This window comes from Streptomyces sp. NBC_01433 (assembly GCF_026340105.1).
Taxonomy (GTDB): Bacteria; Actinomycetota; Actinomycetes; order Streptomycetales; family Streptomycetaceae; genus Streptomyces.
The window spans coordinates 1-53338 of record NZ_JAPEPM010000010.1 but is presented as its reverse complement, the minus strand read 5'-3'; the positions used below and the strand labels follow the sequence as shown (position 1 = coordinate 53338).

General features: G+C 69.9%; 65 protein-coding genes and 2 pseudogenes. 18 read left to right on the top strand and 49 right to left on the bottom strand.

Going from position 1 to position 53338, the window contains the following annotated elements:
• Nucleotides 1-37: 37 nt before the first annotated feature.
• The 16 genes and pseudogenes from OG413_RS46765 to OG413_RS46690 form a co-directional block, all read right to left on the bottom strand.
• Nucleotides 38-550: an NUDIX hydrolase gene (locus OG413_RS46765; protein WP_266816031.1), complete on the bottom strand. Its 513-nt coding sequence runs from the start codon at nt 548-550 to the stop codon at nt 38-40.
• Between the two features lie 18 nt (nt 551-568).
• Nucleotides 569-913 (bottom strand): annotated as a pseudogene (locus OG413_RS46760) (RNase adapter RapZ); the annotation flags it as partial.
• 74 nt (nt 914-987) lie between these two features.
• Nucleotides 988-1458 (bottom strand): transcriptional regulator, encoded by a 471-nt coding sequence (locus OG413_RS46755; RefSeq protein WP_266816014.1) that lies wholly within the window; start codon nt 1456-1458, stop codon nt 988-990.
• Nucleotides 1459-1977: 519 nt separating this feature from the next.
• Entirely contained in the window at nt 1978-2280 is a 303-nt protein-coding gene (locus OG413_RS46750; protein ID WP_266816013.1) for a hypothetical protein, read from the bottom strand.
• Nucleotides 2281-2297: 17 nt separating this feature from the next.
• On the bottom strand, nt 2298-3080 hold the full coding sequence (locus OG413_RS46745) for a hypothetical protein (protein WP_266816012.1): 783 nt from the start codon (nt 3078-3080) through the stop codon (nt 2298-2300).
• 2 nt (nt 3081-3082) lie between these two features.
• Nucleotides 3083-3253 (bottom strand): pRL2-8, encoded by a 171-nt coding sequence (locus OG413_RS46740; RefSeq protein WP_266816011.1) that lies wholly within the window; start codon nt 3251-3253, stop codon nt 3083-3085.
• A 17-nt stretch (nt 3254-3270) separates the two neighbouring features.
• A complete protein-coding gene (locus tag OG413_RS46735; protein ID WP_266816010.1) occupies nt 3271-3789 on the bottom strand; it encodes a hypothetical protein in 519 nt (172 codons plus the stop codon).
• A 52-nt stretch (nt 3790-3841) separates the two neighbouring features.
• The gene (locus OG413_RS46730) at nt 3842-4090 is read right to left on the bottom strand and encodes a hypothetical protein (RefSeq protein ID WP_266816009.1); all 249 of its coding nucleotides are present in this window, start codon (nt 4088-4090) and stop codon (nt 3842-3844) included.
• Nucleotides 4091-4214: 124 nt separating this feature from the next.
• Entirely contained in the window at nt 4215-4598 is a 384-nt protein-coding gene (locus OG413_RS46725; protein ID WP_266816008.1) for a hypothetical protein, read from the bottom strand.
• 92 nt (nt 4599-4690) lie between these two features.
• Nucleotides 4691-5590 carry a DUF4097 family beta strand repeat-containing protein gene (locus tag OG413_RS46720; RefSeq protein ID WP_266816007.1) on the bottom strand — a complete coding sequence of 300 codons (900 nt, stop codon included), beginning with the start codon at nt 5588-5590 and terminating at the stop codon, nt 4691-4693.
• 157 nt (nt 5591-5747) lie between these two features.
• Nucleotides 5748-6431 carry a hypothetical protein gene (locus OG413_RS46715; RefSeq protein WP_266816006.1) on the bottom strand — a complete coding sequence of 228 codons (684 nt, stop codon included), beginning with the start codon at nt 6429-6431 and terminating at the stop codon, nt 5748-5750.
• A gap of 231 nt (nt 6432-6662) precedes the next feature.
• Nucleotides 6663-8945, bottom strand: coding sequence for an FtsK/SpoIIIE domain-containing protein (locus OG413_RS46710; protein ID WP_266816005.1), 2283 nt, complete (start codon nt 8943-8945; stop codon nt 6663-6665).
• Nucleotides 8946-9039: 94 nt separating this feature from the next.
• Complete coding sequence (locus OG413_RS46705; RefSeq protein ID WP_266816004.1) at nt 9040-9420, bottom strand: hypothetical protein; 381 nt, start codon at nt 9418-9420, stop codon at nt 9040-9042.
• A gap of 3 nt (nt 9421-9423) precedes the next feature.
• Entirely contained in the window at nt 9424-10878 is a 1455-nt protein-coding gene (locus tag OG413_RS46700) for a hypothetical protein (RefSeq protein ID WP_266816003.1), read from the bottom strand.
• Complete coding sequence (locus OG413_RS46695) at nt 10875-11114, bottom strand: hypothetical protein (protein WP_266816002.1); 240 nt, start codon at nt 11112-11114, stop codon at nt 10875-10877. Before OG413_RS46695 ends, OG413_RS46700 begins: the two co-directional genes overlap by 4 nt.
• Nucleotides 11111-11608 carry a hypothetical protein gene (locus OG413_RS46690; RefSeq protein WP_266816001.1) on the bottom strand — a complete coding sequence of 166 codons (498 nt, stop codon included), beginning with the start codon at nt 11606-11608 and terminating at the stop codon, nt 11111-11113. Before OG413_RS46690 ends, OG413_RS46695 begins: the two co-directional genes overlap by 4 nt.
• Before the next feature lie 290 nt (nt 11609-11898).
• Here OG413_RS46690 and OG413_RS46685 point away from each other — a divergent pair, with 290 nt between their 5' ends.
• The 4 genes from OG413_RS46685 (at nt 11899) to OG413_RS46670 (ending at nt 16356) form a co-directional block, all read left to right on the top strand.
• Nucleotides 11899-12633 carry a GntR family transcriptional regulator gene (locus OG413_RS46685; protein WP_266816000.1) on the top strand — a complete coding sequence of 245 codons (735 nt, stop codon included), beginning with the start codon at nt 11899-11901 and terminating at the stop codon, nt 12631-12633.
• Nucleotides 12630-13316, top strand: a complete 687-nt coding sequence (locus tag OG413_RS46680; RefSeq protein WP_266815999.1) for an ATP-binding protein — start codon at nt 12630-12632, stop codon at nt 13314-13316. The genes OG413_RS46685 and OG413_RS46680 overlap by 4 nt, the downstream gene beginning before the upstream one ends.
• A gap of 213 nt (nt 13317-13529) precedes the next feature.
• A complete protein-coding gene (locus OG413_RS46675; protein WP_266815998.1) occupies nt 13530-14537 on the top strand; it encodes a bifunctional DNA primase/polymerase in 1008 nt (335 codons plus the stop codon).
• A 181-nt stretch (nt 14538-14718) separates the two neighbouring features.
• Nucleotides 14719-16356 (top strand): ATP-binding protein, encoded by a 1638-nt coding sequence (locus OG413_RS46670; protein ID WP_266815997.1) that lies wholly within the window; start codon nt 14719-14721, stop codon nt 16354-16356.
• Nucleotides 16357-16503: 147 nt separating this feature from the next.
• Here the strand turns inward: OG413_RS46670 and OG413_RS46665 are convergent, their stop codons facing one another.
• The 5 genes from OG413_RS46665 to OG413_RS46645 form a co-directional block, all read right to left on the bottom strand.
• Nucleotides 16504-16713 carry a YozE family protein gene (locus tag OG413_RS46665; protein WP_266815996.1) on the bottom strand — a complete coding sequence of 70 codons (210 nt, stop codon included), beginning with the start codon at nt 16711-16713 and terminating at the stop codon, nt 16504-16506.
• 901 nt (nt 16714-17614) lie between these two features.
• Nucleotides 17615-17857 carry a DUF6372 family protein gene (locus OG413_RS46660; RefSeq protein WP_266815995.1) on the bottom strand — a complete coding sequence of 81 codons (243 nt, stop codon included), beginning with the start codon at nt 17855-17857 and terminating at the stop codon, nt 17615-17617.
• Entirely contained in the window at nt 17854-18306 is a 453-nt protein-coding gene (locus tag OG413_RS46655; protein ID WP_266815994.1) for a hypothetical protein, read from the bottom strand. Before OG413_RS46655 ends, OG413_RS46660 begins: the two co-directional genes overlap by 4 nt.
• Nucleotides 18306-19142: a ParA family protein gene (locus tag OG413_RS46650; RefSeq protein ID WP_266815993.1), complete on the bottom strand. Its 837-nt coding sequence runs from the start codon at nt 19140-19142 to the stop codon at nt 18306-18308. Before OG413_RS46650 ends, OG413_RS46655 begins: the two co-directional genes overlap by 1 nt.
• Nucleotides 19143-19329: 187 nt before the next feature.
• A complete protein-coding gene (locus tag OG413_RS46645; RefSeq protein WP_266815992.1) occupies nt 19330-20013 on the bottom strand; it encodes a hypothetical protein in 684 nt (227 codons plus the stop codon).
• A gap of 432 nt (nt 20014-20445) precedes the next feature.
• Between OG413_RS46645 and OG413_RS46640 the strand changes: the two genes are divergently transcribed.
• From OG413_RS46640 to OG413_RS46605, 8 genes are all read left to right on the top strand, one after another.
• The gene (locus OG413_RS46640) at nt 20446-21396 is read left to right on the top strand and encodes a hypothetical protein (RefSeq protein WP_266816030.1); all 951 of its coding nucleotides are present in this window, start codon (nt 20446-20448) and stop codon (nt 21394-21396) included.
• Nucleotides 21396-21686, top strand: a complete 291-nt coding sequence (locus OG413_RS46635) for a hypothetical protein (protein WP_266816029.1) — start codon at nt 21396-21398, stop codon at nt 21684-21686. The genes OG413_RS46640 and OG413_RS46635 overlap by 1 nt, the downstream gene beginning before the upstream one ends.
• The gene (locus tag OG413_RS46630; protein WP_266816028.1) at nt 21683-22105 is read left to right on the top strand and encodes a hypothetical protein; all 423 of its coding nucleotides are present in this window, start codon (nt 21683-21685) and stop codon (nt 22103-22105) included. Before OG413_RS46635 ends, OG413_RS46630 begins: the two co-directional genes overlap by 4 nt.
• A gap of 286 nt (nt 22106-22391) precedes the next feature.
• The gene (locus tag OG413_RS46625; protein ID WP_266816027.1) at nt 22392-23081 is read left to right on the top strand and encodes a recombinase family protein; all 690 of its coding nucleotides are present in this window, start codon (nt 22392-22394) and stop codon (nt 23079-23081) included.
• A 376-nt stretch (nt 23082-23457) separates the two neighbouring features.
• The gene (locus tag OG413_RS46620; RefSeq protein WP_266816026.1) at nt 23458-23745 is read left to right on the top strand and encodes a hypothetical protein; all 288 of its coding nucleotides are present in this window, start codon (nt 23458-23460) and stop codon (nt 23743-23745) included.
• 231 nt (nt 23746-23976) lie between these two features.
• Complete coding sequence (locus OG413_RS46615) at nt 23977-24135, top strand: hypothetical protein (protein ID WP_266816025.1); 159 nt, start codon at nt 23977-23979, stop codon at nt 24133-24135.
• 51 nt (nt 24136-24186) lie between these two features.
• Entirely contained in the window at nt 24187-24387 is a 201-nt protein-coding gene (locus OG413_RS46610) for a hypothetical protein (protein WP_266816024.1), read from the top strand.
• Nucleotides 24388-24577: 190 nt separating this feature from the next.
• Nucleotides 24578-25213 (top strand): hypothetical protein, encoded by a 636-nt coding sequence (locus tag OG413_RS46605; RefSeq protein WP_266816023.1) that lies wholly within the window; start codon nt 24578-24580, stop codon nt 25211-25213.
• On the opposite strand, the gene OG413_RS46600 is transcribed toward OG413_RS46605, so the two are convergent.
• The 3 genes from OG413_RS46600 to OG413_RS46590 all read right to left on the bottom strand — a co-directional run bounded on the left by OG413_RS46600 (nt 25203) and on the right by OG413_RS46590 (nt 30057).
• On the bottom strand, nt 25203-25448 hold the full coding sequence (locus OG413_RS46600; RefSeq protein ID WP_266816022.1) for a hypothetical protein: 246 nt from the start codon (nt 25446-25448) through the stop codon (nt 25203-25205). The two genes, OG413_RS46605 and OG413_RS46600, sit on opposite strands and share 11 nt — an antisense overlap.
• A 159-nt stretch (nt 25449-25607) precedes the next feature.
• Nucleotides 25608-29690 (bottom strand): MobF family relaxase, encoded by a 4083-nt coding sequence (mobF, locus tag OG413_RS46595; RefSeq protein ID WP_266816021.1) that lies wholly within the window; start codon nt 29688-29690, stop codon nt 25608-25610.
• 178 nt (nt 29691-29868) lie between these two features.
• Nucleotides 29869-30057 (bottom strand): hypothetical protein, encoded by a 189-nt coding sequence (locus tag OG413_RS46590; protein ID WP_266816020.1) that lies wholly within the window; start codon nt 30055-30057, stop codon nt 29869-29871.
• 134 nt (nt 30058-30191) lie between these two features.
• Between OG413_RS46590 and OG413_RS46585 the strand changes: the two genes are divergently transcribed.
• Nucleotides 30192-30524, top strand: coding sequence for a hypothetical protein (locus tag OG413_RS46585; RefSeq protein ID WP_266816019.1), 333 nt, complete (start codon nt 30192-30194; stop codon nt 30522-30524).
• 103 nt (nt 30525-30627) lie between these two features.
• On the opposite strand, the gene OG413_RS46580 is transcribed toward OG413_RS46585, so the two are convergent.
• The 20 genes and pseudogenes from OG413_RS46580 to OG413_RS46485 form a co-directional block, all read right to left on the bottom strand.
• Entirely contained in the window at nt 30628-30795 is a 168-nt protein-coding gene (locus OG413_RS46580; RefSeq protein ID WP_266816018.1) for a hypothetical protein, read from the bottom strand.
• 230 nt (nt 30796-31025) lie between these two features.
• A complete protein-coding gene (locus tag OG413_RS46575) occupies nt 31026-31298 on the bottom strand; it encodes a hypothetical protein (protein WP_266816017.1) in 273 nt (90 codons plus the stop codon).
• Nucleotides 31295-31576: a hypothetical protein gene (locus tag OG413_RS46570; RefSeq protein WP_266816016.1), complete on the bottom strand. Its 282-nt coding sequence runs from the start codon at nt 31574-31576 to the stop codon at nt 31295-31297. Before OG413_RS46570 ends, OG413_RS46575 begins: the two co-directional genes overlap by 4 nt.
• Before the next feature lie 120 nt (nt 31577-31696).
• The gene (locus tag OG413_RS46565; RefSeq protein ID WP_266816015.1) at nt 31697-32059 is read right to left on the bottom strand and encodes a hypothetical protein; all 363 of its coding nucleotides are present in this window, start codon (nt 32057-32059) and stop codon (nt 31697-31699) included.
• 90 nt (nt 32060-32149) lie between these two features.
• Nucleotides 32150-32662 (bottom strand): NUDIX hydrolase, encoded by a 513-nt coding sequence (locus OG413_RS46560; RefSeq protein WP_266816031.1) that lies wholly within the window; start codon nt 32660-32662, stop codon nt 32150-32152.
• Between the two features lie 18 nt (nt 32663-32680).
• Nucleotides 32681-33025, bottom strand: a pseudogene (locus OG413_RS46555) (RNase adapter RapZ); the annotation flags it as partial.
• A gap of 74 nt (nt 33026-33099) precedes the next feature.
• On the bottom strand, nt 33100-33570 hold the full coding sequence (locus tag OG413_RS46550; RefSeq protein WP_266816014.1) for a transcriptional regulator: 471 nt from the start codon (nt 33568-33570) through the stop codon (nt 33100-33102).
• A gap of 519 nt (nt 33571-34089) precedes the next feature.
• On the bottom strand, nt 34090-34392 hold the full coding sequence (locus OG413_RS46545; protein WP_266816013.1) for a hypothetical protein: 303 nt from the start codon (nt 34390-34392) through the stop codon (nt 34090-34092).
• A gap of 17 nt (nt 34393-34409) precedes the next feature.
• Nucleotides 34410-35192 carry a hypothetical protein gene (locus OG413_RS46540; protein ID WP_266816012.1) on the bottom strand — a complete coding sequence of 261 codons (783 nt, stop codon included), beginning with the start codon at nt 35190-35192 and terminating at the stop codon, nt 34410-34412.
• A gap of 2 nt (nt 35193-35194) precedes the next feature.
• Nucleotides 35195-35365 carry a pRL2-8 gene (locus OG413_RS46535; RefSeq protein WP_266816011.1) on the bottom strand — a complete coding sequence of 57 codons (171 nt, stop codon included), beginning with the start codon at nt 35363-35365 and terminating at the stop codon, nt 35195-35197.
• Between the two features lie 17 nt (nt 35366-35382).
• Nucleotides 35383-35901, bottom strand: a complete 519-nt coding sequence (locus tag OG413_RS46530; protein WP_266816010.1) for a hypothetical protein — start codon at nt 35899-35901, stop codon at nt 35383-35385.
• Nucleotides 35902-35953: 52 nt separating this feature from the next.
• Entirely contained in the window at nt 35954-36202 is a 249-nt protein-coding gene (locus tag OG413_RS46525; RefSeq protein WP_266816009.1) for a hypothetical protein, read from the bottom strand.
• A 124-nt stretch (nt 36203-36326) separates the two neighbouring features.
• Entirely contained in the window at nt 36327-36710 is a 384-nt protein-coding gene (locus tag OG413_RS46520) for a hypothetical protein (protein WP_266816008.1), read from the bottom strand.
• A gap of 92 nt (nt 36711-36802) precedes the next feature.
• The gene (locus tag OG413_RS46515) at nt 36803-37702 is read right to left on the bottom strand and encodes a DUF4097 family beta strand repeat-containing protein (RefSeq protein WP_266816007.1); all 900 of its coding nucleotides are present in this window, start codon (nt 37700-37702) and stop codon (nt 36803-36805) included.
• A gap of 157 nt (nt 37703-37859) precedes the next feature.
• On the bottom strand, nt 37860-38543 hold the full coding sequence (locus OG413_RS46510) for a hypothetical protein (RefSeq protein ID WP_266816006.1): 684 nt from the start codon (nt 38541-38543) through the stop codon (nt 37860-37862).
• A 231-nt stretch (nt 38544-38774) separates the two neighbouring features.
• Nucleotides 38775-41057 (bottom strand): FtsK/SpoIIIE domain-containing protein, encoded by a 2283-nt coding sequence (locus OG413_RS46505; RefSeq protein WP_266816005.1) that lies wholly within the window; start codon nt 41055-41057, stop codon nt 38775-38777.
• A 94-nt stretch (nt 41058-41151) separates the two neighbouring features.
• A complete protein-coding gene (locus OG413_RS46500) occupies nt 41152-41532 on the bottom strand; it encodes a hypothetical protein (RefSeq protein ID WP_266816004.1) in 381 nt (126 codons plus the stop codon).
• A gap of 3 nt (nt 41533-41535) precedes the next feature.
• Nucleotides 41536-42990 carry a hypothetical protein gene (locus OG413_RS46495; protein WP_266816003.1) on the bottom strand — a complete coding sequence of 485 codons (1455 nt, stop codon included), beginning with the start codon at nt 42988-42990 and terminating at the stop codon, nt 41536-41538.
• The gene (locus OG413_RS46490; protein ID WP_266816002.1) at nt 42987-43226 is read right to left on the bottom strand and encodes a hypothetical protein; all 240 of its coding nucleotides are present in this window, start codon (nt 43224-43226) and stop codon (nt 42987-42989) included. The genes OG413_RS46495 and OG413_RS46490 overlap by 4 nt, the downstream gene beginning before the upstream one ends.
• Entirely contained in the window at nt 43223-43720 is a 498-nt protein-coding gene (locus OG413_RS46485) for a hypothetical protein (protein WP_266816001.1), read from the bottom strand. Before OG413_RS46485 ends, OG413_RS46490 begins: the two co-directional genes overlap by 4 nt.
• A gap of 290 nt (nt 43721-44010) precedes the next feature.
• Between OG413_RS46485 and OG413_RS46480 the strand changes: the two genes are divergently transcribed.
• From OG413_RS46480 to OG413_RS46465, 4 genes are all read left to right on the top strand, one after another.
• On the top strand, nt 44011-44745 hold the full coding sequence (locus tag OG413_RS46480) for a GntR family transcriptional regulator (RefSeq protein WP_266816000.1): 735 nt from the start codon (nt 44011-44013) through the stop codon (nt 44743-44745).
• A complete protein-coding gene (locus OG413_RS46475; RefSeq protein WP_266815999.1) occupies nt 44742-45428 on the top strand; it encodes an ATP-binding protein in 687 nt (228 codons plus the stop codon). Before OG413_RS46480 ends, OG413_RS46475 begins: the two co-directional genes overlap by 4 nt.
• Before the next feature lie 213 nt (nt 45429-45641).
• A complete protein-coding gene (locus tag OG413_RS46470; RefSeq protein ID WP_266815998.1) occupies nt 45642-46649 on the top strand; it encodes a bifunctional DNA primase/polymerase in 1008 nt (335 codons plus the stop codon).
• A gap of 181 nt (nt 46650-46830) precedes the next feature.
• A complete protein-coding gene (locus OG413_RS46465) occupies nt 46831-48468 on the top strand; it encodes an ATP-binding protein (RefSeq protein ID WP_266815997.1) in 1638 nt (545 codons plus the stop codon).
• A 147-nt stretch (nt 48469-48615) separates the two neighbouring features.
• On the opposite strand, the gene OG413_RS46460 is transcribed toward OG413_RS46465, so the two are convergent.
• The 5 genes from OG413_RS46460 to OG413_RS46440 all read right to left on the bottom strand — a co-directional run bounded on the left by OG413_RS46460 (nt 48616) and on the right by OG413_RS46440 (nt 52125).
• Nucleotides 48616-48825 (bottom strand): YozE family protein, encoded by a 210-nt coding sequence (locus OG413_RS46460; protein ID WP_266815996.1) that lies wholly within the window; start codon nt 48823-48825, stop codon nt 48616-48618.
• Between the two features lie 901 nt (nt 48826-49726).
• Nucleotides 49727-49969: a DUF6372 family protein gene (locus tag OG413_RS46455; protein WP_266815995.1), complete on the bottom strand. Its 243-nt coding sequence runs from the start codon at nt 49967-49969 to the stop codon at nt 49727-49729.
• The gene (locus OG413_RS46450; RefSeq protein WP_266815994.1) at nt 49966-50418 is read right to left on the bottom strand and encodes a hypothetical protein; all 453 of its coding nucleotides are present in this window, start codon (nt 50416-50418) and stop codon (nt 49966-49968) included. Before OG413_RS46450 ends, OG413_RS46455 begins: the two co-directional genes overlap by 4 nt.
• The gene (locus OG413_RS46445; protein WP_266815993.1) at nt 50418-51254 is read right to left on the bottom strand and encodes a ParA family protein; all 837 of its coding nucleotides are present in this window, start codon (nt 51252-51254) and stop codon (nt 50418-50420) included. Before OG413_RS46445 ends, OG413_RS46450 begins: the two co-directional genes overlap by 1 nt.
• Before the next feature lie 187 nt (nt 51255-51441).
• Complete coding sequence (locus tag OG413_RS46440; protein ID WP_266815992.1) at nt 51442-52125, bottom strand: hypothetical protein; 684 nt, start codon at nt 52123-52125, stop codon at nt 51442-51444.
• A gap of 432 nt (nt 52126-52557) precedes the next feature.
• Between OG413_RS46440 and OG413_RS46435 the strand changes: the two genes are divergently transcribed.
• A partial coding sequence (locus OG413_RS46435) for a hypothetical protein (RefSeq protein WP_266815991.1) occupies nt 52558-53338 on the top strand: 781 nt, incomplete at its 3' end.

The window sequence follows — 53338 nt, the reverse complement described above, 5'->3', positions numbered from 1 at the left end:
GTTCATCCTGTCGTGCGGTTCGGACAGCGCGGGGCGATCAGGCAATGTCGCCCTGAAGGGGGCCGCCCCTACCACCGTCAAGGTCGACCATGAGCATGTCTGTCGGGGTCAGGGCCTCGGTGACGCCGGTGGTCAGGTCGAGGATGTCGGCGTGGTCGAAGGCCAGCGGCGGCAGGTTGGAGGCAGGCCACCAACGGGCCGTGCGGGCGTCGTCCCCGGCGAGGATCGGGGTGTCGGCCGGGACGACCGCGAGATAGGCGGCGGTGACGTACCGGCCGCGCGGGTCGCGGCCGGGCTGGTCGAAGACGCCGATCTGACGCAGGTCTTCGGCGGCGACGTGGACACCGGTCTCTTCAGCCAGCTCCCGGGCCGCTGCTGTACGGCTTGTCTCTCCAACGTCGCAATGGCCACCCGGCAGCGCCCACGCGCCCTCGTGCGGCGGCCAGCCGCGCTCGATGAGCAGCACGTCACCATTCGGCGTCATCGCGACTACATCGGCGGTGTAGCGGATGCTCTCGGGTTCGGTCCGGTTGTGGACTCCGGCGGGCAGGAGGTCCTGGTCGACGTCCCGGTGCTCGATGGTGGCCCCGCCGGCGACCCCGAGCAGCAGCTCATACGAAGCGCGGGCCAGGCCGACGCTGCGGTGCCGGCCCCCGGTGCAGCCCCACGCGATCGTGACGTCGGCGCCCGTGTCCTCGGCAAGGCCGCGGGCAGTGGCGACGGCGTTCAACGCGAGGCGCTCGGCGCCCAGGGTAGTCATGACGTGGTCGTAGACCTCCTCGTCGAGGCCCGTGCGGTGCTTCAGCTCCGGGTTGTAAAACGGGTTGCGGAGCAGGGCTCGGAGGTCGAAGACCAGGTCGGCGGTGGGGGTCGGTCCGTGGCCGTAGCCGAAGGAGACGATGCGGATGGTCATGGGTCAGCTCTCCTCAAGGTGCTTGGTCGGGCAAGCGGGATGTGCCGGAAGTCGGATTGGCTGTATCTGGCCAGCTAGAAGGCCGCGATGAGGAGTGCGGCGACACCGAGCCAGAAGTGGTGGAAGCTCTGGTCCAGATGGAAGGCCCCGGTACCGGTGGTGAGGGCGGGCCGTCCGTCTGCGGTGACCGGGTGGTCCGGGTGCGCGGCGCCGCCGAGGTTGTAGTACTCGCTCTTCTCGATCGCCTTCGCGAACCGGGCCAAGGTCGTCCGTCGGTCCGCCCAGTAGTGGCTGGCGGCATCCAGGCCCAGCCCGACGATCAGGCCAAGCGTGGTGACGCGGAGGTCGAGGACGGACACAACGACCGCCAGAACGAGAACTTTGGTAGCGGTCAGCGTGAGGACGTGGCGCCCGCAGGCCAGCCGGGCGGACCACCCAGGCCCGCCCTTGGCGCACGCCTGATGGTGCGTCTGGACCCACTGGTCACCGACCGAATGTCCGATGAGGAGTGCTACGAACACGGCGGCGAAGACTGCTGCGGTCATGACTGGACTCCTGACTGATTCACGATTTCGTTTCCGCTTGCTTTCCTGCTTGCGATAATTCGAGTATGCAGACTCGGAGTCGACATGTCTACCGTTTCGCAGACTCCGAGTCTGCGCAATGGGTGTTTTGGCTGGTCAGTGCCCTAAAGAACTTCTCGCGCTTTACGGGTCGGCTCTGCTCTGCGAGTGAGTACCGCCCGTGATTCATCTCCTGCAGTGCGTCTGCCTGGAAGGCGCGCGCCTGAGACGCGCGGCTGCGGGGAGGGGTAGAGCGGACGGGCGCGTCCGCGCCCGGCACCCCCGTCTGCGGCCTGTGGCGACCGCGCGTTCACCGTCACCGCCCGCTCGGCCGCAAGCGGCCTCCCGTGCGGCGCCGGGCGCGGTCGCCGTACCTTCCGCACGTCACACGCACGTCCTCACAGCAAGAGCCCCACTGAGCGCTGCAACTCAGCGAGGCTCAAGGAAGCCACCCAAAGCGGGGGCGGGGATCGCTGGGATCGGGCCGTACCCGGGTGCCGGTCAGTTGACGGCGGCGGGCTCCGGCTCCTCCTGGTCGAGGTCGAGGTGCTCCTCCGTGTCCGCGTCCTTGGCGCCGGCGGACTCGATGTCGAGCAGGGGCTCGGGGAGGCGGTAGCCGCGGCCGACCCGGGCGGCGTCCAGGTACCGGGCGGCCTCGTCCTCCCGGAGTTCGATGCGGTGGAGGCCGAAGGCGAGCGCGGCGAGGTCGGCTGGAGTGGCGGGTGCCTCCAGCGGGGCGACCAGCTTGTCGGCGGCGCGCATGAGCTTGTTGTGACGCTGCTGGGCTCGGCGGTTCTCGAACATGGCGGGTCTCCCTCTCGTCAGCTGCGGACTGCGGTGTCGTCGGCGTCGGCCTCTTCGCACGCCTTGCTGCAGTACGGGCCCCGGTGGTGGTAGAGCGGGGCGCCGCACAGGGTGCACTCGCCGGGCTCGGGCTCCAGGGCACCGTGTGTGTGCCACGGGGGTTCGTCGGACCACGGGTCGTCCTCCGGGTCCGGGGCGGGACGCAGGCCGGAGACCTGGTCCAGGAGCACCCAGAGCCGGTCTCCAGCAGCGCCGTACTCCGGCGCGATGATCGAGACGTACGTGCCGTGGGCGACCTGGTCGTAGAGGCTGCGGTTCAGCTCGGGCCACTGGACAGCCATGTCCTCGCGGCTGATCCGGCCTGCGAAGGCGGTGACCGCCTCGCAATCGCAGGTCGTCACGATGACCGGCTCGTCCTGGAGGCCGCCGCGCCGGTAGTCGTTGACGCGGACGACCATGCCGGCGCTGTTGGCAGCGTCGACCAAGCGGGGCAGCAGCTCGGGGTCGGCGACGACCAGCTCGACCGCGGCCCGCTGCTCCCACCACAGGCCGTTCTCTCCCGTACCGGCGGATCCGGGCTGCGATTGAGTGGTGATGTACCCGGCGCGGCACAGGGCTGCGAGGCTCGGCACCAGGTACTCGGTCTCCTCGTCGGGTCCGTAGCGGGCGGCGTAACCGGGGCGAGAGGCAATCTCGCCCTCCAGCCAGAGCGCCATCAGTTCACCGAGGTCGGTGACGGTCCGGGCGGACGTCCAGCGGCGCCGGTCTGCGCGGCTCATCCACGGGAACTTGAGCTTCATGGTCAGCCCTTCACGATCATGCTGTCGGGGCAGCGGCCGCCCATGTGGGACACGCACGCCGGGCAGTCCTCGCGCGGGCCGAGGTGCTTGTGCTGCTCGCGGCTGTCGTAGGCGTGCAGCCAGCACTGGCGGCACTGGCCCTTCGGGGGGTTCAACGCCTTCTTGCTCGCCATCGTGATCTCCACTCAGCTCAGTGATTGACGTTGGTGGTGGACCGGCCGAAGCCGCGGTTCGTGTTCGTGACGTGGGTGTGGTGCTCGTGCCGCTCGACCGTCCCGCCGCCTCGCGTCAGGGAGGGTGCGAGCTTCCAGCCGACGACGGCGAGGGCGATCCACATCAGGCCGCCCGCTCCGACTCCGGCGAGCGGGGCCAGGGCCTGGCCAATGCCCCATCCGGTGCCGGCGGCGAGTACGCCTCCGGCCGCGATCATCTGGGCGCGCGGGTCGAGGAGGGGCTGCGGGGAGAGGTCGCGGGGCGGCATCGGCTGCATGGGGCCGGGGGCGGCGGAGCGTCGCATCGGGATCATCCGTCCGTACGCGTCGGGGACCCAGACGACCGGGTCACTCTCGTCGTGGAGCTGGACCGCTCCGGAGACCGGGACCAGCGGCATCTCGTAGCGCGGGGTGATGTCGTAGGACGGCTTGTACAGCCGGTTCGGCTGGACCGCGGCGTCGGTGCGCGGTGTCTCGGGGGCGCGGTCGGTGCTCACGGTCAACCTCCTGGCGGGGGCGGCCCCCGGGGGATCCCGGGGGCCGGGCTGGTCAGTCCTTCGTGCGGTACTGCTTCGTGCGCTTGGCGATGTGGTCGCGGCTGAAGTCGGTGGCCTCGGCTGCGTCGAGCTGGAGGGCCTCGCCCTTGTCCAGCTCGGCGGCGATGGCCTGCCACATCACGTCGTCGGCAGCGGTCTTGGCCTGCTCGGCGTCCTCGTGCGCCTGGTCGCGGGTCTTCTTCAGTTCAGCGATCCGGGCCTTGGCTGCGGCGCGTGTTTCGGCGTCGGGGCGAGGGCTCATGGTGGTGGGCTCCGTTTCGGTTTTGAGGGACGATGAGTCTCCCCCCGCTGCCTTTGCGGAGCGGGACCGGGGCCCGGGACGGCCGGCGGACCTTGGCCGGGATGGCGGCCGTCCCGGGGCGGCCCTACTGCCGGGCGGGCGCGGAGGGCTGCGGAACCGTAGCTTCGGCGGCTCCGGCGACCTGTTGCAGGACATCCCGCACACCGCTGGCGGCGTTTTCCAGGTTGTCGGCGAGGGATGCGCAGCCGAGGGCATCGGCGCGGGCCTTCAGCGCGGTGAGGTAATGCCACGTGTCGTTCATCTCGTCGTGCAGGTCGACCAGGCCGGGCTGGAGAGCGAGCGCGTCGGTGAGGCTGGCCGCTCCACGGCGGTGGGTCGCCACGCGTCCCTCGTGAGCGTCGAAGGCGTTCATGCCAATGACCTCGGCGACGTCTTCCACGCTGTCGTATGCCCAGCTCTGGCCGATGAGGCTGAGCAGGAAGGTCTTCATACGTCCGGGCTTGTCCACTGCTGTCTCCTTGCTTGTTGTCTGCAGTTCGGGATCGGGGCCCGGAGCGGCCGGCGGACCTTGGCCGGGATGGCGGCCGCCCCGGGGCGGAGTCAGCGGCGGCGGCGCGGCCCGGAGTCCGGGATGCGGCGGGAGGGGACGTTGATCGAGCCGGACATCGAGCGGGGGCGGATGTCGAGGCGCTCATCGAGCGCGGCAGCGGTGGCCGTGATGTTGATGGAGCCGGACATCGTCTTGGCGTCGATGTCGCCGCCAGCGGTCGCGTGGGCACGGATCGAGCCGGACATCGTCTTGAGCCTGGCCGTACCGGCGAAGTCCTGGATGTCGATGGAGCCGGACATCGTGCTGGCGTCGACTACGTCGGTGATGTTGAGGTACACACCGCCGGACATCGTCTTGGCGCTGATGTCCGATGCCTTGTTGACCGTGACGGACCCCGACTTGGTGGAGGCGGTGACCTTCTCTGCGTCGTCGACCCGCAGGTCACCGGACTGGGTGTGGCCAGAGACCAGGGCGAAGGTGCCGATGGCCTCGATGTCAGCGGAATCGGTGCGGCCGATGACCTTGCTGCCCGGCGGCACGATGGCGGTGATCTTGATGGGAGCCGTACCTGTGACGACCATGGCCTGGCCGGAGACCTTCACACCGTTCATGTAGACGTCACCGCTGAAGAATCCGCCGTTGATCACGCCGCCCTGGAAGTTCCCCGAGTGCTGGACCACCGTGACACCCCCGCCGGTGATGATGGTGCTGCCACAGTTGGAGCCGCCCTGGCCCGTCACGCTGACGTTGAGGCCGGTGGCGGACTGGCGGAGCATCGCCTCACGGACAGCCGTAGCGGCGGGGCCGTCCTCGTCGGTGGTGCTGATGGTGAGGGTGGCACGCTCGCAGTCGGCAATGGCCTGGACGGAGATGGCGCCGCCGTTGCCCAGAAGGCTGGCGTCGATGGTGACGGGGCCGGTGGTCTCTGCGGCGATCTTTCGGGTGGTCACAGGTCGTCTCCCTTGCTTTTCCGCTTGCATTCTCGCTTGCGGTAATTCGAGTATGCAGACTCAGAGTCGGCATGTCTACTGCTTCGCAGACTCGCAGTCTGCATGATTGGTGTTTTTGCTGGTCAGCGGCCTGAAAGTTTTTCCGGCGTGCGGTCTTTCAGGTGGCGCTGCGGTGACAGACCCCGCACGGGATCTTGACCTCGCGGGTCTTGCCCGTCGCGGAGTGGACCTTGGTGGAGAGGGTGACCATGCCGCTGCGGCAGCCCTTGACGGTGCATCGCTTCGTCTTCGGCTTCGGGCTGGCGGTCGGACCGGCGCCGCCGGTCTGCAGCGTCCAGGCCGTGGTGAGGGCGGTTGCTTTCGCCGCGCTGGCCGCGCCGCCGGCCTTCGCCTTCGCCGCGTCGGCGACGGCCCCGGCCTTCGCTTTCACCTGAGCCTTGCCCGCCTTCTTCTTGCCGCCCCACCACCGTTTGGTGTCCTTGCGGACCTCACCGCTGAGTGCCCGCAGCACGACGACCGCGTCGTCGAGGACGAACTCCGGGACCAGCTCGCCGTACATGGTCACGCCACGCCATTCGGCGAAGAAGCTGTCGACGTCACCGGCCTTCTCGCGTCCGGTCCGCGCCGCCAGCACTGCGTCGACGAGGCCGTTCGTGATCACCCGGGAGCAGTCCTCCCAGTGCCCGCAGGACAGGCAGGAAACGGAGGCCGGGAACACCTCGCGCGGGCCGCGTTTGTAGATTCGCAGGGCGTACCCGCTGTCGCACTGGGTGCAGAGCAGCGGAACACTGTTGAGGTGGGCGAGGCCCTGGAGGCTGAGGTCAGGAGGGCTGGTGAACACGGATCCGCCTTCCGGTCGTTCTGTCAGGGTTTGGGTAGCCCTCGACCTGGACGGGATCCCGGAAGCGTCCACATCGATGCAGGTCAGAGGGGGTGAGCATCCTGGATGCGGCACGGTCCGACCCGGACGGGACTCGTCCAGGTCGAGGGGGTGCCGTCCAGGTTGACGGCCACCCCGTCCGGGGGCATACCAGCCCAAACGGGGCGACCGTCCAGGGCCGATCCAGGTTGATCAGGCGGTGAGGCCGTACTTCGTCTCGACCGCTCGGAGCACCGAGGTGAGTGGGTAGCCGTTGAGCGCGGACGTGCTGTCCTCCCAGGCCCGCTTCCTCTTCTCGTCGGCCTCGCGGACGACCAGTCGGGCCAGCTTCTCCGGGCTGATGGCGAGTCCGGCCGCCTGGAGCGCGTCGACCAGGACCGTGCCTGGCAGCCAGTCGACGGCCGCCGATTCGTCGTCAGCCTTCGCCGCCTGGTCGTAGGCGCCGAAAACGTCGACCAGGACAGCGAGGACCTGGCCCTCGTCCTCGCCCGTCTCCCGGAGCTGGTCCGCGAGCGACCGCGGCCCCGCAGGCAGGGTGCCCGCCTTGGCCCGCAGGTCGTAGGCGCGCTCCAGCAGGAGTGTGACCTCGTCGTCGGAGTAGTAGTCCGCCCGGACCAGGACCGGGTTCGAGCCCTCTGCCCACAGAAGACCGGCGCCCCGCATCTCCGGCTCGATGGTCTTGGCGCTGTAACCCGACGCGGCGGCGCCCTTGCCGAGGATCGTGTCGGACGCCTCGGGAGTGGTGCAGCGCAGAGCCCAGCGGATGGAGAGCAGGTCACGCAGCGAGGTGTCGACGACGTCCGAGCCGGGCTTCTGCGTGGCGCAGAAGGTGATGATCCCCGCCGCGCGCCCTCGGGAGACGAGGTTGCGGAGCTTCTTGGTGATCTTCTTTCCGAATTCCTCGTCCGTCGTGTAGAGCATCAGCTCGTCGACCCAGAGCAGCTTCTGCCGCAGCTCAGGGTGCTTGTTCGACAGGTCCTCGGTGACCTTGCGCTTGCCCAGCTTCTTGAGCAGCGCATACCGGTTCTTCATATCCAGGATCGCGGCGTCGAGCATTTCGTCGAACGCCTCGGGATCGGCGGCACCTTCGTAGCACTCGCACAGGCCCTCGAAGGGCTCCAGGTCGCCGCCGCCCTTTCCGTCCGCGAGCCAGAGGATGACCCGCGGGTCCAGCGCTGCGGCGAGCAGGATCGTGTTGCCCGACGCCGACTTACCCGCACCCGGCTCGCCACCGACAAGACCGGACCGCTCTACGACCGAGATGGAAATCGCCAGACCCCGCACGTCGGGGCCGATCTGAATACGGCCCCAGAAGTTCGCCGCACCCTCAAGCGCGAGCAGAGGACCGGGAGCGACGTCACCGGTGAACGGCAGGTCCTTGCTGACGTACAGCTCCAGCCGTCCGGCCCTGGCACCCTTCGACTTGTTCTTCGAAATGCTGAGCTGCGCTTCCTCCACACCGAATGCGCTCGCCAATTCGGCATGCCCCCGCATGGCCTTCTTCGCCGGAATTCCCGGCGGCAGGTCCACGATCGTCGACCAGGCGCCCCGCACGTCCAGCATCGGCATCTGGATGATGGCCAGGGACTCGTCCCCACCAATGACCTTGGCGGCGCGGAAGCACTCGTCGAGCATCGGTGCAGTCATGGCGTCGCCGTCTCCGAGCGACCTCCAGTCAGCCGACCAGTCGGTCTCCTCCGTGATCTGGTGGCGGCCCGCAAAAGCACCCCCGGAGAAAGTCACCAGGCTCCCGGCCGTCGCCCCAAGCCATCCGGCCTGGGCGTAACCTGCGGCGATGGCTGCGGCCGGCGGACCGTACGCAACTCCCAGGCGCAGACCATAGGCCCGGCGCCGGGTCGCCTTGAGCCGCTTGTGCTCGCCGATGGCCTGCATAGCAACCGTCTGAGTCCGGTCGGCCTGCTGCTGCGCGGCCAGCTTCTTGTTCTGCATCAGGCTGGGGGTGTAGCGCGCGGTCCGGGCTGCGGACCGGGCCTCGGCTGCGGCAATGTGCGCCTGGTGGGCGATCGCCTGCAGCTGGACACCCTCGAAGCCCCGCACCCAGTCCTGCACCCGGCGACGGCCGCGGCGGAACTGCGCGACGTGGCCCCGGTCGGTGCGCTGGCGGCGGACCCACCGGCGGTAGCCACGGACCCTGGCCCGGTAGAAAACCCCCGAGTACATGGCCCAGCCCTTGCCCGATCGCGCCCAGGCCGGGATCAGCGGGCTGTCGTCGAAGACGTCGAAGTCCGGGTCCTCCGGCTTGCTGGGGTCGCCTGCGGTTTTAGTGACCGTTCCTTCAAGGATTCGGCGGGCGGACTCGACGACCGCGGCCTTGTCCGTGGTGTCACTCGTGCCACCCAAAGCGGGGGCAGCAGCGGGGGCGCTGGTGTCCGTGGCCGGCCCCGCGCCGTGGAGGTAGGTGATGGTGGCCAGAGTCGTACGGTCCGGGTTCGAGGCAGTCGGCTGTTCCGTCATGCTGGTGCTTCTCCTTCGGGAGGAGGCGGGGCCCGGCGGCGACTTTGGTAGGGAGGCGCCGGGCCCCGCCGGTTTTCACGGGGGGGCGGATCAGTCAGGCGGCAGCGGCAGCGGTGGAACCCTCAACCGTCCAGGTCCACGCCTCGCCGCCTGCTGCGGCGCGGGCGGCCGCATCGGCCATGGCGCGGGCGAGGAGCGCGACGGCGGACTTGGTGTGCCGGTTGCGGGCGACCTTGAGCAGCTGCTCGGAGAGTTGCGCGGCCTCGGCGGCCGGGAAGGACCGGGACGCCGGGGCTTCCAGGATCCGAACGAGCGGCGCGATCGTCGGGCGGTCGACGAACGAGACCGAGCTCTCCGCGTACGGGGCGAGGGCGGTGATGCCCTTGAGCGGGTGGCGGTCCTCGCCGAAGAAGTCGGCCCCGTGCGAGACGACCAGGCTCGGCTCTGCGTCATGAATGGCGGGCTTGCGGCTCATGGATCAGGCCCCCATCGCAACGTCGCCGTCGACGAGCTTCAGCTTCCGCTCTGCGATGACCCGGTCCCGCAGCCGCCGCGCGTCGTCCCGGCGGATGCCCACCCTCTTCGACAGAGCGGCGGCGGAGATCTGGTTGCCCTCCGCGACGAGCTCGGCGGCCACCTTCAGGGCCTTCGGCAAAAGCGCCTCCAGCTCCTCATCCGACCGGCCGCGCGGGCCGTTCCCGCTGGCGTTCCCGTCAGTGTTCCCGGAAGCGTCCTCGCTGGCGTTCTCGCGGGCTTTCTCGCTTGCGTCTTTGGAGCCGTACACCCCAATTCCCGCAAGGGCTGTAGCGCCCTCAGGGGACCGCTGGAGGGCAGGGTGCTGGACGCTCGGACCGAGGGTCGGGATGCCCTCTGCGAGACGTCCGGGGAGGGGGTTGTAGAGGTTGGCGAGCATGCCCGCGCGGACCAGCTCGGGGCGCACGTGCTCACCCAGTTCGAAGGCGGCTCCGAGCTGTACCCGGGCGTCGGTCACCTGAGCGAAGATCTCGGCGGACAGTCCCTGCTGGGTGCCCTTCTTGATCTGCCAGGCGGCCCCGAAGGCTTCCTCCTCGGTGATGCTGCCGAGGGGCAAGGCCGACAGAAGGCGGTCCGCCTCTTCCGCGATGTCCTTGTGGTGCTTGCGGCGGCGGGCGAGGTGTTCCTGCCGCGCGGCTTCCGCCTTCTTCTCCTCCCGCCGGCGCTTCTTCTCCTCAGCCGTGCCGGTCTTCGCCGACAGCGTGCCGACCCACTGGCGGACCTCGAAGAGCAGAGGACCGAGCAGGGAGACCGCGGCGAGGCCGATCCCGGCCGTGGTCGCGTCCGCCTCGGACAGACCGGCGATGTTCTTGCCGTAGCCGTAGTTGATGGACGCGGCGAACCCGGCAGCCGCGAGGACGAACCCGCGCAGTGCCCACCGGACCCAGCCGGGCAGGCCCCTCTCGTCGGCGTAGGCGACACCGGCCGCCATCACCCAGGCCGCGCCCTCGATCGCGAACGGGAGCGGCAGCAGCATCGGCGACATGTGGGCGAAGTGCAGGATCTGCGCGGGCATCGACCCGAGAGCCGACGCCGTGACCAGAGCCAGGGTGCCGGTCCGGTAGACGTTGCCCGGGGTCAGCGCCTGCCGCCGAGCAGCCTTGCGTTCGGCGCGGGCGGCCTGCTTGGCCTTCTTCTTGGCCTGCTTGTCCGTGCGGGACTGCTTCGCGAGACGGGCGGCACGCTCGTCGGCCTCACGCTGCCGGACCGCCCGGCGCTCCTCGGCAGCTGCGGCGTCCTCACGCTGCTGCGCGGCCTTGATCTCGCGCGCCTTGAGCCGCGCCTCGACCTCAAGGCGGCGGTCCTCGCGCTCCTGTGCCGCCCGGACCTCGGCGGCCTTCAGCTCCTGCTCGGCCTGAGCCGCGGCATCGGCGCGGCGCTCTTCGCGGTAGCTGCTCATCGGGTGCCTCCAGCCGGGTTGGCCATGGTCGAGAGGAGGGCGGCGAGTTCTTCACGCAGCCGGGGGGACGTCGGGGTCAGGCGGAAGCGCCGGGCGAAGCTGTCGCCTCCGACGGCCGTCGCGCGGGCCACGGTCTCAGTGATGAGGCTGACCAGGGCGATGGTCCCGGCGATCACGCCGAGGGCCATCTCCAGCACGGTCAGCAGGAACAGGGCGAGGTGCGCGAGGAACCTCATGCCGCCACCCCCGTCTGGACCTCGTCGCGGACCAGGCGCAGGGCGGTACGGACGCTGCGGCGCTCGGCTCGGGGCTGACGGGCAAGGGCGACGGCGGCGGCCGGGTTCGGCCTGCCCACCGAGGCGAGCACCTCGTACGAGTCGAAGTCGGCGGCGGTCCAGTCGGCGGTGAAGTCGTCGTCCTCGAAGCCGAGGGCGTCGTCGTCGGTCTCCAGCTCGGCGGCCAGGACGACGGGGGCGGCGGCCGTACGGCGGCGCAGCTCCCTCGGCATCCGGCGCAGCAGGGACTGGTAGTACGCGGCGTCCTCGCGGTCGGTGTCCGTCTCGACCTGGAAGTCGGCGAGGAAGCTGTTCAGCGCGTCCCGGCTGGAGAGTCCGCCGGCGGTGAACTCCTCGGCGAAGTCCAGCGGCTCGACCTCGGTGTTGAAGCCGACCGCGGCCTCCAGGAATTCGGAGTCCGTAACGATGCGCTGACCTGCGACGATGATGTTCATGTGGGTCGTGCCCCTCTCGGTGTAACGGCCCCGGCGGCTCTCCGGCGGTCCTGGCAGATCACCCGGAGAGCCGCGCCGTTTTCGGGCGCAGTTCTGGTGGTTTAGGCATGGCTGTGCCGCGACGCTTCGTGAGTTGCCCCACTCGGCGCTGCCTTCCGGGAATGACATTCCCAGGATTACGAACCCGTGTCAATCGCTGACGCCGACATATTCCCAGGAGAGCGAGCCTCTAGGAATCATTCCCAGGACTATGGTTCACTGGTCTCCTCAACTGGAGGAGATCACCGGACATGCCACCGAAGTGGAGAGACCTCGCTGACGCGATCGCCGCGAAGATCAGCAAGGGCGAGTACGTGCCGGGCGAGCGCCTGCCCAAGATTGAGGACCAGGTCCTCGCGGGGAAGGGCTCCAAAACCACGGTCCACGCTGCGTACAAGGCGCTGGAGGCGGAAGGGCTGGTCATCTCTTCCCGTGGCCACGGAACGGTTGTGCAGGCACGGGGCACTCTGGCCACGGCCGCCGACCGCGAGGAGCGGAGCAAGCTCACCGGCTCGTCATGGCGAGCGGGGGAGCGGTCCGACTCCCACATGGCCGGCATCGTGTCCGCTCCGGAGGAAATCGCCGAGGCGCTCGGGATCAGTGCAGGTCAACCCGTGCTCCGGCGCTCACGCACCTACCGCGACGAACAGACCAGCGCCGTGATCTCCCACTCCACCTCGTGGATTCCGGCAGACCTCGCCGAGGAACTTCCGGAGCTGCTCATGGGCAGACGCCTTACCGGCGGGACCTCCATCGACCTGATCACCCGACACACCGGACGTCCCGTCGCTCGGCGGTACAGCTCGATGTGGGCTCGGATCACCACCCCCGCCGACGCGGCAACCCTGGAAATCCCAGAGGACACCCAGGCCGCCGTAACCGTGCTGACCGTTCGGGTCGTGGACACCGGTGACGCGACCATCGAATACGGCGTTGACGTGGGAGGACCCGGGCGCCGCTGGACCAAGGAAGAGGTCATCCGATGACACCCCTGCTCCTGGACGACACTCTCGTCCATGTCGCCGAGGAACGCCTGGGCTCACTGCTCCGGGCTCAGCAGAAGGGCACCATGCCCCCAGAAGGAAAGACGGAGATCACGCGCATCATGCGGACACTCGCAGGGCGAAGCGGCCCGGCCCGGCTCGTCTTGATGGCTGGCCTCCAGGGATCGAGGAAGACCAAGGTCGCCCGTGCACTCGAAGCCCAGGGTTTCCTGCGCTTCAGCCCGGACGAGCGGGTGTGGGAGACCTACGGGCACTACGGGCGCGACTTCCCGAGGGGTGAGTACCGCGTCCGGGAGCAGCCGATCCTCGAAGAGATCGCGGTGGAAGTCCGGGAGGCCCTCGACTCCGGCCGGGACGTCGTCGTAGACCACGGCTTCTGGACGGCCTCTGAGCGCGAGAAGTGGCGCCGGATCGGCGAGGAGATCGGCGCCGCCGTGACCCTGGTCCACCTGCCCGGCACCCACCAGGAAAGGTGGGACCGGATCAAGGAGCGCAACCAGGAGACCTACGACAACCCCAACGCCATGTGGTTCAGCGAAGCCGATCTACTACGGCACGCCGCTCGCTTCGAAGCCCCGGGCGTAGACGAACCCCACGTCACCTACACCGGCGACCTCGACCCCGTACTCCGGGCGCTCGAAGCCTCGGCCGACACCCAGCCCTAGATCACGACACGGTCACGCGCAACAACGCTGGCACGACAAACCGGATGGATCATCCCGGACGGTCGTGGACGATGAAGATCGACAGCGTATGCGGGTGCACCATGAGGGCCCAGAAACGCCGAAGGCGCCCCTGCCAGGGCGCCTCGGTTACAGCAAGGCCGGGATCACTACATCCCGGCGACGTCGAGAGAACTAGTTCAGGAGCTCTCCAACATGAGGGTACGAGATGTATCGGCCCCGGTGCCACACCGCCGGGAGAACAACACGGCTGCAACCCGGGCGCTCCGGGCAACATTGCTGGCCAGCGCGCTGCGATACGCCGAGCGCGGAATGTACGTGCACCCGCTGCTGGTCGGCGGGAAGGAGCCGCGCTGGCTCGACTGGGAAGCGCGGGCGACCCGCGACCCCGAGGTCATCGAGCGCACCTGGGGTCGCGCCCCATTCAACATCGGCATCGCCTGCGGTCCGTCCGCTCTCGTCGCGGTTGACCTGGACGTCCCGCACGACGGGGACGTGTCCGGTCTCGCCGACATTGTCGACGGCATGACGATGCTCGACTCCCTCGCCTCGCAGATCCCCTACGCTCAGATCACTCCAACGTTGACCGTCCGTACGCGGAGCGGCGGCCGTCACCTCGTCTACCGAGCTCCGGCCGGGGTCGAGGTGCGCAACACTGCTCGGACGATCGGGTGGTGCATCGACACCCGGGCCGCCGGTGGCTACATCGTCGGCATCGGCTCGCAGGTCGACGGCGTCTCGTACGAGCTGGAGGGCAGCGTCACCGATCCGGCGGTGCTGCCGGACTGGCTGCTGACGCTGATCACCACCGCCCCTGAGCCACCCAAAAGCGGGGGAGCGCCGCGCCGGGCAGATGTGGTCGCCCGGCTGCGGGACCTGACCCGCCAGGGCAGCCGCGAGGAGCGGTGGGCCCACGGCATCCTGCGCAGCGAGTGTGACGAGCTGGCGGCGATGAAGCCGGACACCGGCCGCAACAACAGGCTGAACCTGGCGGCGTACCGCGCGGGCCAGCTGGTCGCCGCCGGCCTCTTGGATCAGGCCGTCGCCGAGGAGCACCTGACGGAGGCCGCGCAGGCGTCCGGGCTCGGCGAGAAGTCCGCGTTCGAGATCGAGAAGACGCTCCGCTCCGGCATGACCGCCGGGCTGTCCCGGCCGCGCCGGATGATGACCGCGCCCGCGCGCCGGATGGGCGGTGCCGCGTGAACGACTTCGCACCGCAAGACACTAAGGTTCAGCGCCACGTAGACCACGCCTCGGCAATGGAAACGGCCCCGGCGACGTCTCACCGTCCCGGGGCCAGGCACCCGAGGAGTGGTCTCGAATGCGAGACGTTCGTATCCCGTCGCACCTGCTTGCGTCGCCCGCTGGTGATCGGGGGCACGGCATGAGCGAGGACATGGACCTGAGCCCCGAGGACCTCGCCGCCTTCCGGGCCTGGAAGGAGTCGACCAAGTCGGCGCCCCCGCAGCCGCGGGGACCGGCCGCGAAGAAGGGCAGCGGCGACAAGGCGCCGTCCGTGGCGGACCAGATCATCGCGATGGCCGACAGCCGGTACGAGTTCGGCACGTCGGACGCGGGCGACCTGTACGCCGTGCCGAAGGACGGTCCGCGGATCGCGCGTCTGCTGCGCGGCGGTCGGATCTCGCTGCGCGCCGAGCTGGCCCGGACGTACTACGGCCTGCACGGCAAGGCGGCGTCGTCCTCGGCACTCGCCGACGCGATGCTCGCCATCGAGGGCCGGGCGCAGGCTGAGGACCCGGTGCCGCTGCACCTGCGGGTCGCCCCGCTCGGCAAGCGTCCCGAGCACGGTTTCCTCCTCGACCTCGGGCGCGCGGACGGCCTGGTCGTCACGGTCACTCCGGAGAAGTGGAGCGTGGGGCCGGCCGCGCCGGGTCAGCCTCTCTTCCGCCGCTCCCAGCTCACGCAGCCGCTGCCGATCCCCAAGGGCGGCGGGTCGCTCAAGGAGCTGCGCGGGCTGCTGAACGTCACGGACCAGTCGTGGCCGCTGCTCGTGTCGTGGCTGGTCGCCGGTCTCGTCCCGGGCATCCCGCACCCGCTGCTCTTCCTGTCGGGCGAGCAGGGCACCGCGAAGTCAACGGCGACGAAGATGCTCGTGCAGCTGCTCGACCCGTCCGCCGCTCCGGCGCGGTCGACGCCGAAGGACCCGGACGACTGGTCCACGGCGGCGGTCGGCTCGTGGGTCGTCGGGCTCGACAACCTCTCGCGCATCCCCGAGTGGCTGTCGGACGCGATGTGCCGCGCGGCCACCGGTGACGCCAACGTGAAGCGGACCCTGTACTCGGACTCCGACGTCACGGTCCAGGAGTTCCGGCGGGTGCTGATCGTCAACGGAATCGACGTCGGCACGCTGCGCGGTGACCTTGCGGACCGCATGATCCCGGTCCACCTGCACCGGATCACCCAGCGGCGCACCGAGACCGCGTTGTGGGAAGCGTACGACGAGGCGCAGCCGCGGATCGTCGGTGCGCTCCTCGACCTCCTCGTTCGGACGCTCCAAGAGCTCCCGGCCGTCCGAGAGAAGGCCGACAACGGGGAGATCCCGCTGCCGCGTATGGCGGACTACGGCCTGATCATGGCCGCGCTCGACAAGGTCAGCGGCAGCATGACGTCGAGCATCCTGAACGACTACCTCCAGCAGCGCACCGAGCTGGCCGAAGAGGTGGTGGAGTCCAACCAGGTCGCCACCACGCTCCTGAACCTGATGAAGCGCCAGCCGCCGACCGGCGAGGGCGGGGCGCACGAGTGGGAGGGCACCACCGCCGAGCTGCTGGACACACTCACCCACGAGGCGGGGATCACGAACGACAAGTGGCCGCGCACCCCGGGCGCGCTGTCCGGCCGGATCAACCGGGTCGCCTCCGACCTCGACAAGCTCGGCGTCGACATCACCCGGCAGAAGTCCGGCAGCAAGAGGTCCATCACCATCCGGTACATCCCGCGTCCTGACCCGTCCGTCCCGCAGCCGGCGCCCGAGCCGGTGCAGGAACAGCTGATGCAGTAGCGTCACCGCTCTGCCGCCGACCCGCCGTGCACCGCACCGGCGGGCTTTCGGCGTACCCGCGCTCAGGGGCGGACTATCTAGCTTGATTGAGCGCAAAACCGCAGGTCACAGCCCAGGTATGCGAGGGCTTGCGGGGGAGTGGGACGCTCATTTCCGGGCGACGTACCGGGTCCAGGCGTCGGCCAGGGTCTCCAGCGCGGCCGTGGAAGCGCCGGCGGCCTCAAGGTGGTCGACGTACGTCTCCAGCTCGTCGGGCTCCTCCGGCCAGTCGGCGTCCGCCGCAGCGTCGCGCGCGAGGTCACCGATTCCGCCCCTGACCTGCGTGAACTGCGCCAGCCAGCCACCGAAGCCGCTCATGTGCCCACCCCTGTCCCTCGCCTGCAGTCGACGGTCCGCACCCTATCCCGTGCCCTGCCGCGTCCCTCACGGAGCGTGAGGGAATGGTGGGGCGAGGGACGCTCCTGAGTGGGACGCACATGAGGGACGCACCTGGGACGCAGTGCGTCCGGAGGGCCCAAAGAGCGTCCCTGGGACGCACTGCGTCCCTGGTGCGTCCCAGGTGCGTCCCTGCCCCTGACCTGCCACGTGCCCCATATGCCGCTTTTTTTGGGACGCAGGGACGCACTTGACCCCCTCATCTCTGTTGGAATGTTGAAGAAGAAGAGAGAGAAGAGGGAGCCATCAGAGATGAAGGGAAATTGTGCGTCCCTGCGTCCCAACTTCCGTCCGCGTGATCGACGGAAAGTGATCACTCTCGATCCGCACCCGGCGACGAACCGTCCGGTCGAGCACGCCGCCCCGCCTTTGGGTGGCTCAGAGCAGCCATGTCGCTGTTCAAGCACGCTTCGCGGCCGGAAGGCAAGACGAACCTTCGTGGGCGGGGCCGCAGCGCTCACGGGGCCGGTGCGGGCGCGGCGGGGCGGGTGACGTGCGGAAGGCCGCGGGCCGCGCCCGGCGACGGCCGGGAGGCCGGTCGCGGCCGGTTCGGCCGTCGCCGGTGAACGCGCGGCCCGCAAGGGGCCCGCACCCGGGGGTGCCAAGCGCGAACGCGCTTGTCCGTTCTACCCTCCCCCTCCAGGACGCGCTGCCGGGAGCGTCCCGCCACTGAGAGAGCGTCCCACCAGTGAATCCACGCTCTATCTAGCAAGATTGCCCGCGTCCTACCTGTTCACAGCCTCACCGGGCAGAGGCCGGACAGCGGAAAGCCCGCGTTCCCGCTTGCGGAAAAGCAGGCGAGAACGCGGGCGGCCGGGCGGGTTCAGACGCAGAGAGGGGCGAGCGCGGTGTAGCAGCCGATGCAGACCGGCAGCGGTCCGCTGGTCTCGGTGCCGGTCTCGACACGGAGCAGCAGGCCGGGCTGGGCACCTGTCGTACAGCCGGTTGCCCCGGGGAGACGATGGAAGACCGCGCACAGGCAGCGGCACCCGCCGGGTCGGTGCTGCTCCCAGTCGAGCAGGACCGGCAGCCGGAGGGTGAGGATCGGTTCCTCGAACCCGGTCACGCGGCGCCCTCGACCTGATCGGGGCCAGGGTCTTCGACCTTGAGCCGCTTGAACAAGGCTTCCAGCGCCTGGTCCACGAGGGTCTGCGGGTTGAGGTCGGTCTTCTCGACCGCCACGGTCAGCTTCCGGTTGTTCGAGGCGAGGATGCGGACGGAGAGCATTTCGCGCTCCGGGCCGCGGGGCCGGCCCCGGCGGCGAGGAGGATGCCGGGGTGCCTTGGGCTTGGCCGACTGGCGGGCGCGGCCGCCGTCGGCGCCGTGCTCCTGGTCGCCGTCGGCGTCCGCAGGATTGACAGCATTCCCGCTTGCGGAATTGTTCTCGGTTCCGCCGTCGCCGCTCCAGGAGTCGGGGTTGTCCCAGTCGGGTTCCGGAGCGCCGGACGGGGCGGCCGGGTCCTTCTCCCGGCCCTCTTCCTGGTTGTTTTTGGCCTTGTCGAGGAAGCTGGGCATCAGCTCCGTCCCTCCTTCAGGTGGGGCAGCGTGTGGAACAGGACCTTGCGGTACGCGCCGGTCAGCAGCTTGGCCTCGCGGCCGGGCGCGCTGGTGATTGGCGCGCGGGCGGTGCGGCAGGTCTCGCGCACTGCGTAGTTCTTGATGACCGTCGGAAGCACTAGGTCGCCGAAGGTCTCCTGGAGACGGCCGTCCCAGTACCGGTGGATCTCGCGGAACTCGCCATCACGGGGAACCAGGTTCCGTACGACACCGGCGACCTCCAGCTCCTCGTTGAGGCCGCCGGGGATGTTGTAGTGCTCGATGGACCGGATGGCCTCCGTGGCGCCGAGCCACCCGTCGTTGAGGAGGGTCGAGGGGATGAGTACCTTCCTCGTCGCCAGCAGGGCCGATCCGCCGATCTTGCCGCCAGGTCGAGGCGGCACGTCGAGGAACATGATGTCGACCAGGTCGCGCAGCCCCCACAGGGCGCGCTTGAGGCGGAACTCCATCCCGGTGGCGGGGTCGGTCTCCCTGTTGCCGAACTCCCGGACGCAGGGGAGGAGGAAGACGTTCGAGGGCCACTCCTTGCCGGCGCGCACCAGGACGTCCCGCGCGATCTCGGCGGGGTCCCTCGGCTTCTTCTCCCGGTCCACGTAGTAGATGTCGTTCACCGACAACTTCGGCTCCGAGACACCCAGCTCGTCGGTGAGCGTGGACCGCGGGTCGAGGTCCACGCCGCCGACCCGCAAGCCCAGCTCGGCGGCGACCGCGATGAGTCCCGCCGTCACCGACGTCTTACCGACCCCGCCCTTCTCCGAGACCTCGGCGACGGTGTCGAGTCCTTCTACGGCCATCGGCCCTCCCTTCCATGTCAGGTAGGGCGAAGCCTGTCGACCGGCGAGGCTAAGCGCAAGCTGACCCGCACGCATTCCCGACTGTGATTCGGCTTGCGGAAAAGCAAGCAAAGGCGCGAGGAGTCCCCGTGTTATCTAGCCAGATAGACCGCGATTCCCTAGGCAGGCCCGCCAAGGGCGCGGCAGGTCAGCGAATGGTGCGCTTCACGGCGGCGCGGAAGATGTCGCCGGTGGTGATGATCTGAGCCCGGAGCTTGGCTTTCTCGAATATGGCGTCGGCGTCAGGCCGGGACGCCATCGCGGCACACCAGACGTCGAGGAGAGTGACCGCGCCGCGCCGCTCGGCCTCGCGGAAGATGACCTCGGGGCCATCTCCCCACCTGGTCTGCCACTCCCACAGCGCCTTCACGGCCGGGGCGCTCGTCCAGTACGTGGCGCGCACGAGCTGCTCGCCGAGATCGGCGGGGAGGCGCACCGCCATCCGGGCCGTCAGTTTCGTCTTCTCGTGGCCGAACCGGTCGTAGTGGCTCGGGCCGGTGCCGACGCGACGCCCCGGCATCCGGGCGTCCTTGCTGGGCAGCGGCTCGTACGGGCCGTCCAACGCCTGGGTCTTGAGCTCGGCACGGACGGCACGCGCGACGACCAGGTCCCGGGTGCCGGCCAGCTTCCCCTTCGCCCGCATCGCGGCGAACTTCGCCCGCACCCGGCCGCGGGCCTCGCTCTGCGCCTTGCCCCGGAGGAAGCGCACGCCCTCGTCCTCCCGGGCCTTCTTCAGCCAGGCCAGCTCTGACGCCCGCCCGGCAGAGACCTTCTCATCCAGGGCCTCAAGGTCCCAGGGCTCCACCGCGACAACGAAAGGGATCACCGACATGGCGCGCAGTCTAGCTAGATACCCCGAGCCATTCCGGCCGGAGAGCACGGCGCCACCCGGGCGGGAAACCGGACGAGGACGCGGGCCTATCCGCTGGCATTCCCGCACGCGGAAACTCCAGCCCCACCAGCCCCACCAGCCCCACCAGCCTCTCCAGCCTCGAAAACCCGCTCTTTGGCCAGCGAGGCGTAGATAGTGCGCGCGGATGGTCTCCGGTGCTGGCTGGCAGTCTCGCGCGACCGCGCACACGTACGACGGTCTCACGGGTTCCATCCGTGCTGGCTAAGCCGCTAGCCTTTCCGCTTGCGGAAAAGTGTTCAAGCAAGCTAGATACCGCGCAGGAAAAGCGCAGGTCAACCAGCGTTTGACGGTTGTTGCGCACTCAGGATCTACGCCTTACCTTCGCTTCAAAAGCACTCACAGGAGGTCACCTTGCCCCGCTCCATCCCGCCACTTCCCGGTCTCACCCGGTACACCGACTGGGCCCTGGTGCCGGACGGTCTGCAGACCAAGACCCAGCTCGACCGCCAGGGCCTCAAGCCGGGGTCCGACCCGGTCGGCCAGATCCTCTACCACGGCAACTCGTACGCCCCGCTGTACGAGGAGAGCGCCGCAGTGCCGAAGCGCTCGGTGTCGCCCGCGCAGCGCGCCGTCCTCGACCGGGCCCGTGAACTCCAGTACCGGTGCCGGCGGTGCGGCGCCGAGGAGACGGAACCGCTCGGGAAGGGGAGGTTCTGCGACCCGTGCCGGTACGCGATGACGCTGTGGGAGCAGCACGACCAGGCGCAGCTCCTCGCGCGTGAGCTGGTCGTCGACCCGGCCGCCGTGCTCCTGGTCGTGGACGTCGAACCCGACTCGCTCCCGGAGGCGCAGGGCGTTGCCGTGGTCTCGGTGTGCGACCGCCAGGTCCTCTACGCCGCCGAGGCCGGGGAGTACGGCAGCCCCGAGCGCGGCGCCGTCCTCGACCGGCTTGATGCGCTCCTGGCGGACCGGCGGGTGATCGAGGAGCCCGACTTCATGGGCCCGAACCGCCGCTACCCGCACGCGGTGCTGCGCCTGCCCAGCTCCGAGCCGGTCCCTTCCGGCCGTGACCCGCTGCACCCGTGGGCCGCGCCCCACTCGTCGGCGAACGCCTCGGTGACGCAGGTCTGGGTCGGATGGTTCGGCTGGACGGACCGGCACTCGTCCACGCGTGCCTGCGCCCCGTGGGAGTGGAGCGGCGATATCCCGATGCCGTGGTCGCGGTCGCTGGACCTGGCGGCCGATGGGGTGTCGATGGCCGGTGTGCTGCACCGGATTGCGGACGGCACCGAACCCGTGTGGGAGCGGGCGGCCTGGACGCTGGACGGCTACGGCGCTGGCCTGCCGGAGGTGAGCGCCTGATGTCGTTGCTCCGCATCATGGACTCTGACCCGGACAAGGCCCGGCGAACGGCGGCCGCAGTGCAGCGGGCACCGGAGGCGTCCCCAGAGGTCGTCGTCGGCAACATCTCTGAGAGTCCGAACCACAGGGACGGCGGGCTCCGGGTCTTCATGGAGGTGCTGTTCCTGGAGGCCCCGGCCGCGCCCAGGAACGACTACCAGGAGGTGACCGTCGAACGAGCTGACCGGCCCCAGCCGCGCACCTCTCGGCGGGCCCTGGCGCGCGGTGGCCGCAGGAAGGCGGGGGAATGACGTCAGCCTCCGACGTGTGGCGCTCCCCTGACGGTGAGCACTTCCGGCGGTCCTGGAACGAAGAGTACGACTCACCCGTCGTCGGGCTCCGGCCCGTCGTCTACGACCCGGACACCGGACAGTGGAGCTCCGACCAAAACGCCTTACCGGTCGAGGTCGGCGCGGACCTGTTCGAGGCGACGTACATGCAGGTCCCGCTCGAACGGCTGCGGGACCCGCGCATCACCCGGCTTACCGGTCTCGTCCACGAACTGCTCGCCGACTACGAGCGGAGCACGGGCGGTCCGCCGGCGGACGCGGACGCTATCCGCGTCGCCCTGGGCGACGTCGCCGAGATCCCGGAGGAAGCTCGCAAGCATCGTCATGGTGCCGCACGCTCCGCGGCACGCCAGGGCTTCCACCAAGGCCGCAGGAGATAAACGGACGGGCCTGAGACCTCTTGCAGCTCGCGGTCGGTCCGGTACGAAAGCAGGGCCCGCGTCAGAACTGGCGCGGGCCCTCGCCGGTGCCCGGCCGCGCACGTCAAGCCGTCGAGGAGCGGCGCGACCCTGATCCAGGAGTGTCCATCAATCGATCGCTTCTTGGACAGTCTGGCCAAGCGCCCGGATCTAACCTCCTGCGGGTGAGTCCAGGCGTCCAACAAAGGTGTTCAGAAACGTGCGGCGTCCAACAACTAACCACCTCCCTTTTATGTACAGTGATCACATGACGACACCTTCCCAGTGGACAGAGGACGGCGACGCCGTCCTCGCTGCGTTCCCCGCCACCGCCACCGGCGTACTGATCGGCTACGCACGCGTCTCCACGAAGGGCCAGCTCCTCGACCGGCAGATCGCGGCACTGGAGAAAGCCGACTGTGCCCGGGTCTTCTCCGACAAGAAATCTGGCAAGAACGCCGAGCGCCCCGAGCTGTGGAAGGCACTCGACTACGCCCGCCCTGGCGACACCCTCGTGGTCCCGTCACTCGACCGCCTCGGCCGCTCCATCCAGGACCTGATCGCGATCGTCGGCGGCCTGCGCAAGCGCGGCATCGGCTTCCAGTCGCTGCATGAGTCACTCGACACCACGACTCCTGGCGGTCGGCTGGTCTTCCACGTGTTCGCTGCGCTCGCTGAGTTCATCCGGGAGCTGATCGTCCAGGGCACCGTCGAAGGCATGGCCGAAGCTCGTGCCCGCGGGGAGCGCATCGGCCGCCCGCCGGCCATGAGTGCCGAGCAGATCCGCCACGCTCGCTCGATGCTCTCTGACCCGGCCGCGTCGATCAGTTCCATTGCCAAGCTGCTCGGCATCTCCCGGACGACGCTCTACAAGTACGTGCCGGAGCTGAAGGTCGGGGGGAGGCCGACAGTAGGTGGCGTGAGCCCCAGGGAGGCGCTGGAGCCTGGGACCCGATAGTGGGCGGCAGCGGGGCTCCGGAGTCGCCATGAGCGGCGCAGGGGCCCCCATTGCCTTCCGAGTCGTCGCAGGTGGAGGCGCAGATGGCCGTTTCCGCCCCCGGTGGTTGATCGGATCCCGCGCGGCGGCAGGGTTCCGCCCCTCAATGCTGTTGCGTTACGCTGACCGGGAAATTTACGTTGCGTCACGCCATGGTGTGACGCAACGGAAAATCTCCAATCTCGTAACGCAACATCAGGAGGACCCGGTGTCGGACCGCCGCTGCGCGAACGCTGTCTGCTCCAAAGCACTGCCGGACGACTCGACTGCCCGCAGGCGGTACTGCTCAGGCGCGTGCCGCCAGGCCCACCACCGGAGCACCCATCCCGCCGCGATCGTGCGGCCAGCGCCAGACGCCCAGCTCCAGGCGGTACTGGCCGAAGTCGCGCGGGCTCGCGCCGCCGGCCTGGCCGTAGCGGCGCAGGAGCTCGCGGATCTGACCCCGGGCGATCAGGCAGTGCGCAGCGCCTACACAGCGCGGCTCCCGGAACTGGTGCGCGAGGTGATGGAGGCCGCCGTCGCGTACGACCGGTCCGCCGGACTCACCTGGGAGGGCATCGGTGAGTGGCTGGAGCTTCACCCGGACACCGCCCGTAGCCGATACGGGGCTCCTGGGAAAAGCTGACGTCAGGCGCACGAGCGGGGACAGCCGTTTCCCACGGGAGACAGATGATCGCACCGCGGGTACCCCGGGTACCCGCCGCCGGCCACCAGCTCCACCCGCCCGCGGCTTCCGATCCGACCCTTCCCCTTCACCTCTACTTTCGGCAGAACGGGCGGTCGCGTGATGGAGCTACCCGGCGGCTGAGCTGGGAGAATGGGCCATGGCTGAACAGGTTTCCTCCATCATGACGTGATGGACCTCGTGATGGCCCTCATGAAGCCCTGGGGCAAGGTGATCGTGGTCGACGCTGAGACAAACCGCCCGGTGCTGACCCTGGACGCGGACTTTCCGTCCGGCAGGTACATGCGCCTCGACGACGGGCGCCACGTACCCGATCACAGCACCGGCTGACCTTCTGCCAGATCGCCCTCCTGGCGCCCGCGCTCCTCGTACCGTGGGGCCGTGGACGACACGACGACCGAGGTAGAGCTGCACGGCGGACCGCTCGACGGCTGGGTGGTACCGGTGGACACCGACGACCCGGACCCCTGGACCGCGATCATCAGCGACTACGGCCGCTATCCCGGCGGCCGGTCCATGTACGCACCCGACGCCACCGGTACGTGGCACTGGGTCCGCGATCTCCGGCCGGAGGACCTCTGAGCACCCGCCCCGGGCACCGCGTCCGGGGCGGGTGGCTTCTTCCCCTACACCGGGCGGCGGACCAGGAGCGCACTTCGACCGAGCCCGCGACGGTAGCCGGTGAGGCTGGTATCTCGCGCGTGATGGGCCGGTCCCGGAAGTCCCGCGAAGGCCGCGACGGTAGCCGTGGCGGTCCGTACGGTCCGCCCACATGAAGATCACTGAGATGACTCCCGCCCGCCGTAAGCGCCGCAAGACGGGGCGCCCCTCCTTGCTGACCCCGGCGGTGATGGACCTCCTGACCCGCGCGACCGCCGTGGGCCTGCCGATGCAGCAGGCTGCCGACGCGGCGGGGATCGGCCGCTCCACTTTCCTGCGGTGGATGCGGGTCGGCGAGGACCTGGTGGAGACGCAGGGCGGGCGGCTCGACATCGACTCCTCCGACCCGTGCGCTGCCCTGTACGCGAGGGTGACCCGTGCCCGTGCCGCTGCGGCCGTCCGTGCCACCGGCCACATCGAGGAGGCCGCCCGCGGGGCCGTAGTCTCCGAGACCTACCGCACGTGGACGGACTCCGTCACCGGGGAGACCCGTACCGAGCGACGGGTCCGCCGGCGGCCGGGCGACTGGCGGGCGTCGGCCTGGCTCATGGACCGGCTGGACCCGCACCCGAAGTCGCTCGACGAGATGCTCGACGAAGAGGACGCGCGGATACGAGCGGAGCGTGGGGAGACCGCGATGGAGCGGGCCCTCACGCCGCACCTCCAGGACCTCGCTGCCCGGCTGCAGAAGACCATCGCGCAGTACGAAGAGTCGTCCGGTGCGGGCGACGGCGGGCCTACTCGGTGAGCGGCTCGTCGCTCGCCGATCGCAGGCCCCGGGTCCGCGCCGCCACCTGGTCCGGGGCGCCGAAGCCGGAGGCGCTGTGCTGGTGCATCACCAGTACGTCAGCCGGGGACCCGGGGTGACGGCGGGCCAGGTGGTCGAGCGCGTCGACGGCCAGGCCGTCCAGGTCATCGCCCAGGACGTGCACTGGCCCGGTGGCGCCGCACAGCGAGCACTTCAGCAGCAGCGTGGCGACCACGCTGCGGCCTCCTGCAGGTCCGAGCCCACCGGGCGGGACGCGGGGCTCCAGGCAGGGGCGGCAGTGGGGCACCACGGGCGGGCTGGGGACATCGGACGACCAGAGCAGCGCGGCGACGGATTGCATGTCCGGCGTAACGACCGGGGGACCCGGGAGCGACTATCGGCCGAGGGAGGGCCCGGAGCGCCCTGGGGCCGGTGGCCGGTAGCTGGGGCTCTGCTGAGCCTCGATCCGGGCGGTGTGGGCCTCCTGTGCCTGCCTGACCTCTGCCCGTGCGAGGGTCTCCGACCGGTGCAGCGACGGGTGGTGCTCAGCGATCCGGGCCCGCAGCTGCTTCTCGGTGCGGGCGTCGGCGGCGACGGCCCGGTACATCGCGGCGGCCTTCCGGGCGGTGGCCGCCTGCCCGTGGGCGCGGGAGACACGCTTCTGGTCGCCGGTGTCGATCTGCTGGGCGCGTGCGGGCGCCTTCGTCTCGCGCATCTCGGTGAGCCGGGCCGCGAGGGTGTCGACGTCCGGCGCCTGGCGCTGTGTGGCGCCCAGCACGGTGGCGTACGGGCTGCTCCGCACGATCTCCCACGCGGCCTCGGCGGCACGGGACGCCGCGATCCGGGCGTCGGACGCGTCCCTCCACCCGGCGGCCCGCTGCTCGGTGGCCTGCTGGGTGAGTTGACCGTGCTCCTTCCGGGAGGTGCCCGCCATGCGCAGAGCGATCCGGCCCTTGCCTGCGGCGGCCGACAGGGCGCGCAGGTGCTCGTCGGCCGTGGCCGCCACCTCGGCCGCGGCCTGCTCGCGGGCCTGCTCGGTACGCGCGACGGCCAGCTGCTCGTCGGCGAGATCGAGCAGCCGGTAGACGGGGGCGACCTCGCGCTGGCCTCGGGTCTCCCCGCGGGCCTGGCCGTCCGCGATCTGCTCCAGCAGCGAGCGCTCGGTCTCCTCGGCCTCGGCGGCGGCCCTGTCCTCGCGCCGGGCGTCGACCGGACCGGTGGCGATCAGCCGGGTGAGCTCCTGGTCGCTCCGGTCGCCGTACGGGCGCTGGGTCCAGGCCCGCGTCCCGGCCAGCTCCCGCTCGTCCTTCATCTCGGCGAGCCGCTGGGTCTGCTCGCCGGTCAGCCCGTACTCCTGCTGCTGGGGCTGGGATTCGCGCTGGCGCTGGTCGTGGAGTGTGGAGGACCGTGCGCGGGCCGCCCTGGTGTCGACACTCCGGGTGCGGGCCGGGGACGGGATGACGGCGGCGGCCGGGGCCGGCGGCTCGTGCAGGAGATCGGAGACCATCGCGTCCGGCCGCGACTGCCCCAGGAAACGGGCGTAGGCGTCGACGGCCCGCTCCAGGCGCTCCCGCTCGGTCCGGGCCGCACCGAGCCGCGCCCGGGTGTCCTCCGACTCGATGACCGCGAGCGGCAGCCACAAATGGTTCTCCCGCCGCGCCCGGGTCAGGCCGGGGTACGCCGCGAAGGCATTGGCGCCGTGCCCGTACATGAGGCTGGTGTCGCACGTCATGCCCTGCGAGGCGGCGATCGTCATGGCGTAGCCCAGCGACAGGGCACCGGAGGCCACCTGATCCGGGGTCAGCCACGCGGACACGTAAGCGTCGTCCTGGCCGCGCGTGCGGGTGCGCCACGTGATCTCGACCCGCCCGTCCGCCTCGATCCCGCTGACGATGGCCCGGTACCCGTTCAGCAGGTCCGGCCCCTCACCGCGCCTCGACCTGTAGTCGTTGGCGCGGACCCGTACGGCGTCGCCCGTGGCGAGGGTGAGCCGGTCCCCGCCGGGCAGCGCGTAGGTGTGCTCCTCGCCGAGCTCCCCGGCCGCGCGGCGGATCTGCTGCGCCCCCGCGTTCAGCGCGTCGACGTCGGAGTTGCGGGCGGCGAGCACCACCAGGTCGTCCAGGAGGTCGTGCGTGTCGGGCCACCGGTCGCGGCGGACCTCGTCCCACGCCGTGAGGATCTGCGAGCGGGCCTCGTCCGCCGACTCGGTGGGGTGGACACGGCCCCGGTCGGCGAGGAGCCGCAGCGCCTGGTCGTGGTCCCCGGTCCGCCAGACCTCCAGCGCGTGCCGCTCCGCGGCGTCCTCCTGGCGCCGGTTCTCGTGCAGGGTGAGCCCGCCGACCAGCCGGTGGACCTCGCGGTACCACCCGCCCGCGCCCACGGCCTGGAGCTGGAGCGGGTCGCCGATGCCGATCACCTTGGTCCCGGTGCGAGCCGCCTCGCGCATCAGGACCTCGGCCGCCCGGTCGTCCACCATCGTCGCCTCGTCGAGCACCAGGACGTCGATCCCGGTGAGGCCGGTCCCGGTGCGGATCTGCTGGAGCCACGAGGCCACCGTGCGGGCCGGGATGCCGGACGCCTGGGTGAGCTGCTGGGCGGCCACCGCGCTCAGGCACGCCCCGGCGTAGGTGGTGCCAGTGGCGTCCCACCCGATCCGGCACGCCTCCATCAGCGTGCTCTTGCCCGCCCCTGCGACGCCGACGACGGTGTCGATGCCGTGCCCGGCCGTCAGCAGCCGGGTCACCGCCGCACGCTGCTCGACGGACAGCTCGAAGCCCACCGCGACCTCGAAGACACCGACCGCGGCCGCCGACTGATCGGGGGTCAGCGCGGTGCGGCCTTCGCCGTGGCGGGTGAGCGCCTGGCCCCGGACGTACGCCTCGGCGTCCAGGATGTCCTGGGTGGTGTACCGGGCGGTCGACGTCATCACGGTCGACCCGTAGTCCGGCACGCGCACCGCGTACCCGGCCACGTCCAGGACCTCGTCGGCGATCTCGTCCAGGCGCCCGACACCGTCGTCCAGGCCGTACGGCAGTGCGTTGCCGACCGCCGCGAGCAGCTGCGCGCGGGAGAAAGTCTTGTCGGTGGCAGTGAGTCCGGTCTCCGGGTCGAACACGACCGCCGCGAGATCGGACGGCGGTGGAATCCGCGGCCCGCCGGGTCCGTCGACGGTGGGGCCGCTGTCCGGGCCGGGCGGTCCGGGGGCGGCGGCCGCGACCATCGCCTCGACGTCGACCCCGGCCTCCTCGGCGCGCTGCCGCCAGCTCGCCCGCATCCCGGCCGCGTCGGCGGCGTGCTTGGCTCGCAGGGTCTCGGCGGCGGCACGGTCGCGCTCCTGGCGCCCGGCCTCGTCCCCGGCCAGGTCCACGATCCGGCCGTGGCGCCGCGAGTACAGGTCGCGGACCGGCTCGGGAATCCCCTCGACCTCCCACGCCCCGGTGCGCTCAGCCTTCGTCCGGCGCACACCGAACCGGTTGTAGGTGAGCGCCCGGACGCGGGCCTTGAAGTACGCGTCGGCGGCGGCGGCGTGCCGGTGCAGGTCCTGGCCGCTGTTGCCGATCGAGCGATACTCGCCGTCCTCGCACAGCCCCATGTTGATGATCGTCACGTGGATGTGGAGGTGCGGGTCACCGGGCTGCCCGTCGCCCATCGGCCGTGCCGACTGGTGCTCGACCGACCAGGCGAGGAGACCGCCGGTCGCGAGCCGGACCGGCTGCCCGTCCTCGGAGCCGACCGCGTACCCCACCCACCGCTCGACCTCCCGGATCGTGTCCCGCTTCGCCTGGTGCACCAGGTCGCGGTACTCCCGCTCGTCCTCCTCGCCCATGAGCCCCGGCAGGACGCTGTCCGACTTGGGGACGTCGAGCATCAGGTCCCAGCCGCGCACCCGGTCATCGACCCGCTGGTCCGCGTGCTCCCGCGCATCGGCCAGCTCTCTCTCGCCGTAGACGTCGGCGAGGTCGAGGCCGGCGGCGCGGGCGAGCTTGTGCAGGGTGCCCACCTGCATCCGGTGCCGGTCGCCCTGGCGGTGGACCATCCGCTGCATCTGCGCGAGCGTCCGCTGTTGCTTCGGCTTGCCCTCCAGCAGACCGGCGGCCGCCACTCCCTGCTCCTCGGCCGCGGCCTCGATCGCCTCCACCAGGCGGGCGGTCGTGAGCTTCGCCGCCGGGTGCGCGCGGACCGACGTCTGCGTACGGATCAGCCGGGCCCCGGTCTCCGGGTGGCAGCCCGCCATCAGCCGCCGGGCCGCCTCCTTGCCCTCCTCGTCCAGCACCGCGCCCTCGGTCAGCCCGACCGCCGCGAGGCCGCTGCCCATCCACACGAGAGCGGCGCCGCCCTCCTCCCTCAGCCGGTACTCCAGCGCCGGGTCGGCCGCCTCCTGGACCACCGCGTCGGACGCCACGACCGAGCACCCTGCCTGCTCCCGCAGCCGGTACTCGACCTGCTCGTCGTCGCGGATCGCCGTCACCCACGCCATGCCCGTGCCCCCGTGTCCCGCACTGTGTCGTGCGCTGTGTCCCCGCTTGTGCTCTTGTGCTTTTCCCGGCGTGCCGGGGTTCCCCGAAGGGGAACCCCCTTCGTGCTTCCCCTGTTTTTGATCATGACCGGGACGGTCTACTCGACCGCCTCCGCCAGGACTGACACACGGGGATCCATCACCGTGCGGTGCCGGGTCCGAGGGTCCGCCGGCCGGACGGATCTGCCACGGCCCGGTGCTCGCCGTCGCCCGGGAGCTGGCCCGGCTCGATCCGTTCGGCGGGCAGCAGCCGCGGCGCGGGTCCGGCCGGTGGCGTGCTCCTGGTGGTGCTCGGGCCGGTACCGAGTCGTCGTCGCGCGGTGCTCATGCGAAGAGTCTCCCGCCTCCGGCACGCACGCACGGACACCCTCGCGACCGGTAATGGTGCGGCACGTCTTCTGGGACGGCCGGTTCCGGTGTGAGGATGACCGGGACACCGGGCGGCAGGCGGAGGCGGCGCAGATGGACGACACGGCGTACGAGGTACAGGTGACGGTGGCTGGCACGGCGGTCTGGATCGAGTCCACCCCGGGGCATCGCTCCCGGATGCCGGTGGCCTGCCGTGAGTGCGACGTCCGTACGGATCTGACGCTGGCGGCGCGCGGTGAGGATGCCTGGATCACGTGCCCGGCCGGGCACACGACCAGGGACTGGCGGCTCAGCAGCGAGGCCGTCCACGACGTCGCCGCGGCGGCGATTGAGGCCGGTGTCGCGGCGGCCCCAGCCGACGCAGAGGTCTGGCTCAGGGTCACCGCCCGGACGGACGCGCTCCCCGACTACGAGGACATCGCCTGACGCCACCAGGGAAAGACAAAAGGCTCCTGGGGCATGAGAGACAGAACGAACGCAGCGAAGCCGCCGTGAACTTCACGGCGGCTTCGCTGCGTTCGATGGGCTGTCAGTCGCCCTGTCCGTTGGGCGAGGTGGTGTAGGTGTCGCCCTTGGCGTCGGTGTAGGTGGCGCCATTGCTCAGGGCAATCGTGCTCTCCACCTGGTCCTTGAGAGCGTCGGGCAGGGGAGCCATGCTGCTGGTGCCGTCTGCGTTCTCGCTGAATCCGAAGATCATGGGTTCTTCCTTATCTAGCTTGATTGAACATGGACAGTGCTTGCTTTTTGGCTTGCGGTTTTGCTGGCCTTTTCGCTGCCGATGTCTCTAGTATGCAGACTCAGAGTCTGCATGTCTAGTGGTTCGCAGACTCCCAGAGGGAAAGGGCGCCTGTGCCGGGAGGGCTGGCTATTGTGAGCATGAAGCGACCCCCGGCACTTGCCTTGCCGGGGGTCGCTTCATGCCTCTGGTCAGGGTCCCGCGATGAGCCACAAGATCAGGGCTGCGTCGAGGTCCTGGGAGTAGCGGTAAACGACGGAGATCCCCCGGCCCCCGGTCTGTTCGGGCAGCAGCTCAACCACGAATGACTCAGAGCGGGGGTCTGCGTCCGGGAGGCCGCGGCTGTGATCGGGATCAGGTTCGCCCTCAAGCGAGCGGCGGACGGATTCGACCGCGGCCTGCTCGCTTCGGGTGAGTTCGGCGCGCAGCTTCTCGGCCCCGTCGCTATAGAAGACAGACGTCACCCGGTGGCCTCCATCTTGCGTCGGAGCTCGGCGACGACGTCCTCGGTCGACCGGGCCAAGGCGGCGAGCCCAGCTCCGTCGACACGGAGGAGCACGCGATGCCGGTACGCCTGGGTGATCTCACGGACCTGGGTCAGGTCGTCCAAGTCCGCGTCCGCCAGCTCCCTTTCGAGCTCGGCGGGGTCGGTCGGAAACCCCCAGGACTGCAGGGCGGCGCGCAGCTCGGCAAGCGTGCGCATCGACGGGACGACGTCATGGTGTTCGGGTTGCGCTGACACAGTCGGCCTCTCCTTCGGTCGGTGGTGTCGAGTCTCCTACGCGCTCGCGCTCGGGACAGCCTCTTCGAGCGCCACGATGACGAGGGCGTGGGTTCGTTTGTCCAACGAGCGAGGTGTCCATCAGTCCTTGTACGCGATGGGGCTGAGCCCGGAGTGGGCCCGGTTCAGCGCCTCGAACAGCGTCTGCGCCGCCGCCTTCGCCTCGGCGAGACCGTCGTACGCGGCCGCAAGGTCGGTGTCGAGCGTGTTCCTGTCGCTGCGCAGGTTCCCGCTCGCCTCCAGATGCATCACCAGTGCCTCGGTCTGCTCCAGGGCCTGCGACAGGACCATAGCCGCCTGGGAGAGGTTGCCCACCACGCTGTAGGCGTCGCCGGGGAACTCCCAGTTCTCGCCTCCCCGGGTCGGGGCGAGCGTGGCGTGGTTGAGGGCACGGAGGGCCTCGTACGCGTCGTCGGCGAGCTTGGCGGGTGTCTTGTCGGTCATGGGGTCGGTCTCCTTTTTGGATGAACCCGGGGCCGCCGTGACGGCGACCCCGGGTTCATCCTGTCGTGCGGTTCGGACAGCGCGGGGCGATCAGGCAATGTCGCCCTGAAGGGGGCCGCCCCTACCACCGTCAAGGTCGACCATGAGCATGTCTGTCGGGGTCAGGGCCTCGGTGACGCCGGTGGTCAGGTCGAGGATGTCGGCGTGGTCGAAGGCCAGCGGCGGCAGGTTGGAGGCAGGCCACCAACGGGCCGTGCGGGCGTCGTCCCCGGCGAGGATCGGGGTGTCGGCCGGGACGACCGCGAGATAGGCGGCGGTGACGTACCGGCCGCGCGGGTCGCGGCCGGGCTGGTCGAAGACGCCGATCTGACGCAGGTCTTCGGCGGCGACGTGGACACCGGTCTCTTCAGCCAGCTCCCGGGCCGCTGCTGTACGGCTTGTCTCTCCAACGTCGCAATGGCCACCCGGCAGCGCCCACGCGCCCTCGTGCGGCGGCCAGCCGCGCTCGATGAGCAGCACGTCACCATTCGGCGTCATCGCGACTACATCGGCGGTGTAGCGGATGCTCTCGGGTTCGGTCCGGTTGTGGACTCCGGCGGGCAGGAGGTCCTGGTCGACGTCCCGGTGCTCGATGGTGGCCCCGCCGGCGACCCCGAGCAGCAGCTCATACGAAGCGCGGGCCAGGCCGACGCTGCGGTGCCGGCCCCCGGTGCAGCCCCACGCGATCGTGACGTCGGCGCCCGTGTCCTCGGCAAGGCCGCGGGCAGTGGCGACGGCGTTCAACGCGAGGCGCTCGGCGCCCAGGGTAGTCATGACGTGGTCGTAGACCTCCTCGTCGAGGCCCGTGCGGTGCTTCAGCTCCGGGTTGTAAAACGGGTTGCGGAGCAGGGCTCGGAGGTCGAAGACCAGGTCGGCGGTGGGGGTCGGTCCGTGGCCGTAGCCGAAGGAGACGATGCGGATGGTCATGGGTCAGCTCTCCTCAAGGTGCTTGGTCGGGCAAGCGGGATGTGCCGGAAGTCGGATTGGCTGTATCTGGCCAGCTAGAAGGCCGCGATGAGGAGTGCGGCGACACCGAGCCAGAAGTGGTGGAAGCTCTGGTCCAGATGGAAGGCCCCGGTACCGGTGGTGAGGGCGGGCCGTCCGTCTGCGGTGACCGGGTGGTCCGGGTGCGCGGCGCCGCCGAGGTTGTAGTACTCGCTCTTCTCGATCGCCTTCGCGAACCGGGCCAAGGTCGTCCGTCGGTCCGCCCAGTAGTGGCTGGCGGCATCCAGGCCCAGCCCGACGATCAGGCCAAGCGTGGTGACGCGGAGGTCGAGGACGGACACAACGACCGCCAGAACGAGAACTTTGGTAGCGGTCAGCGTGAGGACGTGGCGCCCGCAGGCCAGCCGGGCGGACCACCCAGGCCCGCCCTTGGCGCACGCCTGATGGTGCGTCTGGACCCACTGGTCACCGACCGAATGTCCGATGAGGAGTGCTACGAACACGGCGGCGAAGACTGCTGCGGTCATGACTGGACTCCTGACTGATTCACGATTTCGTTTCCGCTTGCTTTCCTGCTTGCGATAATTCGAGTATGCAGACTCGGAGTCGACATGTCTACCGTTTCGCAGACTCCGAGTCTGCGCAATGGGTGTTTTGGCTGGTCAGTGCCCTAAAGAACTTCTCGCGCTTTACGGGTCGGCTCTGCTCTGCGAGTGAGTACCGCCCGTGATTCATCTCCTGCAGTGCGTCTGCCTGGAAGGCGCGCGCCTGAGACGCGCGGCTGCGGGGAGGGGTAGAGCGGACGGGCGCGTCCGCGCCCGGCACCCCCGTCTGCGGCCTGTGGCGACCGCGCGTTCACCGTCACCGCCCGCTCGGCCGCAAGCGGCCTCCCGTGCGGCGCCGGGCGCGGTCGCCGTACCTTCCGCACGTCACACGCACGTCCTCACAGCAAGAGCCCCACTGAGCGCTGCAACTCAGCGAGGCTCAAGGAAGCCACCCAAAGCGGGGGCGGGGATCGCTGGGATCGGGCCGTACCCGGGTGCCGGTCAGTTGACGGCGGCGGGCTCCGGCTCCTCCTGGTCGAGGTCGAGGTGCTCCTCCGTGTCCGCGTCCTTGGCGCCGGCGGACTCGATGTCGAGCAGGGGCTCGGGGAGGCGGTAGCCGCGGCCGACCCGGGCGGCGTCCAGGTACCGGGCGGCCTCGTCCTCCCGGAGTTCGATGCGGTGGAGGCCGAAGGCGAGCGCGGCGAGGTCGGCTGGAGTGGCGGGTGCCTCCAGCGGGGCGACCAGCTTGTCGGCGGCGCGCATGAGCTTGTTGTGACGCTGCTGGGCTCGGCGGTTCTCGAACATGGCGGGTCTCCCTCTCGTCAGCTGCGGACTGCGGTGTCGTCGGCGTCGGCCTCTTCGCACGCCTTGCTGCAGTACGGGCCCCGGTGGTGGTAGAGCGGGGCGCCGCACAGGGTGCACTCGCCGGGCTCGGGCTCCAGGGCACCGTGTGTGTGCCACGGGGGTTCGTCGGACCACGGGTCGTCCTCCGGGTCCGGGGCGGGACGCAGGCCGGAGACCTGGTCCAGGAGCACCCAGAGCCGGTCTCCAGCAGCGCCGTACTCCGGCGCGATGATCGAGACGTACGTGCCGTGGGCGACCTGGTCGTAGAGGCTGCGGTTCAGCTCGGGCCACTGGACAGCCATGTCCTCGCGGCTGATCCGGCCTGCGAAGGCGGTGACCGCCTCGCAATCGCAGGTCGTCACGATGACCGGCTCGTCCTGGAGGCCGCCGCGCCGGTAGTCGTTGACGCGGACGACCATGCCGGCGCTGTTGGCAGCGTCGACCAAGCGGGGCAGCAGCTCGGGGTCGGCGACGACCAGCTCGACCGCGGCCCGCTGCTCCCACCACAGGCCGTTCTCTCCCGTACCGGCGGATCCGGGCTGCGATTGAGTGGTGATGTACCCGGCGCGGCACAGGGCTGCGAGGCTCGGCACCAGGTACTCGGTCTCCTCGTCGGGTCCGTAGCGGGCGGCGTAACCGGGGCGAGAGGCAATCTCGCCCTCCAGCCAGAGCGCCATCAGTTCACCGAGGTCGGTGACGGTCCGGGCGGACGTCCAGCGGCGCCGGTCTGCGCGGCTCATCCACGGGAACTTGAGCTTCATGGTCAGCCCTTCACGATCATGCTGTCGGGGCAGCGGCCGCCCATGTGGGACACGCACGCCGGGCAGTCCTCGCGCGGGCCGAGGTGCTTGTGCTGCTCGCGGCTGTCGTAGGCGTGCAGCCAGCACTGGCGGCACTGGCCCTTCGGGGGGTTCAACGCCTTCTTGCTCGCCATCGTGATCTCCACTCAGCTCAGTGATTGACGTTGGTGGTGGACCGGCCGAAGCCGCGGTTCGTGTTCGTGACGTGGGTGTGGTGCTCGTGCCGCTCGACCGTCCCGCCGCCTCGCGTCAGGGAGGGTGCGAGCTTCCAGCCGACGACGGCGAGGGCGATCCACATCAGGCCGCCCGCTCCGACTCCGGCGAGCGGGGCCAGGGCCTGGCCAATGCCCCATCCGGTGCCGGCGGCGAGTACGCCTCCGGCCGCGATCATCTGGGCGCGCGGGTCGAGGAGGGGCTGCGGGGAGAGGTCGCGGGGCGGCATCGGCTGCATGGGGCCGGGGGCGGCGGAGCGTCGCATCGGGATCATCCGTCCGTACGCGTCGGGGACCCAGACGACCGGGTCACTCTCGTCGTGGAGCTGGACCGCTCCGGAGACCGGGACCAGCGGCATCTCGTAGCGCGGGGTGATGTCGTAGGACGGCTTGTACAGCCGGTTCGGCTGGACCGCGGCGTCGGTGCGCGGTGTCTCGGGGGCGCGGTCGGTGCTCACGGTCAACCTCCTGGCGGGGGCGGCCCCCGGGGGATCCCGGGGGCCGGGCTGGTCAGTCCTTCGTGCGGTACTGCTTCGTGCGCTTGGCGATGTGGTCGCGGCTGAAGTCGGTGGCCTCGGCTGCGTCGAGCTGGAGGGCCTCGCCCTTGTCCAGCTCGGCGGCGATGGCCTGCCACATCACGTCGTCGGCAGCGGTCTTGGCCTGCTCGGCGTCCTCGTGCGCCTGGTCGCGGGTCTTCTTCAGTTCAGCGATCCGGGCCTTGGCTGCGGCGCGTGTTTCGGCGTCGGGGCGAGGGCTCATGGTGGTGGGCTCCGTTTCGGTTTTGAGGGACGATGAGTCTCCCCCCGCTGCCTTTGCGGAGCGGGACCGGGGCCCGGGACGGCCGGCGGACCTTGGCCGGGATGGCGGCCGTCCCGGGGCGGCCCTACTGCCGGGCGGGCGCGGAGGGCTGCGGAACCGTAGCTTCGGCGGCTCCGGCGACCTGTTGCAGGACATCCCGCACACCGCTGGCGGCGTTTTCCAGGTTGTCGGCGAGGGATGCGCAGCCGAGGGCATCGGCGCGGGCCTTCAGCGCGGTGAGGTAATGCCACGTGTCGTTCATCTCGTCGTGCAGGTCGACCAGGCCGGGCTGGAGAGCGAGCGCGTCGGTGAGGCTGGCCGCTCCACGGCGGTGGGTCGCCACGCGTCCCTCGTGAGCGTCGAAGGCGTTCATGCCAATGACCTCGGCGACGTCTTCCACGCTGTCGTATGCCCAGCTCTGGCCGATGAGGCTGAGCAGGAAGGTCTTCATACGTCCGGGCTTGTCCACTGCTGTCTCCTTGCTTGTTGTCTGCAGTTCGGGATCGGGGCCCGGAGCGGCCGGCGGACCTTGGCCGGGATGGCGGCCGCCCCGGGGCGGAGTCAGCGGCGGCGGCGCGGCCCGGAGTCCGGGATGCGGCGGGAGGGGACGTTGATCGAGCCGGACATCGAGCGGGGGCGGATGTCGAGGCGCTCATCGAGCGCGGCAGCGGTGGCCGTGATGTTGATGGAGCCGGACATCGTCTTGGCGTCGATGTCGCCGCCAGCGGTCGCGTGGGCACGGATCGAGCCGGACATCGTCTTGAGCCTGGCCGTACCGGCGAAGTCCTGGATGTCGATGGAGCCGGACATCGTGCTGGCGTCGACTACGTCGGTGATGTTGAGGTACACACCGCCGGACATCGTCTTGGCGCTGATGTCCGATGCCTTGTTGACCGTGACGGACCCCGACTTGGTGGAGGCGGTGACCTTCTCTGCGTCGTCGACCCGCAGGTCACCGGACTGGGTGTGGCCAGAGACCAGGGCGAAGGTGCCGATGGCCTCGATGTCAGCGGAATCGGTGCGGCCGATGACCTTGCTGCCCGGCGGCACGATGGCGGTGATCTTGATGGGAGCCGTACCTGTGACGACCATGGCCTGGCCGGAGACCTTCACACCGTTCATGTAGACGTCACCGCTGAAGAATCCGCCGTTGATCACGCCGCCCTGGAAGTTCCCCGAGTGCTGGACCACCGTGACACCCCCGCCGGTGATGATGGTGCTGCCACAGTTGGAGCCGCCCTGGCCCGTCACGCTGACGTTGAGGCCGGTGGCGGACTGGCGGAGCATCGCCTCACGGACAGCCGTAGCGGCGGGGCCGTCCTCGTCGGTGGTGCTGATGGTGAGGGTGGCACGCTCGCAGTCGGCAATGGCCTGGACGGAGATGGCGCCGCCGTTGCCCAGAAGGCTGGCGTCGATGGTGACGGGGCCGGTGGTCTCTGCGGCGATCTTTCGGGTGGTCACAGGTCGTCTCCCTTGCTTTTCCGCTTGCATTCTCGCTTGCGGTAATTCGAGTATGCAGACTCAGAGTCGGCATGTCTACTGCTTCGCAGACTCGCAGTCTGCATGATTGGTGTTTTTGCTGGTCAGCGGCCTGAAAGTTTTTCCGGCGTGCGGTCTTTCAGGTGGCGCTGCGGTGACAGACCCCGCACGGGATCTTGACCTCGCGGGTCTTGCCCGTCGCGGAGTGGACCTTGGTGGAGAGGGTGACCATGCCGCTGCGGCAGCCCTTGACGGTGCATCGCTTCGTCTTCGGCTTCGGGCTGGCGGTCGGACCGGCGCCGCCGGTCTGCAGCGTCCAGGCCGTGGTGAGGGCGGTTGCTTTCGCCGCGCTGGCCGCGCCGCCGGCCTTCGCCTTCGCCGCGTCGGCGACGGCCCCGGCCTTCGCTTTCACCTGAGCCTTGCCCGCCTTCTTCTTGCCGCCCCACCACCGTTTGGTGTCCTTGCGGACCTCACCGCTGAGTGCCCGCAGCACGACGACCGCGTCGTCGAGGACGAACTCCGGGACCAGCTCGCCGTACATGGTCACGCCACGCCATTCGGCGAAGAAGCTGTCGACGTCACCGGCCTTCTCGCGTCCGGTCCGCGCCGCCAGCACTGCGTCGACGAGGCCGTTCGTGATCACCCGGGAGCAGTCCTCCCAGTGCCCGCAGGACAGGCAGGAAACGGAGGCCGGGAACACCTCGCGCGGGCCGCGTTTGTAGATTCGCAGGGCGTACCCGCTGTCGCACTGGGTGCAGAGCAGCGGAACACTGTTGAGGTGGGCGAGGCCCTGGAGGCTGAGGTCAGGAGGGCTGGTGAACACGGATCCGCCTTCCGGTCGTTCTGTCAGGGTTTGGGTAGCCCTCGACCTGGACGGGATCCCGGAAGCGTCCACATCGATGCAGGTCAGAGGGGGTGAGCATCCTGGATGCGGCACGGTCCGACCCGGACGGGACTCGTCCAGGTCGAGGGGGTGCCGTCCAGGTTGACGGCCACCCCGTCCGGGGGCATACCAGCCCAAACGGGGCGACCGTCCAGGGCCGATCCAGGTTGATCAGGCGGTGAGGCCGTACTTCGTCTCGACCGCTCGGAGCACCGAGGTGAGTGGGTAGCCGTTGAGCGCGGACGTGCTGTCCTCCCAGGCCCGCTTCCTCTTCTCGTCGGCCTCGCGGACGACCAGTCGGGCCAGCTTCTCCGGGCTGATGGCGAGTCCGGCCGCCTGGAGCGCGTCGACCAGGACCGTGCCTGGCAGCCAGTCGACGGCCGCCGATTCGTCGTCAGCCTTCGCCGCCTGGTCGTAGGCGCCGAAAACGTCGACCAGGACAGCGAGGACCTGGCCCTCGTCCTCGCCCGTCTCCCGGAGCTGGTCCGCGAGCGACCGCGGCCCCGCAGGCAGGGTGCCCGCCTTGGCCCGCAGGTCGTAGGCGCGCTCCAGCAGGAGTGTGACCTCGTCGTCGGAGTAGTAGTCCGCCCGGACCAGGACCGGGTTCGAGCCCTCTGCCCACAGAAGACCGGCGCCCCGCATCTCCGGCTCGATGGTCTTGGCGCTGTAACCCGACGCGGCGGCGCCCTTGCCGAGGATCGTGTCGGACGCCTCGGGAGTGGTGCAGCGCAGAGCCCAGCGGATGGAGAGCAGGTCACGCAGCGAGGTGTCGACGACGTCCGAGCCGGGCTTCTGCGTGGCGCAGAAGGTGATGATCCCCGCCGCGCGCCCTCGGGAGACGAGGTTGCGGAGCTTCTTGGTGATCTTCTTTCCGAATTCCTCGTCCGTCGTGTAGAGCATCAGCTCGTCGACCCAGAGCAGCTTCTGCCGCAGCTCAGGGTGCTTGTTCGACAGGTCCTCGGTGACCTTGCGCTTGCCCAGCTTCTTGAGCAGCGCATACCGGTTCTTCATATCCAGGATCGCGGCGTCGAGCATTTCGTCGAACGCCTCGGGATCGGCGGCACCTTCGTAGCACTCGCACAGGCCCTCGAAGGGCTCCAGGTCGCCGCCGCCCTTTCCGTCCGCGAGCCAGAGGATGACCCGCGGGTCCAGCGCTGCGGCGAGCAGGATCGTGTTGCCCGACGCCGACTTACCCGCACCCGGCTCGCCACCGACAAGACCGGACCGCTCTACGACCGAGATGGAAATCGCCAGACCCCGCACGTCGGGGCCGATCTGAATACGGCCCCAGAAGTTCGCCGCACCCTCAAGCGCGAGCAGAGGACCGGGAGCGACGTCACCGGTGAACGGCAGGTCCTTGCTGACGTACAGCTCCAGCCGTCCGGCCCTGGCACCCTTCGACTTGTTCTTCGAAATGCTGAGCTGCGCTTCCTCCACACCGAATGCGCTCGCCAATTCGGCATGCCCCCGCATGGCCTTCTTCGCCGGAATTCCCGGCGGCAGGTCCACGATCGTCGACCAGGCGCCCCGCACGTCCAGCATCGGCATCTGGATGATGGCCAGGGACTCGTCCCCACCAATGACCTTGGCGGCGCGGAAGCACTCGTCGAGCATCGGTGCAGTCATGGCGTCGCCGTCTCCGAGCGACCTCCAGTCAGCCGACCAGTCGGTCTCCTCCGTGATCTGGTGGCGGCCCGCAAAAGCACCCCCGGAGAAAGTCACCAGGCTCCCGGCCGTCGCCCCAAGCCATCCGGCCTGGGCGTAACCTGCGGCGATGGCTGCGGCCGGCGGACCGTACGCAACTCCCAGGCGCAGACCATAGGCCCGGCGCCGGGTCGCCTTGAGCCGCTTGTGCTCGCCGATGGCCTGCATAGCAACCGTCTGAGTCCGGTCGGCCTGCTGCTGCGCGGCCAGCTTCTTGTTCTGCATCAGGCTGGGGGTGTAGCGCGCGGTCCGGGCTGCGGACCGGGCCTCGGCTGCGGCAATGTGCGCCTGGTGGGCGATCGCCTGCAGCTGGACACCCTCGAAGCCCCGCACCCAGTCCTGCACCCGGCGACGGCCGCGGCGGAACTGCGCGACGTGGCCCCGGTCGGTGCGCTGGCGGCGGACCCACCGGCGGTAGCCACGGACCCTGGCCCGGTAGAAAACCCCCGAGTACATGGCCCAGCCCTTGCCCGATCGCGCCCAGGCCGGGATCAGCGGGCTGTCGTCGAAGACGTCGAAGTCCGGGTCCTCCGGCTTGCTGGGGTCGCCTGCGGTTTTAGTGACCGTTCCTTCAAGGATTCGGCGGGCGGACTCGACGACCGCGGCCTTGTCCGTGGTGTCACTCGTGCCACCCAAAGCGGGGGCAGCAGCGGGGGCGCTGGTGTCCGTGGCCGGCCCCGCGCCGTGGAGGTAGGTGATGGTGGCCAGAGTCGTACGGTCCGGGTTCGAGGCAGTCGGCTGTTCCGTCATGCTGGTGCTTCTCCTTCGGGAGGAGGCGGGGCCCGGCGGCGACTTTGGTAGGGAGGCGCCGGGCCCCGCCGGTTTTCACGGGGGGGCGGATCAGTCAGGCGGCAGCGGCAGCGGTGGAACCCTCAACCGTCCAGGTCCACGCCTCGCCGCCTGCTGCGGCGCGGGCGGCCGCATCGGCCATGGCGCGGGCGAGGAGCGCGACGGCGGACTTGGTGTGCCGGTTGCGGGCGACCTTGAGCAGCTGCTCGGAGAGTTGCGCGGCCTCGGCGGCCGGGAAGGACCGGGACGCCGGGGCTTCCAGGATCCGAACGAGCGGCGCGATCGTCGGGCGGTCGACGAACGAGACCGAGCTCTCCGCGTACGGGGCGAGGGCGGTGATGCCCTTGAGCGGGTGGCGGTCCTCGCCGAAGAAGTCGGCCCCGTGCGAGACGACCAGGCTCGGCTCTGCGTCATGAATGGCGGGCTTGCGGCTCATGGATCAGGCCCCCATCGCAACGTCGCCGTCGACGAGCTTCAGCTTCCGCTCTGCGATGACCCGGTCCCGCAGCCGCCGCGCGTCGTCCCGGCGGATGCCCACCCTCTTCGACAGAGCGGCGGCGGAGATCTGGTTGCCCTCCGCGACGAGCTCGGCGGCCACCTTCAGGGCCTTCGGCAAAAGCGCCTCCAGCTCCTCATCCGACCGGCCGCGCGGGCCGTTCCCGCTGGCGTTCCCGTCAGTGTTCCCGGAAGCGTCCTCGCTGGCGTTCTCGCGGGCTTTCTCGCTTGCGTCTTTGGAGCCGTACACCCCAATTCCCGCAAGGGCTGTAGCGCCCTCAGGGGACCGCTGGAGGGCAGGGTGCTGGACGCTCGGACCGAGGGTCGGGATGCCCTCTGCGAGACGTCCGGGGAGGGGGTTGTAGAGGTTGGCGAGCATGCCCGCGCGGACCAGCTCGGGGCGCACGTGCTCACCCAGTTCGAAGGCGGCTCCGAGCTGTACCCGGGCGTCGGTCACCTGAGCGAAGATCTCGGCGGACAGTCCCTGCTGGGTGCCCTTCTTGATCTGCCAGGCGGCCCCGAAGGCTTCCTCCTCGGTGATGCTGCCGAGGGGCAAGGCCGACAGAAGGCGGTCCGCCTCTTCCGCGATGTCCTTGTGGTGCTTGCGGCGGCGGGCGAGGTGTTCCTGCCGCGCGGCTTCCGCCTTCTTCTCCTCCCGCCGGCGCTTCTTCTCCTCAGCCGTGCCGGTCTTCGCCGACAGCGTGCCGACCCACTGGCGGACCTCGAAGAGCAGAGGACCGAGCAGGGAGACCGCGGCGAGGCCGATCCCGGCCGTGGTCGCGTCCGCCTCGGACAGACCGGCGATGTTCTTGCCGTAGCCGTAGTTGATGGACGCGGCGAACCCGGCAGCCGCGAGGACGAACCCGCGCAGTGCCCACCGGACCCAGCCGGGCAGGCCCCTCTCGTCGGCGTAGGCGACACCGGCCGCCATCACCCAGGCCGCGCCCTCGATCGCGAACGGGAGCGGCAGCAGCATCGGCGACATGTGGGCGAAGTGCAGGATCTGCGCGGGCATCGACCCGAGAGCCGACGCCGTGACCAGAGCCAGGGTGCCGGTCCGGTAGACGTTGCCCGGGGTCAGCGCCTGCCGCCGAGCAGCCTTGCGTTCGGCGCGGGCGGCCTGCTTGGCCTTCTTCTTGGCCTGCTTGTCCGTGCGGGACTGCTTCGCGAGACGGGCGGCACGCTCGTCGGCCTCACGCTGCCGGACCGCCCGGCGCTCCTCGGCAGCTGCGGCGTCCTCACGCTGCTGCGCGGCCTTGATCTCGCGCGCCTTGAGCCGCGCCTCGACCTCAAGGCGGCGGTCCTCGCGCTCCTGTGCCGCCCGGACCTCGGCGGCCTTCAGCTCCTGCTCGGCCTGAGCCGCGGCATCGGCGCGGCGCTCTTCGCGGTAGCTGCTCATCGGGTGCCTCCAGCCGGGTTGGCCATGGTCGAGAGGAGGGCGGCGAGTTCTTCACGCAGCCGGGGGGACGTCGGGGTCAGGCGGAAGCGCCGGGCGAAGCTGTCGCCTCCGACGGCCGTCGCGCGGGCCACGGTCTCAGTGATGAGGCTGACCAGGGCGATGGTCCCGGCGATCACGCCGAGGGCCATCTCCAGCACGGTCAGCAGGAACAGGGCGAGGTGCGCGAGGAACCTCATGCCGCCACCCCCGTCTGGACCTCGTCGCGGACCAGGCGCAGGGCGGTACGGACGCTGCGGCGCTCGGCTCGGGGCTGACGGGCAAGGGCGACGGCGGCGGCCGGGTTCGGCCTGCCCACCGAGGCGAGCACCTCGTACGAGTCGAAGTCGGCGGCGGTCCAGTCGGCGGTGAAGTCGTCGTCCTCGAAGCCGAGGGCGTCGTCGTCGGTCTCCAGCTCGGCGGCCAGGACGACGGGGGCGGCGGCCGTACGGCGGCGCAGCTCCCTCGGCATCCGGCGCAGCAGGGACTGGTAGTACGCGGCGTCCTCGCGGTCGGTGTCCGTCTCGACCTGGAAGTCGGCGAGGAAGCTGTTCAGCGCGTCCCGGCTGGAGAGTCCGCCGGCGGTGAACTCCTCGGCGAAGTCCAGCGGCTCGACCTCGGTGTTGAAGCCGACCGCGGCCTCCAGGAATTCGGAGTCCGTAACGATGCGCTGACCTGCGACGATGATGTTCATGTGGGTCGTGCCCCTCTCGGTGTAACGGCCCCGGCGGCTCTCCGGCGGTCCTGGCAGATCACCCGGAGAGCCGCGCCGTTTTCGGGCGCAGTTCTGGTGGTTTAGGCATGGCTGTGCCGCGACGCTTCGTGAGTTGCCCCACTCGGCGCTGCCTTCCGGGAATGACATTCCCAGGATTACGAACCCGTGTCAATCGCTGACGCCGACATATTCCCAGGAGAGCGAGCCTCTAGGAATCATTCCCAGGACTATGGTTCACTGGTCTCCTCAACTGGAGGAGATCACCGGACATGCCACCGAAGTGGAGAGACCTCGCTGACGCGATCGCCGCGAAGATCAGCAAGGGCGAGTACGTGCCGGGCGAGCGCCTGCCCAAGATTGAGGACCAGGTCCTCGCGGGGAAGGGCTCCAAAACCACGGTCCACGCTGCGTACAAGGCGCTGGAGGCGGAAGGGCTGGTCATCTCTTCCCGTGGCCACGGAACGGTTGTGCAGGCACGGGGCACTCTGGCCACGGCCGCCGACCGCGAGGAGCGGAGCAAGCTCACCGGCTCGTCATGGCGAGCGGGGGAGCGGTCCGACTCCCACATGGCCGGCATCGTGTCCGCTCCGGAGGAAATCGCCGAGGCGCTCGGGATCAGTGCAGGTCAACCCGTGCTCCGGCGCTCACGCACCTACCGCGACGAACAGACCAGCGCCGTGATCTCCCACTCCACCTCGTGGATTCCGGCAGACCTCGCCGAGGAACTTCCGGAGCTGCTCATGGGCAGACGCCTTACCGGCGGGACCTCCATCGACCTGATCACCCGACACACCGGACGTCCCGTCGCTCGGCGGTACAGCTCGATGTGGGCTCGGATCACCACCCCCGCCGACGCGGCAACCCTGGAAATCCCAGAGGACACCCAGGCCGCCGTAACCGTGCTGACCGTTCGGGTCGTGGACACCGGTGACGCGACCATCGAATACGGCGTTGACGTGGGAGGACCCGGGCGCCGCTGGACCAAGGAAGAGGTCATCCGATGACACCCCTGCTCCTGGACGACACTCTCGTCCATGTCGCCGAGGAACGCCTGGGCTCACTGCTCCGGGCTCAGCAGAAGGGCACCATGCCCCCAGAAGGAAAGACGGAGATCACGCGCATCATGCGGACACTCGCAGGGCGAAGCGGCCCGGCCCGGCTCGTCTTGATGGCTGGCCTCCAGGGATCGAGGAAGACCAAGGTCGCCCGTGCACTCGAAGCCCAGGGTTTCCTGCGCTTCAGCCCGGACGAGCGGGTGTGGGAGACCTACGGGCACTACGGGCGCGACTTCCCGAGGGGTGAGTACCGCGTCCGGGAGCAGCCGATCCTCGAAGAGATCGCGGTGGAAGTCCGGGAGGCCCTCGACTCCGGCCGGGACGTCGTCGTAGACCACGGCTTCTGGACGGCCTCTGAGCGCGAGAAGTGGCGCCGGATCGGCGAGGAGATCGGCGCCGCCGTGACCCTGGTCCACCTGCCCGGCACCCACCAGGAAAGGTGGGACCGGATCAAGGAGCGCAACCAGGAGACCTACGACAACCCCAACGCCATGTGGTTCAGCGAAGCCGATCTACTACGGCACGCCGCTCGCTTCGAAGCCCCGGGCGTAGACGAACCCCACGTCACCTACACCGGCGACCTCGACCCCGTACTCCGGGCGCTCGAAGCCTCGGCCGACACCCAGCCCTAGATCACGACACGGTCACGCGCAACAACGCTGGCACGACAAACCGGATGGATCATCCCGGACGGTCGTGGACGATGAAGATCGACAGCGTATGCGGGTGCACCATGAGGGCCCAGAAACGCCGAAGGCGCCCCTGCCAGGGCGCCTCGGTTACAGCAAGGCCGGGATCACTACATCCCGGCGACGTCGAGAGAACTAGTTCAGGAGCTCTCCAACATGAGGGTACGAGATGTATCGGCCCCGGTGCCACACCGCCGGGAGAACAACACGGCTGCAACCCGGGCGCTCCGGGCAACATTGCTGGCCAGCGCGCTGCGATACGCCGAGCGCGGAATGTACGTGCACCCGCTGCTGGTCGGCGGGAAGGAGCCGCGCTGGCTCGACTGGGAAGCGCGGGCGACCCGCGACCCCGAGGTCATCGAGCGCACCTGGGGTCGCGCCCCATTCAACATCGGCATCGCCTGCGGTCCGTCCGCTCTCGTCGCGGTTGACCTGGACGTCCCGCACGACGGGGACGTGTCCGGTCTCGCCGACATTGTCGACGGCATGACGATGCTCGACTCCCTCGCCTCGCAGATCCCCTACGCTCAGATCACTCCAACGTTGACCGTCCGTACGCGGAGCGGCGGCCGTCACCTCGTCTACCGAGCTCCGGCCGGGGTCGAGGTGCGCAACACTGCTCGGACGATCGGGTGGTGCATCGACACCCGGGCCGCCGGTGGCTACATCGTCGGCATCGGCTCGCAGGTCGACGGCGTCTCGTACGAGCTGGAGGGCAGCGTCACCGATCCGGCGGTGCTGCCGGACTGGCTGCTGACGCTGATCACCACCGCCCCTGAGCCACCCAAAAGCGGGGGAGCGCCGCGCCGGGCAGATGTGGTCGCCCGGCTGCGGGACCTGACCCGCCAGGGCAGCCGCGAGGAGCGGTGGGCCCACGGCATCCTGCGCAGCGAGTGTGACGAGCTGGCGGCGATGAAGCCGGACACCGGCCGCAACAACAGGCTGAACCTGGCGGCGTACCGCGCGGGCCAGCTGGTCGCCGCCGGCCTCTTGGATCAGGCCGTCGCCGAGGAGCACCTGACGGAGGCCGCGCAGGCGTCCGGGCTCGGCGAGAAGTCCGCGTTCGAGATCGAGAAGACGCTCCGCTCCGGCATGACCGCCGGGCTGTCCCGGCCGCGCCGGATGATGACCGCGCCCGCGCGCCGGATGGGCGGTGCCGCGTGAACGACTTCGCACCGCAAGACACTAAGGTTCAGCGCCACGTAGACCACGCCTCGGCAATGGAAACGGCCCCGGCGACGTCTCACCGTCCCGGGGCCAGGCACCCGAGGAGTGGTCTCGAATGCGAGACGTTCGTATCCCGTCGCACCTGCTTGCGTCGCCCGCTGGTGATCGGGGGCACGGCATGAGCGAGGACATGGACCTGAGCCCCGAGGACCTCGCCGCCTTCCGGGCCTGGAAGGAGTCGACCAAGTCGGCGCCCCCGCAGCCGCGGGGACCGGCCGCGAAGAAGGGCAGCGGCGACAAGGCGCCGTCCGTGGCGGACCAGATCATCGCGATGGCCGACAGCCGGTACGAGTTCGGCACGTCGGACGCGGGCGACCTGTACGCCGTGCCGAAGGACGGTCCGCGGATCGCGCGTCTGCTGCGCGGCGGTCGGATCTCGCTGCGCGCCGAGCTGGCCCGGACGTACTACGGCCTGCACGGCAAGGCGGCGTCGTCCTCGGCACTCGCCGACGCGATGCTCGCCATCGAGGGCCGGGCGCAGGCTGAGGACCCGGTGCCGCTGCACCTGCGGGTCGCCCCGCTCGGCAAGCGTCCCGAGCACGGTTTCCTCCTCGACCTCGGGCGCGCGGACGGCCTGGTCGTCACGGTCACTCCGGAGAAGTGGAGCGTGGGGCCGGCCGCGCCGGGTCAGCCTCTCTTCCGCCGCTCCCAGCTCACGCAGCCGCTGCCGATCCCCAAGGGCGGCGGGTCGCTCAAGGAGCTGCGCGGGCTGCTGAACGTCACGGACCAGTCGTGGCCGCTGCTCGTGTCGTGGCTGGTCGCCGGTCTCGTCCCGGGCATCCCGCACCCGCTGCTCTTCCTGTCGGGCGAGCAGGGCACCGCGAAGTCAACGGCGACGAAGATGCTCGTGCAGCTGCTCGACCCGTCCGCCGCTCCGGCGCGGTCGACGCCGAAGGACCCGGACGACTGGTCCACGGCGGCGGTCGGCTCGTGGGTCGTCGGGCTCGACAACCTCTCGCGCATCCCCGAGTGGCTGTCGGACGCGATGTGCCGCGCGGCCACCGGTGACGCCAACGTGAAGCGGACCCTGTACTCGGACTCCGACGTCACGGTCCAGGAGTTCCGGCGGGTGCTGATCGTCAACGGAATCGACGTCGGCACGCTGCGCGGTGACCTTGCGGACCGCATGATCCCGGTCCACCTGCACCGGATCACCCAGCGGCGCACCGAGACCGCGTTGTGGGAAGCGTACGACGAGGCGCAGCCGCGGATCGTCGGTGCGCTCCTCGACCTCCTCGTTCGGACGCTCCAAGAGCTCCCGGCCGTCCGAGAGAAGGCCGACAACGGGGAGATCCCGCTGCCGCGTATGGCGGACTACGGCCTGATCATGGCCGCGCTCGACAAGGTCAGCGGCAGCATGACGTCGAGCATCCTGAACGACTACCTCCAGCAGCGCACCGAGCTGGCCGAAGAGGTGGTGGAGTCCAACCAGGTCGCCACCACGCTCCTGAACCTGATGAAGCGCCAGCCGCCGACCGGCGAGGGCGGGGCGCACGAGTGGGAGGGCACCACCGCCGAGCTGCTGGACACACTCACCCACGAGGCGGGGATCACGAACGACAAGTGGCCGCGCACCCCGGGCGCGCTGTCCGGCCGGATCAACCGGGTCGCCTCCGACCTCGACAAGCTCGGCGTCGACATCACCCGGCAGAAGTCCGGCAGCAAGAGGTCCATCACCATCCGGTACATCCCGCGTCCTGACCCGTCCGTCCCGCAGCCGGCGCCCGAGCCGGTGCAGGAACAGCTGATGCAGTAGCGTCACCGCTCTGCCGCCGACCCGCCGTGCACCGCACCGGCGGGCTTTCGGCGTACCCGCGCTCAGGGGCGGACTATCTAGCTTGATTGAGCGCAAAACCGCAGGTCACAGCCCAGGTATGCGAGGGCTTGCGGGGGAGTGGGACGCTCATTTCCGGGCGACGTACCGGGTCCAGGCGTCGGCCAGGGTCTCCAGCGCGGCCGTGGAAGCGCCGGCGGCCTCAAGGTGGTCGACGTACGTCTCCAGCTCGTCGGGCTCCTCCGGCCAGTCGGCGTCCGCCGCAGCGTCGCGCGCGAGGTCACCGATTCCGCCCCTGACCTGCGTGAACTGCGCCAGCCAGCCACCGAAGCCGCTCATGTGCCCACCCCTGTCCCTCGCCTGCAGTCGACGGTCCGCACCCTATCCCGTGCCCTGCCGCGTCCCTCACGGAGCGTGAGGGAATGGTGGGGCGAGGGACGCTCCTGAGTGGGACGCACATGAGGGACGCACCTGGGACGCAGTGCGTCCGGAGGGCCCAAAGAGCGTCCCTGGGACGCACTGCGTCCCTGGTGCGTCCCAGGTGCGTCCCTGCCCCTGACCTGCCACGTGCCCCATATGCCGCTTTTTTTGGGACGCAGGGACGCACTTGACCCCCTCATCTCTGTTGGAATGTTGAAGAAGAAGAGAGAGAAGAGGGAGCCATCAGAGATGAAGGGAAATTGTGCGTCCCTGCGTCCCAACTTCCGTCCGCGTGATCGACGGAAAGTGATCACTCTCGATCCGCACCCGGCGACGAACCGTCCGGTCGAGCACGCCGCCCCGCCTTTGGGTGGCTCAGAGCAGCCATGTCGCTGTTCAAGCACGCTTCGCGGCCGGAAGGCAAGACGAACCTTCGTGGGCGGGGCCGCAGCGCTCACGGGGCCGGTGCGGGCGCGGCGGGGCGGGTGACGTGCGGAAGGCCGCGGGCCGCGCCCGGCGACGGCCGGGAGGCCGGTCGCGGCCGGTTCGGCCGTCGCCGGTGAACGCGCGGCCCGCAAGGGGCCCGCACCCGGGGGTGCCAAGCGCGAACGCGCTTGTCCGTTCTACCCTCCCCCTCCAGGACGCGCTGCCGGGAGCGTCCCGCCACTGAGAGAGCGTCCCACCAGTGAATCCACGCTCTATCTAGCAAGATTGCCCGCGTCCTACCTGTTCACAGCCTCACCGGGCAGAGGCCGGACAGCGGAAAGCCCGCGTTCCCGCTTGCGGAAAAGCAGGCGAGAACGCGGGCGGCCGGGCGGGTTCAGACGCAGAGAGGGGCGAGCGCGGTGTAGCAGCCGATGCAGACCGGCAGCGGTCCGCTGGTCTCGGTGCCGGTCTCGACACGGAGCAGCAGGCCGGGCTGGGCACCTGTCGTACAGCCGGTTGCCCCGGGGAGACGATGGAAGACCGCGCACAGGCAGCGGCACCCGCCGGGTCGGTGCTGCTCCCAGTCGAGCAGGACCGGCAGCCGGAGGGTGAGGATCGGTTCCTCGAACCCGGTCACGCGGCGCCCTCGACCTGATCGGGGCCAGGGTCTTCGACCTTGAGCCGCTTGAACAAGGCTTCCAGCGCCTGGTCCACGAGGGTCTGCGGGTTGAGGTCGGTCTTCTCGACCGCCACGGTCAGCTTCCGGTTGTTCGAGGCGAGGATGCGGACGGAGAGCATTTCGCGCTCCGGGCCGCGGGGCCGGCCCCGGCGGCGAGGAGGATGCCGGGGTGCCTTGGGCTTGGCCGACTGGCGGGCGCGGCCGCCGTCGGCGCCGTGCTCCTGGTCGCCGTCGGCGTCCGCAGGATTGACAGCATTCCCGCTTGCGGAATTGTTCTCGGTTCCGCCGTCGCCGCTCCAGGAGTCGGGGTTGTCCCAGTCGGGTTCCGGAGCGCCGGACGGGGCGGCCGGGTCCTTCTCCCGGCCCTCTTCCTGGTTGTTTTTGGCCTTGTCGAGGAAGCTGGGCATCAGCTCCGTCCCTCCTTCAGGTGGGGCAGCGTGTGGAACAGGACCTTGCGGTACGCGCCGGTCAGCAGCTTGGCCTCGCGGCCGGGCGCGCTGGTGATTGGCGCGCGGGCGGTGCGGCAGGTCTCGCGCACTGCGTAGTTCTTGATGACCGTCGGAAGCACTAGGTCGCCGAAGGTCTCCTGGAGACGGCCGTCCCAGTACCGGTGGATCTCGCGGAACTCGCCATCACGGGGAACCAGGTTCCGTACGACACCGGCGACCTCCAGCTCCTCGTTGAGGCCGCCGGGGATGTTGTAGTGCTCGATGGACCGGATGGCCTCCGTGGCGCCGAGCCACCCGTCGTTGAGGAGGGTCGAGGGGATGAGTACCTTCCTCGTCGCCAGCAGGGCCGATCCGCCGATCTTGCCGCCAGGTCGAGGCGGCACGTCGAGGAACATGATGTCGACCAGGTCGCGCAGCCCCCACAGGGCGCGCTTGAGGCGGAACTCCATCCCGGTGGCGGGGTCGGTCTCCCTGTTGCCGAACTCCCGGACGCAGGGGAGGAGGAAGACGTTCGAGGGCCACTCCTTGCCGGCGCGCACCAGGACGTCCCGCGCGATCTCGGCGGGGTCCCTCGGCTTCTTCTCCCGGTCCACGTAGTAGATGTCGTTCACCGACAACTTCGGCTCCGAGACACCCAGCTCGTCGGTGAGCGTGGACCGCGGGTCGAGGTCCACGCCGCCGACCCGCAAGCCCAGCTCGGCGGCGACCGCGATGAGTCCCGCCGTCACCGACGTCTTACCGACCCCGCCCTTCTCCGAGACCTCGGCGACGGTGTCGAGTCCTTCTACGGCCATCGGCCCTCCCTTCCATGTCAGGTAGGGCGAAGCCTGTCGACCGGCGAGGCTAAGCGCAAGCTGACCCGCACGCATTCCCGACTGTGATTCGGCTTGCGGAAAAGCAAGCAAAGGCGCGAGGAGTCCCCGTGTTATCTAGCCAGATAGACCGCGATTCCCTAGGCAGGCCCGCCAAGGGCGCGGCAGGTCAGCGAATGGTGCGCTTCACGGCGGCGCGGAAGATGTCGCCGGTGGTGATGATCTGAGCCCGGAGCTTGGCTTTCTCGAATATGGCGTCGGCGTCAGGCCGGGACGCCATCGCGGCACACCAGACGTCGAGGAGAGTGACCGCGCCGCGCCGCTCGGCCTCGCGGAAGATGACCTCGGGGCCATCTCCCCACCTGGTCTGCCACTCCCACAGCGCCTTCACGGCCGGGGCGCTCGTCCAGTACGTGGCGCGCACGAGCTGCTCGCCGAGATCGGCGGGGAGGCGCACCGCCATCCGGGCCGTCAGTTTCGTCTTCTCGTGGCCGAACCGGTCGTAGTGGCTCGGGCCGGTGCCGACGCGACGCCCCGGCATCCGGGCGTCCTTGCTGGGCAGCGGCTCGTACGGGCCGTCCAACGCCTGGGTCTTGAGCTCGGCACGGACGGCACGCGCGACGACCAGGTCCCGGGTGCCGGCCAGCTTCCCCTTCGCCCGCATCGCGGCGAACTTCGCCCGCACCCGGCCGCGGGCCTCGCTCTGCGCCTTGCCCCGGAGGAAGCGCACGCCCTCGTCCTCCCGGGCCTTCTTCAGCCAGGCCAGCTCTGACGCCCGCCCGGCAGAGACCTTCTCATCCAGGGCCTCAAGGTCCCAGGGCTCCACCGCGACAACGAAAGGGATCACCGACATGGCGCGCAGTCTAGCTAGATACCCCGAGCCATTCCGGCCGGAGAGCACGGCGCCACCCGGGCGGGAAACCGGACGAGGACGCGGGCCTATCCGCTGGCATTCCCGCACGCGGAAACTCCAGCCCCACCAGCCCCACCAGCCCCACCAGCCTCTCCAGCCTCGAAAACCCGCTCTTTGGCCAGCGAGGCGTAGATAGTGCGCGCGGATGGTCTCCGGTGCTGGCTGGCAGTCTCGCGCGACCGCGCACACGTACGACGGTCTCACGGGTTCCATCCGTGCTGGCTAAGCCGCTAGCCTTTCCGCTTGCGGAAAAGTGTTCAAGCAAGCTAGATACCGCGCAGGAAAAGCGCAGGTCAACCAGCGTTTGACGGTTGTTGCGCACTCAGGATCTACGCCTTACCTTCGCTTCAAAAGCACTCACAGGAGGTCACCTTGCCCCGCTCCATCCCGCCACTTCCCGGTCTCACCCGGTACACCGACTGGGCCCTGGTGCCGGACGGTCTGCAGACCAAGACCCAGCTCGACCGCCAGGGCCTCAAGCCGGGGTCCGACCCGGTCGGCCAGATCCTCTACCACGGCAACTCGTACGCCCCGCTGTACGAGGAGAGCGCCGCAGTGCCGAAGCGCTCGGTGTCGCCCGCGCAGCGCGCCGTCCTCGACCGGGCCCGTGAACTCCAGTACCGGTGCCGGCGGTGCGGCGCCGAGGAGACGGAACCGCTCGGGAAGGGGAGGTTCTGCGACCCGTGCCGGTACGCGATGACGCTGTGGGAGCAGCACGACCAGGCGCAGCTCCTCGCGCGTGAGCTGGTCGTCGACCCGGCCGCCGTGCTCCTGGTCGTGGACGTCGAACCCGACTCGCTCCCGGAGGCGCAGGGCGTTGCCGTGGTCTCGGTGTGCGACCGCCAGGTCCTCTACGCCGCCGAGGCCGGGGAGTACGGCAGCCCCGAGCGCGGCGCCGTCCTCGACCGGCTTGATGCGCTCCTGGCGGACCGGCGGGTGATCGAGGAGCCCGACTTCATGGGCCCGAACCGCCGCTACCCGCACGCGGTGCTGCGCCTGCCCAGCTCCGAGCCGGTCCCTTCCGGCCGTGACCCGCTGCACCCGTGGGCCGCGCCCCACTCGTCGGCGAACGCCTCGGTGACGCAGGTCTGGGTCGGATGGTTCGGCTGGACGGACCGGCACTCGTCCACGCGTGCCTGCGCCCCGTGGGAGT

Excerpts from the sequence above, each read along its gene's own strand:
- OG413_RS46695 (WP_266816002.1), bottom strand. The coding sequence starts at position 11,114 with ATGAGGTTCCTCGCGCACCTCGCCCTGTTCCTGCTGACCGTGCTGGAG.
- OG413_RS46605 (WP_266816023.1), top strand. The coding sequence starts at position 24,578 with ATGAAGATCACTGAGATGACTCCCGCCCGCCGTAAGCGCCGCAAGACG.
- OG413_RS46710 (WP_266816005.1), bottom strand. The coding sequence starts at position 8,945 with ATGACGGAACAGCCGACTGCCTCGAACCCGGACCGTACGACTCTGGCC.
- OG413_RS46535 (WP_266816011.1), bottom strand. The coding sequence starts at position 35,365 with ATGGCGAGCAAGAAGGCGTTGAACCCCCCGAAGGGCCAGTGCCGCCAG.
- OG413_RS46670 (WP_266815997.1), top strand. The coding sequence starts at position 14,719 with ATGAGCGAGGACATGGACCTGAGCCCCGAGGACCTCGCCGCCTTCCGG.
- OG413_RS46740 (WP_266816011.1), bottom strand. The coding sequence starts at position 3,253 with ATGGCGAGCAAGAAGGCGTTGAACCCCCCGAAGGGCCAGTGCCGCCAG.
- OG413_RS46635 (WP_266816029.1), top strand. The coding sequence starts at position 21,396 with ATGTCGTTGCTCCGCATCATGGACTCTGACCCGGACAAGGCCCGGCGA.
- OG413_RS46675 (WP_266815998.1), top strand. The coding sequence starts at position 13,530 with ATGAGGGTACGAGATGTATCGGCCCCGGTGCCACACCGCCGGGAGAAC.
- OG413_RS46490 (WP_266816002.1), bottom strand. The coding sequence starts at position 43,226 with ATGAGGTTCCTCGCGCACCTCGCCCTGTTCCTGCTGACCGTGCTGGAG.
- OG413_RS46730 (WP_266816009.1), bottom strand. The coding sequence starts at position 4,090 with ATGAGCCCTCGCCCCGACGCCGAAACACGCGCCGCAGCCAAGGCCCGG.
- OG413_RS46645 (WP_266815992.1), bottom strand. The coding sequence starts at position 20,013 with ATGTCGGTGATCCCTTTCGTTGTCGCGGTGGAGCCCTGGGACCTTGAG.
- OG413_RS46590 (WP_266816020.1), bottom strand. The coding sequence starts at position 30,057 with ATGAGCACCGCGCGACGACGACTCGGTACCGGCCCGAGCACCACCAGG.
- OG413_RS46700 (WP_266816003.1), bottom strand. The coding sequence starts at position 10,878 with ATGAGCAGCTACCGCGAAGAGCGCCGCGCCGATGCCGCGGCTCAGGCC.
- OG413_RS46655 (WP_266815994.1), bottom strand. The coding sequence starts at position 18,306 with ATGCCCAGCTTCCTCGACAAGGCCAAAAACAACCAGGAAGAGGGCCGG.
- OG413_RS46440 (WP_266815992.1), bottom strand. The coding sequence starts at position 52,125 with ATGTCGGTGATCCCTTTCGTTGTCGCGGTGGAGCCCTGGGACCTTGAG.
- OG413_RS46495 (WP_266816003.1), bottom strand. The coding sequence starts at position 42,990 with ATGAGCAGCTACCGCGAAGAGCGCCGCGCCGATGCCGCGGCTCAGGCC.
- OG413_RS46690 (WP_266816001.1), bottom strand. The coding sequence starts at position 11,608 with ATGAACATCATCGTCGCAGGTCAGCGCATCGTTACGGACTCCGAATTC.
- OG413_RS46500 (WP_266816004.1), bottom strand. The coding sequence starts at position 41,532 with ATGAGCCGCAAGCCCGCCATTCATGACGCAGAGCCGAGCCTGGTCGTC.
- OG413_RS46525 (WP_266816009.1), bottom strand. The coding sequence starts at position 36,202 with ATGAGCCCTCGCCCCGACGCCGAAACACGCGCCGCAGCCAAGGCCCGG.
- OG413_RS46625 (WP_266816027.1), top strand. The coding sequence starts at position 22,392 with ATGACGACACCTTCCCAGTGGACAGAGGACGGCGACGCCGTCCTCGCT.
- OG413_RS46685 (WP_266816000.1), top strand. The coding sequence starts at position 11,899 with ATGCCACCGAAGTGGAGAGACCTCGCTGACGCGATCGCCGCGAAGATC.
- OG413_RS46550 (WP_266816014.1), bottom strand. The coding sequence starts at position 33,570 with ATGACCGCAGCAGTCTTCGCCGCCGTGTTCGTAGCACTCCTCATCGGA.
- OG413_RS46445 (WP_266815993.1), bottom strand. The coding sequence starts at position 51,254 with ATGGCCGTAGAAGGACTCGACACCGTCGCCGAGGTCTCGGAGAAGGGC.
- OG413_RS46465 (WP_266815997.1), top strand. The coding sequence starts at position 46,831 with ATGAGCGAGGACATGGACCTGAGCCCCGAGGACCTCGCCGCCTTCCGG.
- OG413_RS46470 (WP_266815998.1), top strand. The coding sequence starts at position 45,642 with ATGAGGGTACGAGATGTATCGGCCCCGGTGCCACACCGCCGGGAGAAC.
- OG413_RS46505 (WP_266816005.1), bottom strand. The coding sequence starts at position 41,057 with ATGACGGAACAGCCGACTGCCTCGAACCCGGACCGTACGACTCTGGCC.
- mobF (WP_266816021.1), bottom strand. The coding sequence starts at position 29,690 with ATGGCGTGGGTGACGGCGATCCGCGACGACGAGCAGGTCGAGTACCGG.
- OG413_RS46540 (WP_266816012.1), bottom strand. The coding sequence starts at position 35,192 with ATGAAGCTCAAGTTCCCGTGGATGAGCCGCGCAGACCGGCGCCGCTGG.
- OG413_RS46750 (WP_266816013.1), bottom strand. The coding sequence starts at position 2,280 with ATGTTCGAGAACCGCCGAGCCCAGCAGCGTCACAACAAGCTCATGCGC.
- OG413_RS46565 (WP_266816015.1), bottom strand. The coding sequence starts at position 32,059 with ATGACCGACAAGACACCCGCCAAGCTCGCCGACGACGCGTACGAGGCC.
- OG413_RS46580 (WP_266816018.1), bottom strand. The coding sequence starts at position 30,795 with ATGATCTTCGGATTCAGCGAGAACGCAGACGGCACCAGCAGCATGGCT.
- OG413_RS46475 (WP_266815999.1), top strand. The coding sequence starts at position 44,742 with ATGACACCCCTGCTCCTGGACGACACTCTCGTCCATGTCGCCGAGGAA.
- OG413_RS46665 (WP_266815996.1), bottom strand. The coding sequence starts at position 16,713 with ATGAGCGGCTTCGGTGGCTGGCTGGCGCAGTTCACGCAGGTCAGGGGC.
- OG413_RS46615 (WP_266816025.1), top strand. The coding sequence starts at position 23,977 with ATGGACCTCGTGATGGCCCTCATGAAGCCCTGGGGCAAGGTGATCGTG.
- OG413_RS46545 (WP_266816013.1), bottom strand. The coding sequence starts at position 34,392 with ATGTTCGAGAACCGCCGAGCCCAGCAGCGTCACAACAAGCTCATGCGC.
- OG413_RS46485 (WP_266816001.1), bottom strand. The coding sequence starts at position 43,720 with ATGAACATCATCGTCGCAGGTCAGCGCATCGTTACGGACTCCGAATTC.
- OG413_RS46650 (WP_266815993.1), bottom strand. The coding sequence starts at position 19,142 with ATGGCCGTAGAAGGACTCGACACCGTCGCCGAGGTCTCGGAGAAGGGC.
- OG413_RS46480 (WP_266816000.1), top strand. The coding sequence starts at position 44,011 with ATGCCACCGAAGTGGAGAGACCTCGCTGACGCGATCGCCGCGAAGATC.
- OG413_RS46680 (WP_266815999.1), top strand. The coding sequence starts at position 12,630 with ATGACACCCCTGCTCCTGGACGACACTCTCGTCCATGTCGCCGAGGAA.
- OG413_RS46705 (WP_266816004.1), bottom strand. The coding sequence starts at position 9,420 with ATGAGCCGCAAGCCCGCCATTCATGACGCAGAGCCGAGCCTGGTCGTC.
- OG413_RS46450 (WP_266815994.1), bottom strand. The coding sequence starts at position 50,418 with ATGCCCAGCTTCCTCGACAAGGCCAAAAACAACCAGGAAGAGGGCCGG.
- OG413_RS46460 (WP_266815996.1), bottom strand. The coding sequence starts at position 48,825 with ATGAGCGGCTTCGGTGGCTGGCTGGCGCAGTTCACGCAGGTCAGGGGC.
- OG413_RS46585 (WP_266816019.1), top strand. The coding sequence starts at position 30,192 with ATGGACGACACGGCGTACGAGGTACAGGTGACGGTGGCTGGCACGGCG.
- OG413_RS46630 (WP_266816028.1), top strand. The coding sequence starts at position 21,683 with ATGACGTCAGCCTCCGACGTGTGGCGCTCCCCTGACGGTGAGCACTTC.
- OG413_RS46745 (WP_266816012.1), bottom strand. The coding sequence starts at position 3,080 with ATGAAGCTCAAGTTCCCGTGGATGAGCCGCGCAGACCGGCGCCGCTGG.
- OG413_RS46755 (WP_266816014.1), bottom strand. The coding sequence starts at position 1,458 with ATGACCGCAGCAGTCTTCGCCGCCGTGTTCGTAGCACTCCTCATCGGA.